We start from the raw sequence: 57,671 nt of genomic DNA, 5'->3' as shown, positions 1-57,671 counted from the left end.
TTTAGAACTAGGCGGTAAATCGGCAAATATCTTTTTTGACGATATGCCTTTTGAAAAAGCTATCGACGGCGCACAACTGGGAATTTTGTTTAATCAAGGACAAGTTTGCTGTGCCGGCTCCAGAATTTTTGTTCAGTCGGGTATCTATGATCGCTTTGTTGAACGTTTGGCTTCTGCATTTAACAAAGTCAGAGTCGGCCTGCCTTGGGAAGATGTTCAGATGGGCGCCCAAATCAATGAACGACAAGTGGAAACTATTTTGAATTATATTGAGATTGGCAAACAAGAAGGCGCCCAAGTTAGCGCTGGTGGCAAGCGCATCAATAAAGATGGTTTAGATAAAGGCTGTTTTGTAGAGCCGACACTTCTTACCAATGTCACCAATGATATGCGAGTCGCACAAGAAGAAATCTTCGGTCCTGTGGCTGTGGTTATTAAGTTTGACACGATTGAAGAAGTAATCAAAATGGCAAATGACTCTGAGTACGGCTTGGGTGGCGGCGTCTGGACCACTAATTTAAGTACCGCATTAAAAGTCAGCCGCGCTCTTGAAACTGGTCGTGTTTGGGTCAACACCTACAATCAAATTCCTGCGGGTGCTCCTTTCGGCGGTTATAAGAAATCAGGGATTGGTCGCGAAACTTATAAATCCATTTTACAAGCCTATTCACAAACTAAAAACATCATGATTGATACCAGCGATGCCCCCAGCGGTTTTTTCACGCAAGGTTGAAGGAATCTCAAAAGCAAGTCAGCTAACTAATTGGAATTGACCCTTAGAACGACTATTCCATTGTCTATAGCAAATTTGCAGCGAGTTTTATTGGTACAAAAACGCAGTCGCTCGTCTCAAAGATCCTGCACACGACTTTGGCAGGATTTTTTTGTACAAATACAACGTGGTTATCTTCTCAGTTAATTCACAACTCTTCACAGTTCTTTCACCTGCTTTTCTCGAAGTCTCAAAAGGTGTCGGCTATTCTGTAGTTGTGGATGAACTTGGCGTTTCACTCCGGAAAGAGCGCAACGCTTCTTTCAACAACGAGGTGTCGGTTCGATTCCGGCCTTCCACGTTTTCGCTAACATTTCTGGCGAAAGTAAACAGCTCTAAATAGTTTGGAAGAAACTGTGCCAACAGCCTGGTCAATTTTCCCCAAAGCGGAACACTACCAAACGTAGACCGCAAAAGACAAGTCACTTTCATAACAAAATGAAAGTGACTTGTCTTTTCATTGTTAAAAAAATTCAGAGGTTGACTTTCTTGTTTTCATCGTGGAAAGTCAGTGATATGCACCTTTCATTATACGTAGGGTCATGTTTCTTCCACAGCCTCAGCAACTATTTATCGTGTGCATTTTCTTACTTAGATAATCAAATCTTCGCCATTTACCGCTTAAAAATGATTCATGTTACAGCCCTCTCCTGCCGCGAAGATTACGAAATATCAACCACAAGCAGATTCTATTTTGGTAAATCTCAAAATTTTAACACCCCCTTTGCTCTCCCGCCATCACCGTTTCAATTATAGGATCTAATGACTGGTTCAGTAATGAACTTTGAAGCTATCATTTCCTATTTTCCTAAAAATATATCCAATCAATTAGTAATTGTATATTCTTAATTAAAAAAGTGTTATTTCAGGCTTATCTATCAGAAACCAGATTCCTTTTTACCAGCATAAAAAAAGATTTTTACACTTTTAAGAAAAGCCCACTAATTTACAGCGACACCCCGCCTTTTATAATTTTACGTAACCTTATCGAGCACTTTAAATCTTCCTCTTCAAAAAAACACTGCGTTTTTTAACTATCATATTTTCAAGTATGATAGAATCCTGTTTGTACCCTTTTTTACGCTATGCTATTGTTAAGGCCCTTCAAAAAGACAGGTTTGCAGCTGCTTTCCTTTTGAAATACTGAATAACCATACTAGGTGGGATAAATGATGCGAGAGATATTATCAAAACACGATTTAAGAATGCTTTTGTTTTTAGAAGAACTCAATAACTATCGTGAAAAGGTCTCTTTGGAGCAGCTTAGCGAGACCCTAAAAATGTCAATACGAACGCTTTCAAACTATATACAGGAATTTAACAATTTGAATCTACCACTTCATATTTCGACAAGTAATGGCGGAGTCGTTTTGCATATTCCAAATGACACTTCTTTTCGATATATTTACAAAGCAATTTATGAACAGAGTCTTGAGTTCTCATTGATACAACAATTGTTTATTGAAGAAAACCACTCTCTTGAGGAACTTGCCCTCAGCAATTTTGTAAGTGTTTCCACAATAAAGCGCGCCTTATCTCACATCCGAAAAGGTTTAAAAAAAGAAGGGATTCTTCTATCTCCTATAAAAAATACGCTTGAGGGTGGCGAAGAGAATATTCGACAAATGCTTAATTTCTTCTATGATGAAAAATATTTTGGAATAGAATTTATGACAAACAGTGAAAGCCAAGTTTTAAGAAAATTAGTTGTTGTATTATTCGAAGAAAAAGGAGTCAAGATCTATCAAAATCAATTACAAAAATATATGCGCTGGCTTTACATTAATGCCTATCGTGTGAGATATGGCCATACTGTTGCAGTTAAAGAAGCGAAATTCCAAGAAAGCAAACTATTTGAAGATAGACAATTTGTCGAAATGTTTCAAAGCGTATTTGCACTCCCTTTTACTCCTGAAGTTCTCAACGACCTGTTTTACCAACTAAATAATAATTACTATTTTTATAGCTATGAAGATATGATTGAAATCATCAGCCAAACCAATGCTGGTTTAGCTTCGATTAATCGAATTCAGAGCGTCTTAACAAGTATCTCAATACGATTAGATGCGCCTTTATCTGATACTGTCAGGGAATTACTGACCATTGATTTCTATAATATTTTACATTTTCAAAACAAGCGGAGTTTTATTTTATACGATCGCAGAGAGCGCTTTACCAACTCTTTAACTAAACGTTATCCTCACATAAAAAACTTCTTGGTTCCGTTTCTAAACGATTTGGTTGAAGTCAGCTTATCTCGTGTCGAAACTGATGAGCTTTTGTATATTCTTTTGACACACTGGTATGAATTATTTGATCAGCTTTCCGCTTTTGAACAACCTACAAAACTATATTTATTATTGGACACGGATATTGAGCATGCACTTTTTATCAAAAGAGAACTTGAACGGTACTGTCGTCACAATATTCGCTGCATCCCTTTAATGGATATTGAAAGTCAAAAAGTAGAAGATACTGCAATTTTAGTAACTACTATCGCCGCTACTCCTAAAAACATAAAAAATGTCGTTTGCTTTTCTGATTATTTCAGTGATAGAAACTGGGAAGATTTAAATCGCCTAATTGAGAAGTTGTTGTTTACAAACCTTCATGCATAAGAAAATTGCCAGACATTTACTCTGGCAATTTTCTTTGGCTATTTTTTTATTTGAAACGAAGAATCAACCTTTCAATGAAAAAATGGGATCACCAAGTTGAATCAGCTGACTACCCAAAACTACGATAGATTCATAATTTCCAGAGTTCGTGATGATTACTGGTGAAATCACACTCTTGCCCAATTCTTCAATCCGCTCTCTATCAAATTTTAATAACTCTTGCCCCGCTACAACGCGATCCCCCTGCTTTACTAATGGTTCGAACCCTTTTCCTCCTAATTCGACTGTATCCAACCCAATATGGATCAACAATTCAACTCCATCGTCTGATTTTAGTCCAATCGCATGGTTCGAAGAAAATAACATAGTAACTTCTCCAGAAAATGGCGCACTGACTTTGCCAAGACTGGGAAGAATGCCTATGCCTTTCCCCATTGCTCCAGAAGAAAACACGGGATCAGGAATGTCTTTCAATGAAATCAACTCACCGGATAGTGGTGAATTAATAATGATTTCTGATGTAGGCAAAGTAGAAACTTGTTTTCCATACTCGTTATCTCCCAATGAGACATCCACCATTTGATCTTCTTTTGTTTCATTGAAGCCAAATAAGACTGTTAAAATAGCTGCAGCTAGAAAGGCGATACTAATTCCAATCACACCCATTACTGCGCTGGAAGCTACCCCATTTCTACCAATCATATTAGGAATTGCTAAAATACTACTACTGAATGCAAAGGATTTCACCTCCATAAAAGCAACGAATCCGCCACCTAATGCACCACCAATCGAGGCCGCAATAAATGGTTTTCTCAGTGGCAACGTCACACCATACACAGTCGGTTCAGTGATTCCAAATATGGCAGTAATGCATCCTGAAAGGGCCATACTTTTCAAATTTTTGTCTTTTGCTTTGATAAATACGCCTAATGAAGCCCCCGCCTGCGCCAATACTCCCATAATTACCATCGGCAACATTACATCATAACCGAGGGTAGCAAAGTTTAGTAAGGTTAACGGAATAAAGCCCCAATGCATTCCAAAAATAACAAGAATTTGCCACAGTCCTCCTAATACGAGTCCTGTTAATACCGGGCTAAAGCCATAAAGTCCGTTGACTCCCTTACTAAGGACCGAGCCAATGATCGACCCCAGTGGACCAATCAGCAGGTAGGTTAATGGCACCATGACTACTAATGTACACAAAGTAACCCCGAAGATTAGGAATTTTGGCATGAATCTTTTAAAAAAGCTCTCTACATAGCGCTGGATAAATACCGCCATAATGATTGGAAAAACGGTTGACGTATAGCCTGCACCATAAACAACAGGAATACCCAAAAATGTCAACCCTTCTGTTGTACTCAATGGATAGACCATCGCCATTGCTAGTGCCATTGCCAGATACTGATTTGTCTGAAATTTTTTCGCTGCCGTAAAAGCAATTGCGATGGGCAAGAATTTGAAAAAAGCATCGCCGGCTGCATTCAAAATCAGATAGGTTCCTGTACTCTCAAATGATGGTTCAATAAAAATTACCAGACTAAGCAATCCTTTTAGTACCCCAGTGCCAGCAAGAATCGTTAAAAACGGGGTGAATATGGCTGAAATAACATCAATAAATGCCGAAATGATGCCCTGCTTTTCCGATTGTTCCGGTGTATCTGTCATTGTTCCAAGTTCAGAAGCCAGTGCATCATACACAGCGCCAACCTCATTTCCAATTACCACTTGGTACTGACCACTGTTCTGAACAACCTGGATAATGTTTTTGTTTCCTTTCAGACTAGCTGTGTCAGCAATAGCCTCATCTTTTAAACGAAATCTTAATCGTGTTGCACAATGGAAAACATCGTTAATATTTTCTTTTCCCCCAACACCTTTTAAAATTTCTTTTGCTAAATTTGTATAATCCATCATTTATTCTCCTTCAGACAGCCTAAATTTTGACCATGGCTGTAATTTATCTAGTAAGCTGAACGCTTCTGGTGTCAAAGTTCCTACATAATTGTAACGACCTTTATCATTTGCTATATCTTTCAGAGCAATATGAAGCTCGCCTTTATACTGACCAAAGTGATTATTTGCAATCGCAATATCCCCTTTTTTTAAGTCGCGGTTATCTTTAGATGAAATCGCTTCTTTTTTATATTTGAATCTCGGCAGACTCGAACGTAGTAAAAAATCTGACCGATCTCCGCGAAAGCTATGAAGCTCATCAAGAATAATGGCTTTCTCAATTTTCGTTAGGTTGTCATTTAGTACAACTGAAAAGCTAGGATGTGTGGCAAAATACACCGCAGCAATTGCTTCTAACTCAGCTTGGCTGGCATAGGCATTTCCAATGATAATTGTGTTAATTGAATCCACTAGTTTGTAATACATTATTTGGCTTATGACGGATTGTGTACGATGTTGCTCCAAAGTACACAGCCCATCTTGAAGGGGCCACGGACCAATTTTTCCTTTTTTGCTTGTAATAAATGCAGCTGTTTCAATTTGATAGTTTCTAAATTGGCTCGTGCATTTCTCAAAGTGACTTTCACTAAGACCAGAAAATTCCATTGGATAAAAATTATGTGAGCCAATTAGATTTTTTCTATCTGGTGAGAATGACATGATGTTGTCGATATACTTCGTCCCGATACTCATATTTACTTCTATCTTGATTCCGTATGGATTTCTTGTCATCTCTGCTTCTTCTCGACCAGTAAAGCCCATATCCAATCGAATAGCATACGCACCCAAATCAGCGAAAAAAGATAAATCATCATAAGAGATCGCTAATTGCTTCATAATTTGTGGATTAATATCTACCACCACGTCCATGCCAATTTCTTTTGCAAATTTTACTGTGTTAGAAAAAGAATTCATTACCTCCTCAGTGTCTCCTTCTATCTCCAACAAACTTGTAAAAACACGTCGATAGCCCAATTTGAAGGCTCTTCGAATGTAATCTTTATCTTCTTCAAAGCTTGTTTTCTCTGGATATAACGAAATACCTAACGTCATTTCAAACCAACTTTCTTTTTTTGATATATGTCTATTATCTACGTTAGGAAAAGGCATTCAAGCTCACAAACTGACTGGTGCTCTGCAAAAATTGAATTCAACTACCTGCTATCTTTTCAAAAGTAAATTTTTCTTATGCTGATGATTTATCCCATCTTTAACGAAATGGTCTGAAGAAATATCCTAACAGCAGCTATCAGCTTTTGTACTAGAATTATGCCAATGAATTCAAAAAATTGACAAAAAACAAGCAAAGTTATTAAATGGACATATCCACTAATGGACATGTCCATTTAATAACTTTACGAGGTGAACAGATGAACGAAATAAATTTGAGTAGATATTTGGCAGCCATTTATCGTCAAACAAAAAAGGAATGGAACACGCAACATAATCAAAGTAACTTAGGGGCCACCCAAACTGATATCCTCATGTTTGCCTTAAGAAATCCCCATCAAATTCAAAAAGATATTGCCCGTCGTATGGCAATTGACCCCAGCCTTTTGACGAGAGATCTAAAATTTTTAGAGAAAGAAGGCTTGATTGTTCGGACAAGTAATGATGAATCACGGGCATACTATATTGATCTAACAAGTAAAGGAATCCAGTATGCAAAGACAATTGGCAGTGAAATGGAACAGTGGTGGCAGGCTTTTTTTGCAAGTCACCCAGAAATAAATCAACAACTATTTACCGAACAATTAAAGCTAGTATATGAGGCCTTTAATGCCGATAAGTAGTTAGAAATAGGTGAGGAAAATGAATAATACAGCACATAATCAAGAACACGTAACAAATAGACTATTGATTACCATAATCGTTCTGCTGACTACTTTCATTAGTATGATGAGTCAAACCATGATGGTCACAGCACTTCCTTTAATTGGAAATGTAATGCATGAACCATTAACTACTGTGCAATGGTTGACCACCGGCTACACGTTAATGATTGGTATCATTACACCACTAACATCCAATCTTTATGAAAAATACAGCAGCCGGAAAATTTTCTTATCGCTACTTATTATTTTCGCCCTTGGAACGGGAATTGCCGCACTTTCTACTAATTTTTGGATGCTCCTACTAGGTAGATTGCTTCAAGCCGCTTCCGGGGGATTTCTAATGACCTTTCAGATGACAACAATGATGACGATCTATCCCCCAGCTATTCGAGGAACTGTAATGGGTCTTTCGACATTTGTTATTGCCTTTGGTCCTGCGGTGGGTCCTACAATTGCAGGATTTATCGTAACTAATTTTGACTGGCGTTATCTGTTTATTAGTATTTTACCCATTATTATCATTATCTTTTTTATTAGTCTTTGGAGATTCCCCAACTATTCCAATACGAAACCCGTCAAAATTGACCTTATATCGGTAATTGAATCCTTTCTAGCTGTTACTCTGATTATGTTAAGCATAACAATTACTACGACTCATCTTTCAGTAGGAATCGCGATGCTAGTCATTGGACTGCTCATCGGAGGAAGCTTTATCTACAGACAGCTGCATATGAAAAAGCCACTTTTAGATATTCGAATATTGCAACAGTCCTCCTTTTTAAGAATGACTGTCATCAGTATTTTTGCATACATTATCTTAGTGGGTTTGGGACAAATATTTTCAATTTATGCGCAAGTCAGACTAGCAGCGACTAGCTTAACAACTGGGCTTATCTTGTTACCAGGAGCCATCCTTAATGCATTTTCTTCGATTGCTGTCGGAAAAATGTATGATAATCATGGACCAAAAAAACTTATTTTCTTTGGTAGTCTCTTGATGTTTGTTTCCTTTGCACTATTTTTTATCCCTGGTTTAGAAATAACATTAGGGATGCTTTCTATCGTGTATACAATTATCCTTTTGGGAATTGGATTCGTTTTTTCACCTTCTCTTACAGAAGCATTTAGCGATATCCCTGCAAGTCAAATAAGCCAAGCGACTGCGTTGAACAATACGTTAAGACAAATTTTTGCGTCAATTATGATAACTATCATGATTATTGTTATGACGGCTCCTGTTTCGATGGCGGTGGGCTTAAAATGGACAATGCTTATTGGCGCAGTTCTCAGTCTTTTCATCTCCATCTCCATTATCAGATTTAAATCGCATCCTTAGAGAGAGAAACCAATTACAATGGTAAAAACCGCCCTGAAGAATTTTGGTTCTTGGGCGGTTTTTACTATAAGTTTGTGGAGTGGCTCTCATCTTTTTTATAATCACGTAATCTGTAACCAACACCGATTTCAGTTATGACATATTCTGGATTTAATGTATCGGTCTCTATCTTTTTACGGATGTTTGACATATTTACTCGTAATGTCTGCGTATCGGTACTATAGGGACCCCAAACTTCTGTCATCAGTGTTTGATAGGTTACAATTTTGCCTAATTCACGGAACATCCGTGCCAAAATTCGATATTCATTTTTGGTCAAATGGATTTCGTTTCCAGCTTTATAGACCAATTGCTTAGAAAAATCAATCATCAATTCTTTATTTTCGATAATTGTTTCACTATCACTGGAGCCGCTTTGATGGCGCAATGCGGTCCGAATCCGCGCAAGCAATTCATTAGTTCCAAAAGGTTTCGTTACATAATCGTCGGCTCCCAAATCCAAAGCATTTACTTTCTCTACTTCGTTATTTCGGGCCGAAATAACGATAATAGGTAATTGCATTCGTTTACGGATAATTTTTAGCAAGTCAATCCCATCGATATCCGGGAGACCCAGATCCAGTAGAATTAAATCAATTGAAGTGGTTTGCATTACCGTCAATGCTTCCATCCCTGTACCAGCAACCGCTAAGTGATAGTTTTCTTGGCCTAAAACCACTTCCATAAAGTCTGTGATATTGGAATCATCTTCAATCAGTAAAATGGCTGGCTTCATAGTAATTCTCCTCATTTCAAATAAATTCTAACAACTGTTTTTCCCCCATGAACGATCATTTCCATTTTACCATTGTGCGCGTGAACAATGGTTTTTACAATGCTTAAACCAATGCCCAGTCCATTTTTTGAATCCACCGGCACTTCATTTGTATTGATTAAATTTGACTGAATCTTTTGAAATTGTTCCAAGGGAATTTCTCCATCATTTTCAATTTCAAAGATAGTTTGTTCTCTCTCTTGGGCTACCGACAGCCGAACAGGATGCTTTTGCTCTCCGTGTCTAAAAGCATTCTCCACTAAATTAAAAAGCGCTTGCTCGATTAAAATAGGATCCGCTTGTATAAAAATGACATCCTGAGGCAAATGAACAATCACTTGTTCGTTAGGATAAACTTTTTTCAGATGTTTATAAACGGCTTCCACAATCTCCTCTACAGGTTCCATTGTTTTCGTAACCTTCATTGTATCCATATTGATGCGGGTAATTGATAGTAAATTTTCTACCATACGAATGAGCCATTGTGATTCTTCCTGAATGTCACGCAATAGTTTTTGTCGAGTGGCTTCTTTTAAATCCGTTCCTACACCTAATGTCTCTGCAATTCCGGAAATAACGGTAAGAGGGGTTCTTAAATCATGGGAGACAGCTCGCAAAAGGTTACTTCGTACTTTTTCCCGCTCATTTTCCAACTCTACTCGCTCTTTTTCATTTTTTAATTCTGTTTGTTCCAAAATTACAGCGATTTGCGTCAAGACCAATCTTAAGTAATTCAGCTGATTATTTTCTAGTTCAAGACCACTTCTTCTTTCTACACCTAACACAGCGAAAGTTTTACCACTTGCGACGATTGGTAAATAAAACCCTTTTGCACCAATTAAAGTATCCGTTCCATTTCCTGCTTCTCTCTGATTTTTAGCAGACCAAAAAGCAACAGCTGCTTCATCCGGGTTATTTAGAATGGATTTTTTTCCAGCCAGAAAATGTACACTCTCAACGTTCGCTTGAGAATCAAAGAGTATAATTTCACGTTCCAGCAATCTAGACAAATAGGTTGCTGAAATATCAAATATTTGTTCGCGGCTTTCGGCTAAAACGTACTGTTTGTTCAGTTCATAGAGAATCTCCATCTGATGTTCTTTTTCCATTGAATTTTCTGCTTGCTTTTTCAAACGAACCATCAAATTACTGATCATTAGTGCCACAATCAGCATAATTAACAGTGTAATAGGATACCCTTGCTTATAAACCGTTAACGAATATAATGGTTCGACAAAAAACCAGTTAAAAGAGAGCACGCTCAAAATGGAAGATAACGCACTCCAAAAGTAGCCGGAGGTGGTTCGTGCGACTAGTAGGATGAAAAATATATAAACAAGCATCAAATTCTGATCGCCAACATGGAGATACTGCATCAATTCCGTCACAACAGTGGCTAAAAGGACGCTGCCTAGTGCAATGCCTAAATCCTTTCCACCACCCTCAATCACCTTTCGCACATTCAATAAAAAGGGCGACTTTTCTTCACTAAAGGGAATCAAGTGAATTTCTGTATCCGTTAGACGTCTTAGTAGACGATCATCAAAATCTTCAGAAAAAATTTTTTCATACCAAGGCTGTCGTAAATTTTTTCCCATAATAATATCTGTCACACCGGTCATTTTAGCAAATTCTACAATGGTCTCAAAACTATCATCTTCTTCAATACTAATTACTTCTGCCCCCAGCTTATCTGCTAACGAAATATTCGTAGAGGTATGCTCCTCAGATGCACGTATCTGAATAACCGTCCACTCGGCGCCTAAGCCTTGTGCCAATCGCGCTGTCCAACGAATACACTTTTCCGTCATCTTAGGAAAAGCATCATTGACGACTGTCAAAAGTTTACTTTGAATGCCACTCGTCTTGCTGCTTATTCGGTTAATATGGTCGGAGGCCCGCTGAATAGCAAGACCTCTTAATTGATCTAATTTTTTTGGAATGAAAAAGTTTTCCAGGGCACGACGGGCATTTTCATTTGCGTAAATCTTCCCTTGATTCAACCGTTCAATCAGTTCTTCAGGTTCTACATCAATGACTTTTATCGTCGCTTGCTGTAAAAAAGTATCTGGTACCGTTTCTTTGACTTCAATCCCGGTTACTTCTGACACAATATCATTCAGACTTTCCAAATGTTGCACATTAATAGTGGTGAAGACGTCAATTCCTGCATTTAAGAGCTCATCAACATCTTGATAACGTTTACGATTTCGAGAGCCTTCCGCATTTGTATGTGCCAATTCATCAATCAGCACGATTTCCGGCTTTCGTGCGATGATCTCGTCAATATCCGGTTCGAGTAAAATCAATTGTTTATAGGCGATTTTTTTTGGTAAAATTTGTGGCAATCCTTTTAACAAGCGATTAGTATCTGGCCGTTCATGAGGCTCAATATAGCCCACCATCACATTTTTTCCCATCTCTAATAGTTCATGAGCTTCTGCCAGCATCCCATAGGTTTTCCCAACACCGGCTGCAAAACCAAAGAAGACTCGTAATCGCCCTCGACTTCCATCCCCCACTTGTGCTTGATTCGACATTTACTAACCCCCTATTGAAACTAGAGAAGAATTCCCTGGCCCTTTTTAATCACGAGCCAGAGAACTACCCATTATGTTCTCAGTTTATCTAATGCAAGGTTTAACTGCAAAACATTCACGAAATATCGATTAGAAAACCAATCTTTTTGACGATATTTATCAAGAAGACCCTGAATTTTCTCTTTAGATAAACCTCGTTTTTTAGCAATACGATCTATTTGAAACCTGGCTGCTTCTAAACTAATGTCGGGATCTACACCACTAGCTGAAGCTGTGACTAAATCAACTGGAACTTTTTTTTGAGTTGGGTTCTTTTCTAATTCATTTATCCCGCGTTTTTGAACAAGTCTCGCTTGCTCTATTGAAACTGGCGACAACTGTCTTACCTGGGTATCACGTCCCGAAAAATACTTGTCTTGTTGAAACGATTGTCCAATCAATTTTGAACCAACGACCTGACTGTCTATGGTTATCTTACTTCCATTAGCCTGTTCTGAAAAAAATAATTGACCTATACCTGTAACTGCTAAGGTATACACACCACCAAATACAAGCAAGCTCAAAAGTAAAAATCTCAAGCTGATAAAAAGAATCTTTTTCATGAAAGTTACTCCTTCTTATAGAATAATTACTGACAAAACGATGTCGATGAGTTTAATGAAGATAAAAGGTGCGATGACACCACCAAGTCCGTAGACCAATAGATTATGCCGCAAAATTTGACTGGCAGGCTTCTCTTGATATTTTACCCCTCTTAGTGCTAGTGGGATTAGTGCCACAATAATCACTGCATTATAAATTACTGCAGCTAAAATAGCCGTCAATGGGCTCCCCAATCTCATGATGTTCAATTGATCTAGTTGAGGATAAATACTATAAAACAATACGGGAATAACAGCAAAATACTTTGCAATGTCATTTGCAATACTGAATGTTGTAAGTGCACCTCGTGTCATTAAAAGTTGTTTGCCAATTTGTACGACCTGCAGCAGTTTCGTTGGACTTGAATCTAAGTCAATCATGTTCCCGGCTTCTTTTGCTGCTTGTGTTCCCGTATTCATTGCCATCGCTACATCGGCTTGAGCTAGGGCTGGGGCGTCGTTTGTCCCGTCGCCTGTCATGGCTACCAGATGCCCCTTTTCTTGATACTCGCGAATCAAATCCATTTTATTTTCCGGTGTCGCTTCAGCTAAAAAATCATCAACACCCGCTTCTGCAGCAATGGCCGCTGCCGTCAAGGGATTATCTCCAGTAATCATGATAGTTTTGATTCCCATTTTACGCATATCCGAGAACTTTTCTTTCACACCATTTTTTACAATATCTTTTAAATAAACAACACCCATAACTCGATAATTTTTGACAACTACTAAAGGTGTGCCCCCTGCCCGCGCTACCCTATCAACAATTTCATCACATTTAGGCGGGTATAGCTCACCTTTTGATTGCACATACTGTTTCATCGTATCGGCAGCGCCTTTTCGAATCTCATCGCCACGATAATCAATGCCACTCATTCGCGTTTTCGCGCTAAAGTCGATAAATTTCACCTCGGACGTTCGAAATTCTCGTTCCCGTATATTAAATCGTTCCTTCGCTAAGATTACGATACTACGACCTTCTGCCGTTTCATCGGCTAAAGAGGAGAGCTGTGCCACATCTGCAAGCTGTTCTTCACTTACCCCATTAACTGGTAAAAATTCACTTGCTCGCCGATTTCCTAAAGTAATTGTGCCGGTTTTATCTAGCAAAAGGACATCTACGTCCCCTGCTGCTTCAATCGCACGTCCACTCATGGCGATGACATTCTCTTTTGTCAAACGACTCATACCAGCAATTCCGATGGAAGAAATCAATGCGCCAATTGTTGTAGGTGCTAAACAAATTAGCAAGGCAATAACAATAATCATAGAAAGTGCTTCTCCTTTTCCTGATAATTGACTGCTAAAGTCAGTAAAAGGAATCAGAGTAATAGCGACCGTCAAAAAAATAATCGTCAATGTAATCAAAAAAATCTGTAAACCAACTTCATTCGGCGTCTTTTTTCGTTGTGTTCCTTCCACCATAGCAATCATTTTGTCTAAAAATGATTCACCATTCTCCGAAGTGACACGAATGACAAGATAGTCCGAAACAACGGTTGTCCCACCTGTCACAGCACTGCGGTCGCCACCAGATTCCCTAATAACAGGGGCCGATTCACCTGTTATAGCACTTTCGTCAACTGAAGCTGCCCCTTCAATTACATCACCGTCGGCAGGGATTTGTTCTCCGGCTCTCACGTAAACGAGATCATCCCGCTTCAAATCCGACGATCGTAGTTCGATAAAGTGTTCGCTTTTAATATCATCAAGATGATTGATTTTGTATGTCATGACCTCTTTTTTTGCCTGTTTTAGACTATCCGCTTGTGCTTTTCCACGACCTTCTGCTACTGCTTCTGCAAAATTTGCAAAGAGTAAGGTCAGCCATAAAAAAATTGTTATAGAGATACTAAACCAGAGTGGGACATGCATCGGATAAAAACATAATAACGTAGTCGCAATCGCTCCTAAATAGACAACAAACATGACTGGATTTCTAATTTGTTGACGGGGATCCATCTTTTTAAAGGATTGCCCTATAGCCCACTGATAAACGTTTTTCATCATTTTTCTTCTCCTCTACCTCTGTGTAAAAAATTCTGCAATTGGACCTAATGCCAATGAAGGCAAAAAGCTTAATGCGCCAATTACCAAAATCACAATCATTAACATTGATACAAAAGTTGGACTAACTGTTGATAATGTTCCCGAACCCAAGGCCGCTTTTTTCTTAGCTCCCATATTTTCGGCTAGAAATAGAATTGCTATTATTGGTAAATATCTCGAGATAACCATAAGTAGACTGCCTAAACCATTTAAAAATGGTGTATTTGCCAATAGTCCGCCAAAAGCACTTCCGTTATTATTTGCTAGGGATGTAGCGCCATATAATAGTTCACTAAAGGCATGGGGGCCACGGTTAGTCAACCAACTCATAATATCTGGATGCAAAACCAGTGCCATAGCACCAAAAAGTGTAAGCATTAAAGGGGTTAAGATAACCAAGCTGGCCATTTTGATATCAAAAGCTTCAATCTTTTTTCCAAGATATTCCGGTGTACGTCCAACTAATAACCCTGCAATAAAAACAGCCAACATGAGAAAGGCCAGCATGCCGTAAAGGCCACTTCCCACTCCTCCAAAAATAATCTCACCCAGTTGCATTAAAAACATGGGCACGGCTCCGCCAAGAGGGGTAAAACTATCTAATACTGAATTCACAGAGCCATTCGAAGCCGCGGTAGTCGCGACTGCCCATAAACTTGACCAGCCAATACCAAATCGCACTTCTTTTCCTTCAAAATTCATTTCGCCTAATAGTTGCGCACCATTTACTCCAATAAATTCACTAAATGCTACTCCAAGAAATGCTAACGATAAAAAGACCAGTGAAACAGTTAAGATTGTTCGCCCTTGTTTCCAATCTTTCATCCAAAAGCCAAAGGTAAAAATTAGAGCTGCCGGAATCAAAAGAATCGCAATGTTTTCCAAAAAGTTGGATAAGAGAGTTGGATTCTCAAATGGATACGCAGAGTTGGCACCAAAGAAACCACCACCATTTGTTCCAAGCTGTTTAATTGCTACTTGGCTGGCTACTGGTCCTAGAGATAGCCATGCTTCTTTTCCCTCCAATCCCTGATAAGAGATACCAGATTGAAAAGTTTGCACGACGCCTTGTGAGATGAGTATAAATGCTAGAATAAAGGATAATGGCAACAGAATATAGACCAAGCTGCGGGTCAAATCTTGCCAGAAATTTCCTAACCCTTTCTTTTTAACTTGAGAAAGGCCACGAAGAAGTGCTATTAGCACAGAAAGACCAATGCCTGCCGATACAAAATTTTGAACAGTCAGTCCAAACATTTGCGACAGATTGGACAAGGTCGTTTCCCCTGCAAAAGCTTGCCAGTTTGTATTGGTTACAAAACTTACTGCTGTATTTATCGCCAATGACACGGAAAGATTTTCTACAGTGGCACCTCCCGGTAAAAAATGTTGCGTCATCAGTAGTAACATGAGCAACAGGATGGAACAAAAGCTCAATAGTAACAGTGTAAAGAGATAACGCTTGGCTGACATTTCCTTTTTACTAGCCGGTCCAATCACTTTGTAAAATAGGTGCTCCAAAGGTCGTAAAAAGCCAACTCCTTTAGGTACTCTTCCCTGCATAATTTCTTTTATATACCAACCTAATGGCACCGCTAATAACAATAGGATAAACAGAAAAAAAATCCCTTGATAAACAACGCTACTCATAATTCTTCCCCCTTAAATAAAAACCAGAAAAGATAGATCATCAACAGAAAACCAATGATGCCCAAAAAAACTATCACTCTATTTCACTCCTTTTTTCATTGCTCGCTATGAAATCATTCGACTTCCTTTACATTGCAACTATACAAAAAAGCATATAAAGATAGTGTGAAACTTTGATTCGTTTCTTTACACTATCTTTATATGCTGCATCAATACTTGAGAGTCATGAGCTATTTGCATTTTTTATTCCCAACAATACTTCTTTTAAAAAGCTGATTCATTATCCCTGAAAACCTGTTGTGACTTTCTGATGCCTTTTTAATCTTGAAAACCGGGCTCGGTTTCTTACTTTGCCCTGAATTAAGCAATTGTCAAAATCAGCTTTCTATCCAATTGAATTTTCAGATAGTACACCACTATTCTGGTTCACGAAAAAATAGCTTAAGCCGGAACACCTAACCCTCTTTACCAGAAAAAGATAGAATTTGCGAGTAATTATAAGAGTGATTCAGTGATAAGCTGAAGACTGCCTGATAATCAGTATTAAAAACTGTCTTTCTTTTCATTCCTAAAAAAATCTGCAAAACCAAAAAAGATCCGCAATCCCATGATGAATGTGGGGTTGCGGACCATAGTAAAAATGTATTTTTCCAGGGGAGATTGGGCGGAAGTCTTCTTGAAAACAGCCTTGTTATTTCACTTTTTTTCAGACAAACCCTTATTTCTTCTTAGGTTCATCCTCATCCATTTTCAAAACAGCCATGAAGGCTTCTTGCGGTACTTCCACTGAGCCAATCTGCTTCATACGCTTTTTGCCTTCTTTTTGTTTTTCCAAAAGTTTGCGTTTACGGGAAACGTCACCGCCGTAACATTTGGCTAGGACATTTTTACGCAGCGCTTTGATATCAGAGCGGGCAACGATTTTTTGTCCGATGGCAGCTTGGATGGGCACTTCAAATTGTTGACGCGGGATGAGTTGTTTCAGTTTTTCAACGATGGCTTTGCCTCGTTCATAGGCAAAATCGCGGTGAACAATAAAGCTTAAGGCATCGACTGTTTCACCATTTAATAAGATATCCATCTTCACGAGTTTACTTGCCCGATAACCGGACATTTCATAATCAAGAGAGGCATATCCTTTAGTGGAGGATTTTAATTTGTCAAAAAAGTCGAACACGATTTCAGACAACGGAATCTCGTAAACGACGTTGACCCGATACTCATCCAGGTAATCCATCGTTACAAATTCGCCGCGTTTTCGTTGAGAAAGCTCCATTACAGCACCTACATAGTCATTGGGAACCATGATTTGTGCTTTCACGTAAGGCTCTTCTACGTCTTGGATTGAAACTGGGTCCGGGAAGTCTGCCGGATTATCAACGACTATCGTTGAACCGTCTGTCTTATTAACATGGTAAATAACCGAAGGCGCGGTGGTGATTAGTTCCAGATTAAATTCGCGTTCCAACCGCTCTTGCACGACATCCATATGGAGCAGACCCAAGAAGCCACAACGGAAGCCAAAGCCCAACGCTTGGGAGGTTTCCGGTTCAAATTGCAGCGCCGAATCGTTCAACTCTAGTTTTTCCAGCGCTTCTCGCAGATCGTTGTAGCGGGAGGTCTCGATAGGATACAGTCCACAAAAGACCATTGGATTCATTTTACGATAACCTGGAAGCGCTTCTGTCGCTGGGTTTTCTGCCAAGGTTACCGTGTCCCCGACGCGAGTATCGGCAACGGTTTTGATAGAGGCGGTCAAATACCCGACATCTCCCACCATCAGATAATCCCGTTGAATAGCTTTTGGCGAAAACACGCCGACTTCTGTTACTTCAAAAGTTTTGCCATTACTCATCAATTGAATTTTATCCCCAGGTCGTACCACACCATCCATTACCCGAATGTTGAGCACCACCCCGCGATAGCTGTCATAAACAGAGTCAAAGATCAGTGCCTTCAAAGGCGCCGTCACATCTCCAGTCGGTGCCGGCACGTATTCTACAATCTGTTCCAGAATATCTTCAATACCAATACCCGCTTTGGCACTGGCTAACACAGCTTCTGATGCATCAATTCCGATGACGTCTTCGATTTCTTTGCGGACTCGCTCAGGATCGGCAGCCGGCAGATCGATCTTGTTAATGACTGGTAGAATCTCCAAATCATTGTCCAAGGCTAAATAAACATTGGCAAGTGTCTGGGCTTCAATCCCTTGGGCCGCATCTACCACCAACACCGCCCCTTCACAGGCTGCCAGACTGCGGGAGACTTCATAAGTAAAATCCACATGTCCCGGTGTGTCGATTAAGTGAAAAATATAGGTTTCACCGTCTTTAGCGGTATAATTCAGCTCAATAGCATTTAGCTTGATAGTGATTCCTCGTTCACGTTCCAGATCCATAGAATCCAACAGTTGATCTTGCATTTCCCGCTTGGTCACGGTATGGGTTTGTTCTAAGATTCGGTCTGCCAATGTAGACTTTCCGTGATCGATATGGGCAATAATGGAAAAATTACGAATCCGTTCTTGCCGATTCTGCATGTCTTGTATGTTCAACTTGATTCCTCATTTCATTTCATTCAACAGGTCCCCAGCCAAAAGTGAATTAACTGGTGCGCCTTATGTTCAGCCTTCTCATTATACCAACGAATCCATCGAATTTAAAGACTTTTCCGCCTGTGGCTCGCCTAGGATAGACCCTGGGTTTCTCCGCTTTTCTTGCAACTGTCGGTTTGATGCAGTTCTGGTATAATAGGGCTAACAATGAAAATGGAGTTGAAAGTATGGAATCTGATTTACGCCAAGACATGGAAATCCGTCCAGTAGGGCCTGAACACTTGGATCAGTTCAATGAATTGCTGGCTTATGTTTTTCAAATAACAGAATCTGACATCGAAGAAAGTGGTTATGACAGTAAAAAAGAAATGATTAAATCGAAAAAGCCTATTTTGGATTTATCAAAAGTTTATGGGTGGTTTCATAAAGATCAGCTGATTAGTCAAATCGCTATTTACCCTTGCGAAGTCAATATTCACGGCACGCCTTATAAAATGGGCGGCGTAACCGGAGTTGGCACCTATCCGGAATATGCTGGTCACGGACTGATGCAAGAATTGATTCGACTGGCCCTGACAAACATGCGTGAAGATGGCCAATGGATCAGCTACTTGTATCCTTATAACATCCCCTACTATCGCCGTAAAGGCTGGGAGATTATGAGTGATAAACTGAGTTTCAAAATTCGTGACACCCAGCTGCCAAAACAAGTGGAAGTTGGTGGCGTTGTTGAGCGCAAGCAAGTAGACGATCCCGATGTCTACCTTGTATATGATCAATTCTCGCTGATGAATCACGGTGCTTTGACCCGCAGCAGTTTCCACTGGGAGGAATACTGGCGCTATGAAAATGAAGAAGAACGTACAGCAGCTGTCTATTACAATGCCCAGGGTGAACCTCGTGGTGTCTTGTTTTACTGGGTAGCTGAAGAAGTCTTTCACATCAAAGAGATGTTTTATCTGGATCAAGAAGCCCGCAACGGCCTTTGGAACTTTATTTCGGCTCACTTTTCCATGATTTACTGGGTAAAAGGTGATATTTACAAAAACGAACCTCTGGCTTTTCTCTTGGAAGACAGTCAGATAAAAGAAACGATTGAGCCTTACTACATGGCCCGAATCGTGGATGTCGAACAGTTTCTGCGACAATTTCCGTTTTCAGCTTTCTCTGAACCTTTTCACTTCGAGGTGACTGATCCAGTAGCTGAGTGGAATAACGGGATTTTCTCATTGAGTTGGTCAGAAGCTGACCAGCAGGCAAAAGTCACTCGCGAACCTTTGGGTAAAGCGGTCACTTTGGATATCCAGACCTTGAGCTGCTTATTGATGAACTACCGCCGGGCTGCCTATCTATCACGAATTGAGCGCTTAGTAACTGATAAACAAACGCTGCGCACGTTAGAACAAATCATTCCAGACACCGAAGCCTACTTCAGTGATTATTTCTGAGAACAAAAGGTTGTGCCGCAGCTCATTTTTAAGTGGTATTTGGCGAAGATTTTATCCTATAAATAAGAAAATATCTGCCAGCACTGCTTGCGACAATTTTTGTATCTGATTCCGTAGAATAAACCTGATCTTACGTATAATATAATGAGAAGTCAGCGATTGAAGTTTTTAACAATGAAAAGCCAAGTCACCTCCACTGTTTTTAATGGAAATGGCTTGGCTTTTGCGACTCATGTTTGGCAGTGTTCACTTCACTGGAGGTTGGCTAGACAGTTGTCACGGCATCCCTTGCTAGTTGACTCCAGACAAGGGCACTATTTTACTCTAGAGATAGGGCATTTCGATTCGTGTCAGAGGCTGGCCTTGCTGGTCTTCCAAATAGTATTCATAGCTCTTATGGAGAAACTGATGGTTTTCTTCTCTGATAGCGTCAATCATTAAGCGATAAACCAGTTCCATCTCAGAATCATCTCCCGCATATTCTGTCACAGCCGCTTGAATGGCTTCCGTCTGTCTCGAGGTAATTCCTTCTGGTAGTCCTTCCGACATCGGCAGTTGCTCCACCGGAAGACCAAATTCAACGACTAACGGTTTAGTGTCAATCTGGCCTTCAAGTGACACCTTTTGATAGCCGACATACGGCCAACCACTAATCACTAGCTGTAAGTCTTCGGCAGCTGTGATCAGCCGCTGAAAACTATCTCCAGTTGCTTGCCCCAGTTGAGCTTCCGAAAGTTCCAAGGTTAGGATCAGCAACTTTCGTGAAGGGATACGTTCATTGGTGATTTCCATCTATTCCACTCCTTTAAAAAAGTATGCGAGGTACCTGCTTCTTCCATAACCTCTGCATTTGCGCTTATTTCCTTAAGTATAAAAAGAATCAAAAAAAACGACAAGTAAAGGTACTCACCCAAAAAGGATTGTGCTGTATTTTGTGACAAACGAAAAATTCCTTTGTTCCACGTAACCAATTGGTGTGGTTACAATGTCGTTTTTGCGCGTACTTCTCTAGCCAGTGTACCTTTCTTGAAATTAAAAAAATTGTGGGTCATAAATTAATTTCGGATCTTAAAAGAGAAGCAGCTTCTGAGTTTTAACAGAAGCTGCTTCTCTTTTGTTTGTGGTTCATGTTTAGTAATGTTCACTTCATAGGAAGGTGCCAAGACGATTGTCACCCTTCTCTTTCATTAGGCTTCTTCAGCTTCTGCCATTTCATTTTGAAAGACTAGCTGATCGTCTAAAAGCGTGATTGTCACTTTGGTTTTCGGCAGCACTCGGCCAGATACGATTTCTTTTGCCAGTGGTGTTTCTACTTCCCGAGTGATAAAACGGCGAAGCGGACGTGCCCCATAGGCTGGTTCGTAAGACTGCTCAGCAATCCAGGTCCGCGCACTGTCTTCGATATCCAGATAAATTTCCTGATCTTCTAACCGTTTGGAAAGTTGGGCGATAATCTTGTCAACGATCCCTTTCACATCTTCTAATGACAGTGGCGTAAACAAGATGGTATCGTCAATCCGATTCAAAAATTCCGGTTTGAAATGGCCCCGCAGCAAGCTCATCACTTGTTCTTGGACAGCTTCCGGAATGCTTCCTTCGGCTGTCACTCCTTCTAAAAGCAGTTGGGAGCCAATATTGGAAGTCATGATTAAGACTGTATTTTTGAAATCTACCACTCGTCCTTTGGAGTCTGTCAAGCGGCCATCATCCAATACTTGCAACAAAATATTGAAGACATCCGGGTGAGCTTTTTCAATCTCGTCTAATAAAACAATGGTGTAGGGATTGCGGCGAACTGCTTCAGTCAGCTGTCCCCCTTCGTCATAACCTACATATCCTGGAGGTGCCCCCACCAAGCGGCTCACCGAATGTTTTTCCATATATTCGCTCATGTCAATTCTAACCATGTGGTCTTCCGAATCAAATAAGTTTTCAGCCAATGCTTTTGCCAATTCGGTCTTCCCGACCCCGGTTGGTCCTAAAAATAAGAAGGACCCTAGTGGGCGATTGGGATCTTGTAAGCCGGCACGAGCGCGAATGACCGCATCACTGACTGCATCAACTGCTTCATTTTGGCCAATCACTCGTTTATGAAGTGTTTCGTTGAGCTTCATGAGCTTTTCTCGCTCGCCTTCGACCAACTTCGTCACCGGAATACCGGTCAAACGTCCCACAACGACAGCAATCTCGTTTTCAGTTACTGACTCTTGTACCATTTTGAGATCATCGTTTTTCGCTTTATTTTCCAATTCCTTCAGTTCTTTTTCCAGTTGAGGAATGGTGCCATGACGCAAAACAGCGGCTCGTTCAAGATCATAGTTGTTTTCTGCATCTTCTAATTCATGCCGGGCACGATCGATTTCCGCTCGTTTATTGGACACGGCATTAACTTCTTCTTTTTCCGTTTCCCATTGCATTTTCATCGCATTGGCTTCTTCACGCAGCTCTGCCAGTTCTTCTTGCAGGTTTTCCAAGCGTTTTTTAGAAGCATCATCGGTTTCTTTCTTCAAAGCTGCTTCTTCAATTTCCAATTGCATCAAACGACGGGTCACCTGATCCAACTCCGTAGGCATAGAGTTCATTTCCACACGAATCGTCGCGCAGGCTTCGTCCACTAAATCGATGGCTTTGTCTGGCAAAAAGCGGTCAGTAATGTAACGATCCGATAGAGTAGCTGCTGCCACCAGTGCATTGTCATGGATATTAACCCCGTGATGAATCTCGAAGCGTTCTTTTAGTCCCCGTAAAATAGAGACCGTATCTTCCACAGTTGGCTCTTTCACCAAGACCTTTTGGAAACGCCGCTCCAAAGCTTTATCTTTTTCCATATATTGTCGATATTCGTCTAAGGTGGTAGCCCCAATGGTATGCAGTTCCCCCCGAGCCAACATTGGTTTCAAAAGATTCCCGGCATCCATGGAACCTTCTGTTTTACCAGCACCTACAATATTGTGGATTTCATCAATGAACAGGATGATTCGGCCATCCGACTTTTTGACTTCCTGTAAAACAGCCTTCAGCCGTTCTTCAAATTCGCCACGGAATTTAGCCCCTGCAATCAGCGCCCCCATGTCCAAAGAAAAAATCGTCTTGTCTTTCAAATTTTCTGGTACATCTTTGCGGACAATCCGTTGGGCCAATCCTTCAACTATCGCTGTTTTACCAACACCGGGTTCACCGATAAGCACCGGATTATTTTTTGTTTTACGGCTGAGAATCCGAATGACATCTCGAATTTCTTCGTCTCGACCAATGATTGGATCCATTTTACCGTTTTTCACCTGTTGGACCAAATCCACACCATATTTTTCCAGTGCTTGGTATTGCTCTTCTTGATTTTTTGAGGTCACTTTATCGCCTCCCCGCATCTCTTCAATATTCTTTTTGAGTTCTTTTTCAGTTAAGCCATTTTTGACCAAGTACTTGGTCAAAGAAAAATTTTTCAGCTTCATCAACGCCAACAGTACAATCTCCGTCGATAAAAACTCATCGCCAAACGTTTGCCGCAGTCCGTCTGCTTCTTGCAACAGATGAAAAAGATTCTGGCTCATCGATTGACCGTATTGAACGCTGCCCCCTTCAATTACGGGATATTCGTCTAATCCGCGATCGACCTCTCTTTCAAAAGCCTCGACATCCAAACCAGCATCCGTATAAAAGTTACGTCCGAAATGATTTGGCTGTAAAAAAATCTTCCATAAATGTAAGATATCAATTTCTTGATGGTGTCTAGTCACTGCTACTTGTTGGGCTTCAGCGATTGCCTCTTGCAATGTTGTTGTCATTTTTTCAATATTCAAAGTGGTTTCCTCCCTTTCATGAGCTGAGGTGGTGACGTTACGGCACTCTTTTTATCAATGATGGTCAAAGAGACCGCAAACTCACCAAAAAGCCCTGAACTACCATAGTTCCGAGCGTTATCTGTCCTTTTGCAGTAGATAATCTCATCTACATTTAATAGTATAATCCATTGGTCAAAATTGGTCAAACGAAACACTCGAATTTTCTCGAAAAATCTAAAAAAATTCAGCCATTCAGCGAATTTTCAAATTATTAGGTTAGTCTCAGCATTGAGTACAATGTAAATAACAGCCTGAGATTTACCCAGGCTGTTATCTGTAACTTATTTCAATTTTTCCACAACTACTTTGCTGTATCTTCTTTGATATCTTTGATTTCGGAATGAATGGCGCGCCTTTTATCCACCAGGAAATAGACAAACCCGATTAAAAATGGCCAAACATAACTAGCAAAGCGGTACAAAAGCATAGAGCTGGCTGCATCGACAGTCCCCACAATTGGACTGAACAGTAGCAAATATACAAATTCAAAAGAACCAATCCCAGCCGGTGTTGGAATTGATCCTGCCAAAATAACAGCAAAACTAGTCAACCCAAAAGACAAGAAAAAGTTTAACTGGGGATGATCCCCCATCAAAACAATGGCAGGAATCACAAACCAGAACATGACTTTCAACATATTCAGAAAATAAATGCGATAAATCAGCGGGCGAACTTGCAAGATGCTGTCAACAGCTTCGCGAAGGGAATAGACCTGAATATTGACCTTATCTACCATATCGCGAATCTTTGTACTTTTGAAAAGCTTGTTTGCCAATTTCACAGACCAGATCTGTAGATTCAAGCTCAAGGTAAGTGCTAAAAGGACAGCGATAATCACAAAAGTTACCACCATAGCAAACAAGACCAGCCAAATAATCTTTGGTTTTTCCGAGTGAAAGAAAACAAATTGCATGATCAGACTGATGACCGCCCAACTTAAAAGCGCGACCTTATACATGATCATATGCAAGGCGGTTACACCCACGCTTTGAGAAATTCGCAATCCTTTGCGGTGATAAAAATTCACTTCTGCAATCAGCGTTCCCGCACCAAAAGTCACCAAACGATAAAACGCAGCATAGCACATGGCTAAAGCACCATCACCGGTTGTAAAGCGCTTCTCAAAGGTCCCAGCCATCACCTTCAAATTTTCACCTTCAACGAGGATATACAAGCTCCCACAAAGAATCACACCCAACAAAACCAAAAGTGGCGTCTGCGAAAGTTGTACCAAGATATCTCCCAGTGAATTTTTGATAACAAAGCCCAAGATACCGAATATCACGAAAACAAAGAGGATATTCATCACAATCTTGAGTCCTGAACGATTTTTCATTGTCACACTCCCAAATTCTGGTCTAACAGCAGAAGAAATTTACTTGCAGGATCTTTTTAGTAAACTATAAATCGAGTCTTAGCGTAGATAGTACCACAGCAAGACCGCAACTGAAAGTATTCCCCCAATTGCGAAACAGACTGTAAAATACTTTTTCCTAGTCTTATGATGAAAGAGCTGTTGACCCATGAGACCGCCGATTCCCCCGCCAGCTAATCCCAGCAGCAGCAGCGTCTTTTCAGAGATGCGCCAACTGTCCATTTTGGCCTTTAATTTATCCAATCCCATCAAACAGAACAACCCGGTATTGACTAATATAAGGTAAACCGCAAGTGGATGCGTTTTGATCAAGTCCATCGCAGCGATCCCTCCATTCATTTATTAAGAATAACGCAAGAATCACCGAGTAGTAAAGCTTAATGCAAAAAAAGTCACGTTGTTTTCACATTTTAGCCAGCTGAATTCCAAAACTAACAGACATTCTCGTCGATGCTTTATAAAACGCTACCGAAAATACTGGTAGTGGTATTTTTGCACAATAGTAAAAACACCTGAACACTAGGACAGACCATGATTAACCGGGCAACACACAAACCCAAGACATCACAGAATACTGTCACTAGCATTCAGGTAAATTTAAATAAAACTCTTACACTCAGAAAGTCATTAACAAAAAGGTTAGCCTTTACTCCCGCTATTGTTAGCTTCTAAAGTAACGTTGTTGTTCTTTACGGCTGACGTTTCCTGATTATCAGCGGGTTGCTGCGTTTCAGTAGTCGCTGTCGTATCAGAATCTTCAGTGGGTAGACTGGGATCACTTACCGGCGGGATTTCGGCTTGTTTGTTTCCTAAACTGATTCCAATGCTAATGGTTGCGGTCAAGGGTAGAAACTCGCCATACTTGGACATCTCGATCACTGTGCCTTTTGGTTCCGCGGAATCGACGTAATAAACGGAGTAAGTGATATCAGCACCTTTTGCTTGAAACTCATCAAAAAACAGCTTAGGTAGATCACCTTCTGTCGTTTGTCCCCGTAGATCTTTGATATATGGACGTCCTTGAGAATAAATCACTTCAACTGATGGCAGCTTGTCTTCTTCAGCAAATTCTTTTCCGGCTTCAACCGACTGGCTGATAAAGCGGCCATACCCTACAGAATCCGAATAAACGCTCTTAATCACAGCCGATATGCCACCTTCTAATGACTGAGCTTGCTCAATCGTGTACTGGGAGTAATCCGGAATGCGAATAGGTTTCCCTTTAGACACTTTCAGCTTGAGGGTATCGTTTTTAGCAATTTTTGTCCCTTTGGCTGTCTCCTGGGAAACCACATTGTCAGCGGCAATCGTTTCAGAAAAAACCTTTTCGGTAGTTAATTTGACACCATTGGTTTTTGCCCAGTCACTGACTTCTGACAAAGGTTTATTGGTAAAATCTGTAACTGTGATATTTTTTTCAAAGACTTCTTTTCCTTTGGAGTAATAGACATTCAAACGATCTTGACGTTTATACTTTTCCAGATCCTGGTCCTTTGAGGCGGCCTCCATTTTGATAAATCCACCATCTGTAATCTGTTTGTCAAATTCTCGAATGATCGTCACGTTTTCAGCCTTTTTCTCTTCTATCCAAGCAGTCGCTTGATCTACAGTCAGATTAGCAAAATCTGGTAGCGGAATGATTTCTTCTGGATCAGGCCCCATGCTGACAGTTACTGTCATCTCGGTTCCTTTTTTCAGCTTTTCGCCAGCTTTGGCTGATTGGCTGATGACTTCGTTTATTGCAGCTTTGAAGTCATAGACCTGCTTGGTTTCCACCTTCACACCTGCCTCACTTCCCCAACTGCGGGCCTCAGCAACAGCCTTTCCTGAGAAGTCTGGCACCAACACATGAGTCAATAAATAATAGAGAAAGAACAGACCCGCGAAAACCGCAATTGCAGCTCCACTAAGAAGGGCAATCTTGCGGATTCGTCTTTTTTTATAGGTTGGATCAAATTCGGTTTCCTCTGCCGGAAACCGGCCACCACTTTCAGATTCAGTGGTCTCTTCAGACAAGCGCTCCTCAGTTTCAGAAGTAGGACTTGCCAAACGTTGATCAAAGGCAGGATCAAAGCTGCGATTCATCCGTTGGCTCCGAGAAAGTCCCTTCTCCACTTCTTCTGCTTTTGATGGGCTGGCATCAGTTGTAGATTCTTTCTCAAGATCCTCATCCAAGTCCGCTTCTGGTACCTTTGAAGACGCCAGTTTCTTTTTTCCGTCATAGTTTTCTTTTGAAAAGTTGGATAAAAAATCACTCATGAGTTTTCAACACACCTTTACGTAAATACAACACGTCATCTGCTTGTTGGGCGATCTCATTGGCGTGGGTCACAACAATCACGCATTTTCCGTGTTTGTGAGCCAATTCTTTAAAGATGTCGACAATCTCTTGTTCCATCTCCTCATCCAGATTTCCTGTGGGCTCATCGGCCATAATAATGTCGACATTGGTTGCTAATGCCCGGGCAATGGCGACACGCTGCTGTTCTCCCCCAGAAAGTTGGTTAACTAAACGATCCGCTTTGTCGCGGGTAATCCCGATATAGTCCAGTAAATTGTAAGCCACTGCTTTTTTATCGTCTGGCAATTTATTGTCTGTGATAGCCATTGGCACCTGGACATTTTCAGCCGCAGACAGATACGGAATCAAATTGTAACTTTGAAAAATAATGCTAATATCATCTCGGCGATATTTTTCGTAGCCGATTTTCTGGATATTTTCACCATTATAGAGAATTTCTCCAGCCTTCGGTGAATCCAACGCACTTAATAATGAGAGCAATGTGGTTTTGCCTGAGCCGGATTGACCCAATATAGTATAAAAACGGCCTTTTTCAAAGGAAACCGTCGTGTCTTTCAAGATAAATCGTCGCTGATCACCGTCTTGATAAAAATAATCTACATTCTTTGCTTCTAATAATGCCATGGTCTGCTCCTCCTCACTATTGAACCTTCAATCTGGCTTGCTGGATCACATCATAATCTTTTTCGGATTCAGACGCATGATGTACAACAATGGCAGTACCGCTGACAGCAGAACAGTTCCTAATCCTAATACCAGATATGTGATGACATATCCCGGGGTGAAGCTGACTTTATAGGCGGCCCGTACCTCTTCAAAGTTCACAGACTGGTTTCCATTGGCAACGCTGTACATGATTCCTTCTTGCGTATTGTTAATCCAATCGGTTTGCATCAATTGATCAGATACCACACCACCTAAAAGATTACCAGTAAGCAATGAAAGTATTAACGCCAACAGACTAACCAACAAGAGTTCTGCAAGTATTTGCCCAATAATTTTCCCTCGACTTTCTCCAAGGGAAAGATAGATACCTAATTCGTGTTTGCGGTCTCTTAAAAAGAGTAATACCACCAACGAAATAATTAACATTGTCGCCACAGCTGCAATAATCACAACATATTTTGCGATTTCTCCCAATTTCTTCATTCCACCAGCCACTTGATCATATTGATCAGAGTCTGCGATTACAGCGTAGTATTTCGGCAATAGTCCCTGTGCGTCTTCCCGGAAAGCTGCCACTTCATCCGGTGCATTTAACACATACGTCGCCTGAGCAAAGGTTAGCTGGTAATCTTTACGGTCAGCTTCAGAAAGATTGACATAAAATTTATCTAGGGATTGGTCCATCAAGGCCTGCACTGTTTTATTCGGCATATAAAATGTGTTGATTTGATCGGCAGCAGCCCAATCATCCTGCGTCTTTTCTTCTTTTGACAGATCTTTGGTTTCTTTTCTGGCAACGTTGAAAATACCTTTAACTGTCACCGGAAAATCAAAGGAAACCACCTTTGCTTCGGCTGGTTCTTCAGCAGAATCCTCTGTAACGGTTGCATCAACCGTGCTGCCTTCTCGCGGCTGGATGAGCCCCATATCGATCATCTCACTGGTGGCATCAATCACCATCTGATCGCCAACTTTTAGATGATTGGCTTCAGCAACCTCTTTAGAAATCAATACGACATTACTGCCATCTTTTGCTTCTTGTTCAGAGAACATTTCCCCTTGATCCAATTTGATGTAGCCCTCTCGAAGATCTGGAAGCTGGCCATTGTTATTTCCTTTTAAGTTAAAGAAGTAATTTGCACCGGAGCCTACAAGCATTTCGCCGTCTTCAGGAGTGTAGCCTGCCAATTTGCTGGTTCCGATATAGGCACTTAGGGACATATCGTAATATTTGACCTGGGGCAGTTCAGCTACTTTTTGATATTCTTTATCTGTTAATGGATCCGGCCATTTCAATTCAGGATTTTTTTCGGCATCCTTGTTGTATTTCTCGTAGTCCACATCCAAGACAGCTCGTGCCCCCAGCTTTTCCTTCGTGTTTTTTTCTACATTGACCGTTGACTGTTGAATCGCCACCGCGCCTGCAATGACATTGCCCAGGATAAAGATCACCAAAAACAAAATAAAGGATTTTCCTTTTCTGCGGGAGATACTCTTTAGGGCCCGTTGCCAAAAATTCATTTTTTCTTCCTCCAGAACCTCTTTATTCAAATACTCTGCTATTCGCAGAAGTTATCTGTTTCCTAAGATTATTTCATATCAAAAATAACACAGCAATAGTATTTTGACGTTTTCTTTTTCCCAGTTAAGGAGATTGTCACAGTGGTCTCATATTTAGAATTCACAGTGGCTGACAATTCCCTGGCTGCAAAAAACATTTCTTTCGTTACCTGATTTTACTGAACATTACGCGCCAGCTTTTGTAACGTTTTCACTTGATCAGCTTCAGTTTACCGATATTCCGACCTTGGTACAAGACTTTCCCAGCCGAATTGGTCTACCTTACAAAACTGATAGTAGACGTTCTTTTGCAATCTTAGTTAAAAAACACCTGTGAAATGAGAGCGCAAAAAAAGACCGATCAAAAACGACCGGCCTTTCTTCATTTATGGCAGACAAAAAACCAGCGTCTGCTTTTTTCATTTGGTTCACTGTCGATAAAGTCAGCATAGCTTTCCACCTTGGAAAAACCAGCATTTTCCAACATCCGTAAATAATCACTATGGGGATAAGTCCGCTCATCATGGATTTCATCTTTTCTGAGAAAGAGTTCCGGTACCTCATCGGTTTCGGGCGCCTCTTCTGACACAAAAAAGGTCAGAAAGTGCTGGATTGTATCCGGTTCATCCTGATAAGACTCCCACAAAAACGCAAACTCATCTGTTTGATAATGGTAGCTGTAATCAGGAAAGACTTCATTTACCTGGTATTGAGAATGGACATCGAACATAAAAATCCCGTCTTCTTTTAGAACCTGATAAACTTCATCAAAAACCTGCTGGACACTGGGGGCATCCTCCATATAACAGATAGAATCGGAGAAGCAGGTCACCGCTTCGAATTCGCCGATTCCGTCCAAATCCATCATGTCGCCTTCTAAAAATTGGATTTCTACCGCCGCTTCATACGCACGATCACTGGCAATCACTAACATTTCTTCCGATAGATCCAAAGCGGTCACATCGTAGCCATCTTTAGCAAAAGCGACAGCCAGAGCCCCTGTCCCGCAGGCCAATTCCAAAACTTGTTTTTTCCCATCCAGATGTCGTTTGGAAAAAGACAGCCACTTTTCGTAAAGACTGCTGTCCATCACTTCATCATAGACAAAAGCGAATGTCTCATAGGCCATTTTATTCTACGACCCACTGGGAAAGATTCACTAATGGTGCATCAGACCAGAGTTTTTCAAGGTTATAAAAGGCCCGCTCATCATTGGAGAAGACATGGACAATCACTTCACCCAAGTCAATCAACACCCATTTTGCGCCATCTTTGCCTTCGATTCGTTTCACTTCAATTCCAGCTTCTTCTTCTCTTTCGACTACCTCATCAATGATGGCATTGATTTGGCGTTCGTTGCTAGCAGAACAGATAACAAAATAATCCGCCAAAAGTGAAATCTCCCGTACATCCAATGCCAAAAGATCCTCGGCATGTTTACTATCAGCTGCTTTCACAGCAACTTCTAAAATTCTCTGACTATCTATTTTAGGTCACACTCCTTCAATTTTTTCGACAATTGTTACTTCCCTGCAACCCAACGATTATAAGTTTCGATGGTCTTCGGGTAAATTGCTTTTTTTGTTTCCAATAAATGTAACAAGGTATGCTGGGTTTCGTAGCGGACTGCCTCATCAAGATCCACTAAAGACAGTTCTCGCGCCTTATCGACACCAGGAAAATCTCGGCCAGGCTCAATAAAATCAGCGACATAAATGATCTTATCTAACAGACTCATCTCGGCTGCACCAGTAGTATGCAGGCGAATGGCCTGTAAAATCTCCTGATCGTCAATCCCTAGCTCCCGCTGTACAAAGTCTGCACCGACAATACCATGCCAGATGGCGTTGTTCCAGTTCAACAAGTCCAAATCAAAGCCGTCACGCTTAATCACCAACTCAAACTCATCATTAGGACGTTCTTTCGCATAGTCGTGGGTCAAGGCTGCGATAGATGCCTTTTCTGGGGAAGCCCCGTATTTCTCCGCCAAGGCAACCGCCGTTTCCTCTACCCCCAACACATGTTTAAACCGCCTCTCACTCATATGCATCTGAACCGTTTGCATCAGTAGCTCCCGATTCATCGCTGTGTAATTTCCTTCATATTTCATCTAGGTACAACCCCTTTTCGATGATATATTCACGAACTGCCTCCGGGACGTAATAACGAATCGAACAGCCTTGTGCGACTTTTTTACGAATCGTTGTTGAACTGAGGTCCATCAAAGGCACGTCTACCCAGATGATAGGAAAAGCAGAGGTGTCTGGATAGCCTGGCCGTCTAACGCCAACAAATTGCACCAACTGCAACAATTCATCAATTTTGTACCATTTCGGTAAATAGGCCACCATGTCCCCACCGATGATAAAGTAATAGTCCGTATCCGGATGCTGTGCTTTTAACGCCTTCATCGTATCATAAGTGAAGCTTCTGCCTTTGCGTTCCAGCTCAGCCTTTTCAATACTTAAAAGCTGATTATCACTAACTGCAGCTTCTAGCATAGCCAATCGATCTGAGGCAGCAATTGTTTTTTTCTCATCAACATGGGGGGGTAAAAATTCCGGCATGAGTAAAACCTGATCTAATCCCAAAGCATGACCGACTTGATCGGCAATCAACAAGTGGGTATTGTGGACAGGATTAAAGTTTCCTCCCAAAATCCCTACTTGTTTTCGACAATTGCACTCAGGCTCTGCTTCAGCAACCAGCGTCTCAACACTGTTTGTAAGTTTGGTCTGCATCGTTATCACCTCCATCAGTAACCGATGCGCGGCGACTTATTTTCAAATCGCTTTTACTTCTTGAGACAGTTTTTGGTATTTTTCTTTGGATGATGCTTTATACAAAACCACTACCCGTCCGATAATCTGAACGATTTCACAACCGATCTGATTCTTCAAGACATCCGCCACATCTTCGGCAATTTCGTCAGTGTTTTGCAGCAAAGTAATCTTGATTAACTCACGCTTTTCCAGTGCTTCTTTGATCTGCGTGATCATTGCCTCATTCAATCCGCCTTTACCTACTTGAAAAATTGGTTGCAGGTGATGGGCTTTGCTACGTAAGAAACGCTTTTGTTTTCCTCTTAATTCCATAATATCCTCTTTTCTCTTCAAGATGCTAATTTATCCGCATCCACACTCACTATTATACAAAAACCACGGCCCAGATTAAACCGAGAGTATCGGTTTTCTGAGAATTTGAAAGTACATTATAGACTAGCCTTTAGACCAGTGCTTTGCGCCGCAAGACATCTACCCCTTTAGGAGCCCAACCGCAAACGATACCTGGCTCTTGTACCGTCACCCAACCAAGACCCGCAAATACGATATCGGTCTTTTCCTTAATTGAAAACTCAAAACGAACAAGTGGTGGAAATTCTGCCACTTCATCAGGACGTGGCGGTTGCAAAAGTCCTCCAACATGCTTTTCATAGAAAGCATCTGCCTTTTCCAGTTTGGTGCGTTGAATCTCAATATCATTAGCCATATAAGCAATGAAAGAACTCCGCTCACCGCTAACAAAGTCAAAACGAGCCAAGCCGCCAAAAAAGAGGGTTTGTCCCGGATTCAACTGATAAACTTTGGGCTTGATTTCTTTAGCCGGAGCAATGATTTTCAAATCTTTTTTTCCTAAATAATGAGCCATTTGATGTCGGTGAATGATGCCTGGTGTATCAATCAAAAAGTGACCATCATCCAGGGGAATCTCAATTTTGTCCAGAGTCGTTCCAGGAAACCGCGAAGTCGTAATTAAGTCTTTAATTCCGGCTGTCTGTTTGATGATTGCGTTGATCAGTGTCGACTTGCCCACATTGGTCACACCAACCACATAAACATCCCGCCCCTTGCGACATTTTTCAATGGTTTTCAATAACAGATCCATCTCTTGAGGCTTTTTCGCGCTGGTCAACAGAACATCTGTCGGTCGTAAACCGGCTTCATGGGCCCGTTCCCGCATCCATTGAGTCAGCTTTGGCTTCTTCAATGATTTTGGTAAAATATCGACTTTGTTTCCTACTAATAAAACTGGATTGTCACCTACAAACCGGTGCAGTCCGGGAATCAGTGAACCGTTGAAATCAAAAATATCGACGACATTGACGATCAACGCTTCTTTTTGCCCAAGTTCATTTAACAAACGTAAAAAATCATCATCTGTTAAGGAGACATCCTGAATTTCATTGTAATGTCGCAAGCGAAAACAGCGTTGGCAATAAACTTCGCCGCTTTCGATGCCTTTTTCCAATGCTGATTTTGGTGTGTAGCCCAACTTATCTGGGGCATCGGTCTGGATCACCGCGCCGCAACCAATACAATGTAACGCTTCTGCTTCCTCGATGTTCATTTGTTTATCTGTCATTCAATTCACCTCGCCAGACCATGTCCGGATGTTTTTTCTGCAAGTGTTTCATTACTCTGGCCTCAAAGAAACGGTTGATTCGCGTATTCCAACCATCAGTATCCACCACTGGACGCACCAGAATGCTTCTGACTTTTGCTGAATTGGCTGCTTTGATGTCAGTCATCAGCTGATCGCCTACCATGACAACCTCTTTTGAAGACAGGCCCAATTTGTGATAGGCTTGCTTGATTCCCCGAGCAAAAGGCTTGAGAGCACGGGAAGTGTAGTCTAGCCCAAAAGGTTCAATAGCTTTGGCAACACGTTGGGCATTGTTGTTAGAAACCACTACCACTGGTATTCCAGCTGCCTCCATTTGTGCCAACCAGTGACGCAGTTCTTCAGTGCCATCAGGATTGTTCCAGGCGATGAGCGTATTGTCGAGGTCTGTCAAAACAGCCTTGATACCCAGTGCCTGCAATTGTTGTGGCGTGATCTGATAGATGGCTTCTACCATCCAAGTTGGTTTATAGCTTGAAAACATAACTGCTCCTTTGATTTAAACATGTCCGCAATCGCTGCAAACAAGAATTCTTTTCTCAAAAAGAGGAGTACATCACCTGCACTCCTCAAACGCTGATTATACAACAAAAGTCACGAAAAAACTAGTAAGCCTTTCGTTATTTAGCTTTCTTTTAGGTTTGCGGCAGATCAAACTGCGCTTGATAAAGACGTTCATAAAAACCTTTAGCTGCCAACAATTGTTGATGAGTTCCCTGTTCAACGATTCGTCCTTGGTCAACTACTAAAATCAGATCAGCATTGCGGATAGTCGACAACCGATGGGCAATCACAAAGGAAGTTTTTCCCTTCATCAATTGCGTCATAGCTTGCTGGATCAGCAGTTCCGTTTGGGTATCGACATTTGAAGTTGCCTCGTCCAAGATCAGCAGATCGGCATCGAGGAGCATCGCTCTTGCAATTGTCAACAACTGCTTTTGTCCCTGTGAAATAGCCGTCCCATCCTCTGAAATCACCGTGTCATAGCCCTTTGGCAACGACATGATGAATTCGTGGACATGGGCTGCCTGAGCGGCTTTCACCACCGCTGCAAAGTCAGCCGCATCATTGCCATAAGCCAGATTTTCATAAACAGTCCCGGTAAACAGCCAGGTATCTTGTAACACCATTGCATACCGCTTTCTAAGACTAGCACGGGTCACTTGTCTCGTATCATGGCCATCTAGCGTAATTTCTCCGGAATCCACATCATAAAAACGCATCAGCAGATTGACGATGGTGGTCTTGCCGGCACCCGTTGGACCGACGATTGCCACCAGATCGCCGGCTTTTGCTTTCAACTGCAAGTCTTTGATGATTGGCCGCCCAGGATCATAGGAAAAATCAACATTTTGAAACACCACATCTCCTTTAGCGTGATCCAAAACCAGGGCTTCGGGATCATCTGCTTTTTCTGGTTCCTCATCCAATAAGCGAAAGACACGCTCAGCAGCAGCCAATGCCGATTGTAATTCGCTGAAAATATTCGCCATTTCATTGATTGGTCCAGAAAATTTGCGGGAGTATAAAACAAAGGAAGAAACTTTGCCTAATGACAGCTGCCCTCTCAAAAAGAGCAATGCGCCAAAGACACTAATCAGTGATAAAGAAAGATTGTTGATAAAATTCACCGAAGGCCCTGTCATACTGCCGTAGTATTCCGCATTGTAGTACGCATTCACTGCCTCTTCATTTTTAACGGCAAAACGGTCAATCATCGTAGCTTCCTGGTGATAGATTTTGATGGTCTGTTGACCGGACAAGGTTTCTTCAACAAAGCCGTTTAACTCCCCTAATTTACGACTGCGCATGCGAAACAGCGGCCGAAATTTTTTCATCAAAAAGCGCGTCAACAAAATTGCCGCAGGGACCGTGACCACAAAGACCAAAACCAGGGGCGGAGAAATGATAATCATCATCGCCAAAGAGCCAAAAACGGTTACCATGCTACTCAAAACCTGAACAGAATCGCTAGTCAGTGACGTATTGATTGTATCGATATCGTAGCTCATCCGACTGATGATATCCCCTGTCTGATTTTGATCAAAATAGCGAATTGGCAGCGTCATCAGCTTATCAAAAACATCTCGACGCAGCGTAGAGACGATGCGCTGACTCAGATAAATCATCAAGCGACTGATGATATAGCTCAAAATTGCAGAGGCCAAATAGAAGGCAATCATCCAGCCGCAATAAAAGAATACTTTGGGAAAATCAACTTTTCCCGGCCCCAGTTGAATAGCATCAATTCCATAGCCGGACAAAAGTGGTCCCACTAATGCAAATAAATTGGCCGCCATCATTAAAAGTGCCGCTAGTAAAAAAAGCCACTTCAATTCATAGAGGTATCGCCAAAGTCGCAACAGGGTTTTTCGTCGATTGCCTGGCTTTTGCGAGGTATCTGCTGCTTGTTGACCGATCGGATTTTTTCTAGCTGACAATGGCTTCTCCTCCTGTCTGTCCTTGATAGATGGCTTGATAGACTTCATTTTCAGCAAGTAGTTCCGTGTGACTTCCTATCCCAATAATCTGGCCGGCTGCCAACAACAGAATCTTGTCCGCATGTTGGATTGAGCTGATTCGCTGCGCAATAATGATCTTAGTGGAAGAAGCAAACTGCTCTCGCAAGACCTTGCGCAACCGCGCATCCGTTTTGTAGTCCAAGGCACTGGCAGAGTCGTCCAAGAGCAAAAGCGCAGGATGACCCACCATCGCCCGAGCCAATAATACTCGTTGTTTTTGTCCGCCGCTGAGATTGGCCCCTTTTGATTCCAGGTGATACGACAGCGTTCCTGGAAGCTGACTGACAAACTCCTCTGCCTGGGCATTGCGAATGGCTTCCCAAATTTCTTCATCGGTAAACGTCCGACCAAAAGCGATGTTCTCCCTCAGAGTATCGGCAAAAATCACATCTTTTTGCAGTACCACACCAAACTGCGGGTAGAATTTGGCAGCCTCATAACTTCTCAGGTCCTGACCTGCCAAAATTATCTGTCCATCAGTCGGATCATATAGACGCAAAAGTAGTTTGGCGATCGTTGATTTACCGCTACCAGTCGCGCCAAGGATCCCCAATGTTTCTCCTTTTGCTACTTCAAAATTAAGACCTTTCAATGTTCGCCCAGCAGCAGGATAATGAAAATCGACATTGTGAAAAGCTAGATAGGCTTGTGAGTCTTCTGTGTTATGTGCTTGTGTTTGCAATAATTGCGGCTCTTTAATCACTGCTGCAATCCGATCTGCTGAAGCAATTCCTCGAGAAAAAACGGTAAAGATACGGGTGACAGACAACATAGCATTCAAAATGATTGTAAAATAGGTCAAAAACGCGACAATTACTCCCGGTTGGGTCAGTGATTCATTGACGCGGTAGGCACTTACCAAGATTACCAGTGTCAATCCGAGATTCAAAAAAAGATCCATCAACGGTGGAGTCGCTGCCATTGTCACATTGGCAGCCGTTTCTGCATCCACTAACGCCTGATTCACTGTTTTAAATCGTTTTTTCTCATAGTCAGCTTTTGATAGTGCTTTGACCACTCGTGCGCCACTGATATTTTCTCGTACCGTTCGCACCAGCTCGTCGACACTAGTTTGTTGCTGGCTGAACAGTGGAATCCCTTTACGAGAGATTTTTGTCACCACAAGAATCGTTAGCGGCAAAAGCGACAACAATACTAAAGTCAGGACCGGGTCTAAAGTAAACGTGATAAAGATTCCGCCAATTAGAAGAATTGGTGCCCGGATACCTAGTCGTTGCACCATTCCCACTGTCTGATGAATATTGTATGTATCCGTGGTCAAACGAGAAACCAGTGATGGCACTGAGATATCCTCTACTTGGGCCGTCGCTAAGCTGCTGACTTTTGCAAACAAATCTGCACGAACTCGCTGCGTGGTATCTCTAGCCACTCGTGCTGCCATGCGGTTAGCCACAATATTTGTCACAATCGCAATCACTGAGCAGAGCACCATCACGCCTCCCCATAAGTAAACTCGCTGGACTTGTCGCAAAGGTATCACACTATCAATGATGTATGCCAAAATCCACGGCAGTAAAAGATCCATAATCGTCCCCAAAAACTTGATGGACACCCCCACTGCCATTCGACCAAAATACGGTCGTACATATGAAATCAAAAAATTCATTGTATCCTCCTTCACTCCATTCAAAGACGGCTTACCAGCCGGTCAAACTTATTAGTTCGAGAACAATAGTCAGCAACAGCTACGCTTTATGAGAAGCTGTTGTAACCAAACAGCAGGCAGGCTTTGCGAAATCAATTAGACAACTCCTACAAATCTCCGTTTTAAAGCTCCTTTTGATCTTCTGCCAATAAACGTTGTCCTCGCTCCATCAGTGCAGCCAGCTCCTGTAATAAACGATCTCGCTCTTTTTCTGGCAGTTCTGCCAACAGCTGATCATTCCAGCGAGACAAAATTTTTCGAATCTCAGGTTCCACGGCTTTTGCTTTGTCAGTGGGATAAATCTCCAACTTGCGGGCATCACTAACAGCTGCCTTTCTTATGATAAATCCCTCTTTCTCCAGAAAAGCCAACTGCCGAGCAACATTACTTTTATTGACAAAAATTGTTTTGGCTAATCGGTCTTGCGTGATTCCTGGTTGGCGACAGATATTCAATATATAGGTGTGATGGATTCCGCCAAGACCATATTTTTTCAGCTCTTTTTCTCGATAAAGCTGAGACAGGCGGGCGATTCGATTGATGTAGCGCATCGTTGACTCCATAGCAAAACCCTCATTTTCTGTAGTTTGTCATTTGCGAAGCTAAAATTTCCCAACAATTTTAAGGATAGCGAAATATCGTTGCGAGTGCAACGATATTTTCAGCCTACGCCAGTTTTTTTCAGTTCCTCTTTTTTGGTATTTTTTACTTTAAAGAATTTGTAAATTTGGTATACTTAGCTTAATAAGCCTATAGAATTTTTGTAAGGGCTTTTATTGATGCCGTCTCATCTTCTCTTTTCACTTGTTTTCTACTTACTACAGCAGCAGAAAGGATGAACCCTCTCATGAAAAATCTTTTGGAACTGAAAAACGGATCAGATATTCGGGGAATTGCTCTTGATACAGCTGAAGCCCCTGCCAATCTGACACCGGAAACACTGCAATTGATCGCATTCGGACTGATTCATTGGTTTCGAAAAAATAAATCCGGGACATTGACGGTTGGAATTGGGCATGACAGCCGCCTCAGTGGTCCCCAACTTTCTGAGATCCTCAAAAGAGAATTTTCTGCAGCCGGCATTCGTGTTTTGGATTTTGGTCTGGCTACTACACCGGCGCTGTTTATGGCTACGCAGTTCTCACAATTTGACTGTGATTTTGGGGTTATGCTCACCGCTAGTCATCTTCCCTACTATTACAATGGACTCAAGCTCTTTTCTAAAACAGGTGGGGCAGAAAAAGAAGACATCACTTTCATCCTCACTCATACGCAAAAACCACAGGCTGAAACCGGTGGATCTATCACTTTTGCAGACTTGCTGACTCCTTATGCTGGTGATTTGGTCGCAAAAATAAGAAAAGGAATCCACGCTCCTTCTGAAAAACCGCTCTCCGGTATGAAAATCATTGTAGATGCAGGTAACGGTGCTGGAGGATTCTTTGCCAAAAACGTCCTTGAAACGCTGGGGGCAGATACACAGGGCTCGCAGTTTTTGGAACCGGATGGACATTTTCCCAACCACATTCCAAATCCTGACAATCCAGAAGCAATGGCCAGTATCAAAGCCGCCGTTCTAGAAAACCATGCGGATCTTGGTGTCATTTTTGACACTGACGTGGATCGTTCCGCTGTTGTTACTGCCAGTGGTGAAGTCTTGAACCGCAACAACTTGATTGCCGTTTTAAGCGTCATTTTACTTAAAGAAAATCCCGGCACCCGAATTGTCACCAACTCTCCGACCACCGATCATCTGAAGACTTTTATCGAAAGGCATGGGGGCAAACAGGTTCGCTACATTTCCGGCTATCGCAATGTCATCAATAAGGCCATTCAGCTGAATCATGCGGGTTTGGACTGTCAATTGGCCATTGAAACTAGCGGCCATGCAGCTTTTAAAGAGAACTACTTTTTGGACGATGGCGCTTATGTGATTGCCAAATTGTTAATGCTGCTGCCGGAACTTTCAAAGACAGGTAGGACATTAGAAGATCTCATCGCTGATTTGCAGCAGCCGGCTGAGACGCTGGAGCTGCGCTTTAAAATCAAGGGTGCTGACTACTCTAAAACTGGCAATCAAGTGATCCAGGCCTTACCTGCTTTCGTAGCGCAAACAGCAGGTTGGCAGATTGATCCAGAAAATGAAGAAGGCATCCGGGTCTCTCTTTCGGCTCCTTATGGCTCAGGCTGGTTTTTGCTCCGCATGAGCCTCCACGAACCCCTCTTGGTGCTCCAGGTAGAAAATGACTTCTCTGGTATTCAGCCAAAGTTTCTTCAAACATTCGCTAGCTTCATTGCTGACTTTACGGCAATTGACAATCGATCATTAACAAACAAACTCTCTTGATACAATCTCACACTTCCTGAATATGACCGGGCAGACAACAACGAATTTTTTTAAATCTCCTTACTAGGCTGAGACTGGCACCAAAAGCAACCATCAGATAACTTTCTTGAGCTTATGCAGGTTTTGAAATTTTACAACAAAAAACCGCACTAGGATGGGAGAATCCAAGTGCGGTTCAGGGAGAATGTATCCGGCTCGGCGGTTTCAGATCGTTGGGAGGAATCTAAAACGACACCAGTCACATCAGACTGGTGGCTTACGCCGTGACCCTTTTAGATAAACATGGTGGGAGAACCATATTTATACACGGGTTTAAGTGATCCCTCGTTATAGGTCAAACAAGTGATCCAACAGTTCCTATTTTGCCAAAAGAAATCTAAAAAAGCCAGAACTTTTTCGAGCCTCTTTTCCCTCTCTTTTTAATGAAAAGTTTGTGTTTTTGATTTTTAAGTAGATTTTAGTCATCTCTTTTATAGCCTTTTTCTACACTTCAACTAGTACAAAGCTTTTTGCAGGTTAAAAATATTTCCAATAAACCCAGCAATATCAAAATGGTTGCTACCTTCAACTTTATTGAAAAAAGCACTTGTCTAGTTAAGCAAAAAGGTCTATACTAGGTTCAGCGGAAAAATGCGGGTGTAGTTTAGTGGTAAAACAGAAGCTTCCCAAGCTTCCGTCGCGAGTTCGATTCTCGTCACCCGCTTAGTCTAAAAACCTTGATGTATCAAGGTTTTTTCTTTTTGTCTTGATTTGTTGATATCTCAGAACGATACCCGTGAATTAAAACGGCTCAATTAGTTGATTTTGTTTCTACTGGAAGGTTATCCCTTGAAGTTTTGTTCCATCTTTAACCAAGTGACACCGTCATCATGAACTTTGACAAAGTTCTGCGAAACAACGTCCATATCAGATTTATTAGTAGATGTAGATGGTTGAGCACCAATTGAGAAGTTAAAGAGATAAGTAGCCCCACCGATAAAATTACTAGAATTACAAGAATAATCGTTAGTATGATTGTTTTACCTTTCTTGTTGCATTCTTTAACTTAATTCATCCTTTGACTGTGCATGAATTAACGTATTTCCTAAGTCCCATAAATTAGTGGCAGTACGGGGATCGATTGCCCACTGACGAACGCCAAATTTTGATGTGCTCTCGTTTGCAACCGCAGTGCCGATATTGTTGTCCTCAACAAAAACACCGCCTTTATCATTGAGTAAAGGACTAGTCGCAGCCCAGATGATGGAAGCGGCTCCTTGACTGACCGTTTTGAAATAGTCATATTCGTTTTGACCATGTAATTTGGCGACAATTGAATTTTTAAGACTAATTAGATGCGTAAATTTTAGGTCATTCATTAAAAACGAGCCAATTTTTTGAGTCGCTTGACTATTTGTCACGAAACGACCGAGACCAGTTCCTGGGACTAATCCTGGATGAGCCGCAAAGAAACGAATTCCATCGACTTGGGCGCGTTTATCAAATTCTGTTGCCATTAAAATATCGGCTACTTTTGATTGGGCGTACGCGGTCCGGAGATTATATTCACGCTTCATGAAATTAGGGTCGTCAAAGTCAAATCCATTCCAACTTTGTGCCCGTGACGTGACCACCACTACTCGTGAGTGTTTAGCCGCTTTTAAAGCCGGGTATAGGCGTTGTGCTAATTGAAAATGGCCTAAATAATTGGTGGAAAGTTGGGATTCGTTTCCGCGAGAGTCTCTTCTTAAAGGCGCAAACATAATGCCGGCACTTTCGATTAAAATGTCTAGCGGTCGTTTGGTCGCAAGATATTCTGTAGCGAATCTATCAATTGAGGAGGAATCCATTAAGTCTAAAACACCGATTTCTACATTAGGAAGCTGGCCTACAGCAGCTTTTGCTTTTTGTAAGGTTCGCGCTGGGACTATCACATGAGCCCCTGCTTTGACGAGAGTTTGGGTAACATGTAAGCCAATACCGCTGTACCCACCTGTCACGATGGCGGTTTTCCCAGTCAGATTGATTCCTTTGATGACTTGTTCTGAAGTTGACTTCATAGTGAAGGGACTATTAATTGGCTGTTGAAGTGTTTTTGACATGATTAAGACCTCTTTTAACTTTATTGGATGTTTCACTTGTAACGTCTATAATGGCATGCTAAACTCTCGATAGTCAGACGTCAAGTACAGGACATCTAGCTGTTACATTTAGGAGGAATTTGTTATGGCTAATTCATACGACCAAGAACAACGGCGTTTAAGTAAAGAAAGTTTACAAATTGCATTGTTTTCATTAATGAAAGTCCAACCGTTTGCAAGCATCACCGTTAGTGAACTTTGTAAAAAAGCCGGTATTTCTAGAATGGCTTTTTATCGCAACTACAATTCGAAAGAGGAAGTAATAGTCGATTATTTTAAAAATTATGTCCAACCGTTTTATCAGTATCTATCAGGTCAACCGCAAAAAGACCCAGTTGTCATTACGCGGGCCTTTTTTGAATATGTCGATCATCATACTGAATTGTTTGAGGTTCTAATCAAAAGCGGTGCAGAAAGTTTGTTAATCAGAGAATTCACAAAATTTGTTTCGCAGTTTTATTTGGAAAACGTACGGAGCATTCCTTTTGAAGGAGAATACGCTTTTTATTGGAACAGCTTTATTTCAGCTGGTTTATATAATATGACGATTGAATGGATCAAAAACGATAAAAAGACTTCGATTGATTTATTAACCAAACTTACTGTACAAATTGGTGGATGAAGGGTCAGTGGGTGGTTTTCAAAATCTATTGACATTCTATTCTAGTGCGCTAGATGTTTGTAAACGAATCTTTTTCACTCACGTTGTTTTATCCAGTTGTGGAACTCTTCTTTTTCGTCTTCTCATATATCTGCTACGTACTCTATCCAATAATTAAATAGAACTAAAATATCTTCTAAGGACTTGTAAACCATGTTAATAAAACAGAAGCTTCTAAAACTTCCGTCGCGAGTTTGATTCTCGGCACCCACTTCAGTTTAAAGCTCTAAATTCTTGATATCAAAGGATATTAGAGCTTTTCTTGTCCCAACTATCCCAAAAAGCCAAAACTCCTTAAAGCAAAGGAATTTTGGCTTTTTGGCTACTTTACTACTTGTTCTAACATCCGACTTATTCCGGACCTAGTGCAACACTTTTGATAGAAAGTCAATGGTGCGTGGGTTTTGTGGCTGATTGAAGACCTCTTCGGGCGTGCCTTCTTCCATGATAATTCCTTCATCCATAAATAAGATGCGATCACCGACCTCTTTGGCAAAGCCCATTTCATGCGTGACAATTACCATCGTCATGCCTTCTTTAGCTAACTCCTGCATGACACCTAAAACTTCCCCCACCATTTCTGGATCAAGAGCAGAGGTGGGTTCGTCAAAGAGCATCACATCCGGCTGCATTGCCAGTGCTCGGGCAATCGCAATCCGCTGTTTCTGACCACCTGACAAAGCTTGCGGATAAGCCGCCGCCTTTTCCTGCAACCCCACTTTTACTAATAAGTGTTCACCATAGGCCTCGGCTTCACTCTTGGTTTGCTTTTTAACCTTTAATGGTGCCAAAGTAATATTTTGCATCACGGTTAGATTTGGAAACAAGTTGAAATTTTGAAAAACCATCCCCATTTTTTCCCGCATCAAATAAATATCGTTGTTCTTGTCGGTAATGTCTTTTCCCTCAAAGACGACCCGTCCCCCAGTAGGTTTTTCTAACAGATTCAAACAGCGTAAAAAAGTACTTTTCCCTGATCCGGAAGGGCCGATGACCACCACCACTTCCCCTCGCTGGATTTGAGTGTCGATTCCATTGAGCACCTGATTTTTACCGAAAGATTTCTTTAGTCCATTTACTTCGATCAAAGCTGTCATGAGTGCCCTCCTTTGTCAAAAAATCATGTAACTGGATAGTTCAAACCAGAGTCAGCGGTGATAGCCGCGACCCAGTTTTTTCTCCCAGGCACCTAAACCCCGAGAAGTAGCAAAAGTGATTACAAAATAGATGGCAGCTGCCACAAAATACGGGGAGAGTGGCGTAAATGTACTGGTAACGACAATCTGAGAGCTATTCATTAACTCAACAATCCCGATGATGGACAGTAACGAAGAGTCTTTAATCAGCACGATAAACTCATTTCCCAGCGGCGGTAAAATATTTCGCAGCGCTTGCGGCAATACAACGTAGCGCATCGTCTGACCTGGACGCAACCCCAGTGATCCTGCAGCTTCTGTTTGGCCAAAGTCCACCGCATTGATCCCACCCCGCACGATTTCTGCCACATACGCACCAGAATTTAAAGAAATAACGATAATCCCAGGGATCAAGCGGCTCAAGTCCAAACTGAGAATGCCAATCTGAACAGCAGGCAGCTTAAACAAATTCTGCAGACTAATAAATCCAATCATAATCTGCAAAAGCATCGGTGTCCCTCGTAAGACTTCAATATAGATATTGGCCAGCCAACGCAACGGCGGGACTTGCGAACGTTTCAGCAATGCCATAACAACACCGATAATTGTTCCAAAAATAATAGTAATCACAGAAATAATCAAAGTCACTACTGTCCCATAAATAAAGTAAGGATAGTAAGTCGGCAAAAAATCAAAATTTATATTCATGGCCTTATCTCCAACCTATTATTTGCCTTTGTCATTTGCCAATTTGTCATTTTTTTCGACAAATTCATCAATTTTACCTTCAGCTATCAGCTTTTTCAAAATCGTATTGAGTTCTGCTTGTAAGTCCTCGCTGCCTTTTGGCAAAGCGATAGAATAGGATTCATCATCGGTGGATTTCACTTCGACATCAGCAATTGCCAGATCATCATTTTGAGCAACATATGAAGCTGCAATCTTATCTTCCAGGACTAGTCCATCCAACGAACCGCTTTTGACTTCCATGACCAGATTCGGTATCTTAGCAATCGCTACCAGCTGTGAATCAGCAAACTGAGACTGTACAATTCCTTCTTGAATAGAGCCTTTTTGGGCACCAACCTTTTTTTCTTTGAAATCCGCAATGTCCGTATATTTATCCACATTTTGCTTGTTGATTACTACGTTTTGCTTAGGGACATAATAGTTTTCTGTAAAGAGCATATTTTCTTTTCGTTCTTCTGTAGCGGAGATTCCAGAGACCCCCATATCCAAATTACCGGCTTGTAAAGAAGCCAGCATGGTATCAAAATCCGTATCACTCCACTTCACTTTTACGCCTAATTCCTCTGCGATAGCATTTACCATATCCACATCGGCTCCAACAATTTGATCCGTACCATCTACCATTGTATGAAACTCAAATGGTGGGAAATCTGCGGAGGTTCCGACGCGGATGACTCCAGCTTTCTTGATGGCAGCTAATTTTCCCGCCGTTTCTGCTGAACTGCTTTCCTTAGCAGCAGAACTTCCAGTCGTTTTCCCACTACCGCAAGCTCCTAACACAACTATCGCTGCCAATATAACTGTCCACTTCATCACTTTTTTCATCTCGATCGCCCCTTTAATAAATATACATTTTCAACTCTTATTTTGTGATTATATACATCCTACCACAGTGTATTGTATCTTGCACGCCTTTTTAGCGAAAAGATGCATAATTATCCATTGTATCTTTTCCAAAGTATATGGTTACAATCGACATACGCTCCATTTCTCTCTAAACCAAAAAAGCTTCCCAACTGAGAGCGCTGCCTGTTTTCAGCAGTGTTCACAGCTCGAAAGCTTGATTACAAGTAAATATCAATATTTTCTAAAGCGTTGGTAGCGATTTTCCAGTAATTTTTCTACCGGCAATTGGGACAACTCCGTCAATTTTTTGGTTAGTGCCAGACGAAGATCCCGCATCATCCGTGAATGCTCAATTTGATGGCCTCGACTTGTTTCAGCTATCACTTTATCCACGATCCCCAAATCGTGCAACTCATGAGCAGTGATTTTCATCAATTCTGCCGCTTCTGAGGCACGGCTGCCATCTTTCCAAAGGATTGAAGCAAAACCTTCAGGAGACAAGATGGCATAAATTGAATGCTCTAACATCCAGACTTCATCCCCCAATGCCAAAGCCAATGCACCCCCGCTGCCGCCTTCACCAATGATGATGGCAATAATCGGCACTTTGAGGTCTGACATCTCCATTAAATTACGAGCGATGGCTTCCCCTTCGCCCCGCTCTTCAGCCCCGATTCCGCAAAAAGCCCCTGCGGTATTAATGAAGGTAATCACTGGCCGGCCAAATTTTTCGGCCTGCTTCATTAAACGCAGTGCCTTGCGATAACCTTCTGGATGTGGCGCCCCAAAATTACGCTGCAGATTTTCTTTCAGGTCACGCCCTTTTTGAATCCCGATAACCGTCACTGGTTTTTGCTCCAGTAGTGCAATGCCTCCGACGATAGCTTCGTCATCTGAAAATAGACGATCCCCATGAAATTCCTGAAAGCTCTCAAAAACCTCTGCAAAAAATTCCAAGGCTGTCGGCCGGTCCTTAGCACGGGCCAACTGTACGATTTCATTTGCTGTCGGCATCTGATCCCCACCCTTCCATATTGTGGAATCGTAGCAACTGCCAAATCCGCTCCCGCAACTGGGTACGAGGCACAATCTGATCTACAAATCCGTGTTCCAACAGAAACTCTGCTTTTTGGAAATCTTCCGGTAGTTCCTGCTTGATGGTTTGTTCGATGACTCGACGACCGGCAAAACCAATCAAACTTTGCGGTTCTGCCAAAATGAGATCCCCTTCCATCGCAAAACTGGCGGTCACTCCACCAGTTGTCGGATCAGTCAAAACGGTCAAATAGAACAATCCGGCTTCACTGTGACGCTTCACTGCAGCAGAAATTTTTGCCATCTGCATCAATGAAAAAATGCCTTCTTGCATCCGCGCACCGCCAGAGGCTGTAAAAATCACTACTGGTAGTCCTTCTGACGTTGCTTTTTCAAACAGACGGGTCACTTTTTCTCCTACGACAGTCCCCATACTTCCCATAATAAAATGAGAATCCATGATACCGATTGCCAGTGGTTCTTCTTTGATCAAGGCCCGGCCCGTCAGCACCGCTTCATGAAGTCCTGTCTTCTCCTGCATTTGGGCAACTTTTTTTTCGTAGCCAGGAAAGGACAGCGGATCAGTGGTCGTGACGTCAGTGTCCCATTCTTCGAAACTTTTCTCATCAATGGTGATGGCGATTCGTTCCCAAGCACTGATACGAAAATTATAGCCACAATGTGGGCAGACTTTTTCCAAACCGATATCTTTGGTGTACAACATATGCTTACAGTTGGGACATTTTGCCCATAGATTGTCCGGTACTTCGGTCTTCGCCTGACTAGCGGTTACCGCATCACGATTGGGATTGATCCGAATGTAGTTTTTCTTCTTTTTGAATAATGCCATCCCTCATCCTCCTCACGCAAAAGGGCTGCCCCTTTCAGAAAAAGCTGTGTCCACAGCTTGATCGGGATCTTGCTGAATAGTTTGCTCTTCAAAGTTGATGAGCCAAACGTTGGAAAAGAAGGACCGACTACCGCTAGGGAACTCGGTCCAAAAAATCAATTTTATACTACTTTTGATAACTTTTATAAAAGTTCATCAACCTGTTTTACTGAGTAACCTAAGCTTCCGGTGTCCAATCAGGCAAAAAGACTTCTTGTAAAAAGGCAGTATCATAATCACCAGCCACTACTTGTGGATGACTGATTAAATCCATCTGAAAGTCCGCATTGGTGACAACACCTTCTGTTACCAACTCCCCCAGTGCCCGCTGCATCTTCATCAGTGCTTCGAAACGATTGGCCCCATGAACGATGATTTTTGCAATCATCGAATCGTAATAAGGCGGAATCGTGTAGCCTGAGTACATACCGGAATCTACCCGCAATCCCAAACCGCCACTTGGCAAAAAGAGATTGTGGATTGTACCTGGCGACGGGGCAAAGTTAAAGGCTGGATTTTCAGCATTGATTCGACATTCAATCGCATGTCCAGTCAATGTAATGTCTTTTTGCTGCAAGCCAAGCGGTTCCCCGCTGGCAATCTCCAACTGTTTTTTCACCAGATCTACCCCAGTCACCATTTCAGTGATTGGATGTTCTACTTGAATCCGCGTGTTCATTTCCATAAAGTAGAAATCCCCCGCCTGATCCATCAAAAATTCGATTGTGCCCGCATTTTGATAGCTGACTGCCTTGGCCGCCCGCACTGCGGCTCCACCAATTGCACTGCGTTTTTCCTCTGAAATCACGATGGAAGGTGACTCTTCCAGCACCTTTTGATTGTTTCGTTGCAACGAACAATCCCGCTCTCCCAGATGGATGACATTTCCAAAGCGATCACCTAAAATCTGAACTTCGATATGTCGTGCCGGATAAATGATTTTTTCCAAGTACATATCATCGTTTCCAAAAGCAGCTTTTGCTTCTTGTTGGGCTGAAGCAAAGTGCTGTGGCAACTCCTCAGCTGACAGGACTTTACGAATTCCTTTACCGCCGCCACCAGCTGCTGCTTTCAACATTACCGGATAACCGATTTCTTCGGCAATAGTCAATGCTTCTGCCACATCAGAAACTGCCCCATCACTCCCGGGAATTACCGGTACCTTTGCATCGAGCATCAAACGCCGAGCATTGATTTTATTTCCCATGGCATCGATGGTTTCAGAGGTTGGACCGATAAAGGTAATATTCATTTCTTCGCACATCGAAGCAAAGCGGCTGTTTTCCGACAAAAAGCCAAAGCCTGGATGAATCGCCTGGGCATTTGTCACAACTGCTGCACTTAAAATTTGCGTGACATTCAAATAAGAATCCGCTGCTTTGGCAGGTCCGATACAAATGGCTTCATCTGCTAATTCTGTGTGCAGAGCATCTTTATCGGCTTCCGAATATACAGCAACTGTTCGAATCCCTAATTCGCGGCAGGCGCGAATGACTCTGACTGCGATTTCGCCACGATTGGCGATCAAAACTTTTTGAAACATGCTTTCACCTAGCCAATCATAAATGTTAGTTCTGCTTCGCAGGCTTTCTTTCCGTCTACGTAGGCAATCCCTTTACCGATACCCGCCGGACCTTTGATTTTCGTAATCTCCACTTCCAACATCAGGGTATCGCCAGGCACAACTTTTTTACGGAATTTTGCTTTGTCCAGCGCGCCGAAATACGCAGTCTTTCCTTGATAGTCTTCCAGAGACAGTAACGCCACTGCGCCGGCTTGTGCCAAAGCTTCAATAATCAGCACCCCAGGCATCACAGGTTCTTGTGGGAAATGTCCTTGGAAAAAAGGTTCATTGACGGTGACATTTTTCTTTGCCACGATCCGTTTGCCTTCTTCCAACTCTTCTACCCGATCGATTAACAAAAACGGGTAACGATGAGGAATAATTGCTTTGATTTCTTCAATTGTCATAACGCTCATAGAGTTACCCTTCTTTCACTTTGAATAATGGCTGGTTAAATTCCACCACCTGCTCGTTTTCTACCATAACCGCGACAACCTCACCTTCGATGTCGGAAGTGATTTCATTCATAACTTTCATGGCTTCTACGATACAGACAACTTCACCTTTTTTCACTCGGTCGCCGACAGATTTAAACGCTGGTTTATCCGGTGATGGCTGCAAGTAAACAATTCCTACTACCGGTGAAGAGATAGCTGTGCCTTCTGCTTCCTCTGGCGTGGACTTAGCAGTGGTTGGCAATGATTCATTAGCTACAGCCTTTTCTGCTAAATGGGGATGCTCTGCCCCAGGCGTAGGAACAGGCATACTTGGAGTAATCGGCATTTGACTTGCTGCTTGCGAAGCACTGCCTTTGCGGCTATCGGAATTTTTATTGAAATACAGTTCAAAATGACCATCTCTCAAATCGAACTCCGTCAATGTCGAAGCATCAAACTGTGCTAATAGTTCTTTGATTTCCGTGATTTCCACTTCTAGTCCTCCCAACGTTTCATTAAGATAACAGCATTGTGTCCGCCAAATCCTAATGAGTTGCTCATGCCATAAGTCAAATCAGCAGCAATCGCAGCATTTTTTACGACATTCAAGTCAATTTCTGGATCTTGTTCAGTAACATTGATCGTTGGTGGCACAAATTGTTCATTTAGCGCCAGCAAAGTCGCTACTGCTTCCACACCACCAGCTCCCCCTAGTAAATGCCCTGTCATTGATTTCGTTGAGCTGACATAAACATCCTTGTAAGCATCTCCGAAGGCATAGTGGATTGCTTTTGCTTCAGCTTTATCATTTGCCGGTGTCGATGTTCCGTGGGCATTGATATAACCCACTGCATCAGGTGTAATGTCAGCTTCTCCCAGCGCCAACTTCATCGCTTTACCCGCACCTGATCCATCAGGTGTTGGCGCCGTCATATGATACGCATCACAGTTGGCGCCGTAGCCAACCATTTCCCCTAAAATCTTGGCACCGCGTTTTTCAGCGTGTTCCAAGGACTCCAACATTAAAACACCGGCTCCTTCACCCATGACAAAGCCAGAGCGTGAACTGTCAAATGGAACAGAAGCTTTGTTCACGTCGCTTTCAGAAGTCAGTGCCGTCAATGAGGCAAAGCCAGCAATTCCGATTTCACAAATGGATGCTTCCGAGCCGCCTGCCAACATAACATCTGCATAGCCATGCTTAATGTTGCGGAATGCTTCACCGATGGAATGGGTTCCAGAGGCACAAGCGGTCACAGTGGAGGTACAGATTCCTTTAGCTCCCACCCGCAATGCAATATTGCCGGCCACCATGTTGACGATCGACATGGGAACAAACATTGGTGAAACTCGTTTTGGTCCTTTTTCATGCATCTTGATTACTTGTTCTTCAATGGTCGGCAAGCCACCGATACCAGAAGAGACCATTACACCGAAGCGATCCGGATCTGCAATTGTTTCTTTTGTCAGCCCGGCCATAGCCATCGCATCCAACGCCGTATAGATTCCGTATAAAGAAAACAGATCCATCCGTTTAGTATCTTTTTTGATAAAATATTTTTCCAATGGGAAGTCGGTGATTTCACCAGCCACTGAAATACCTGTCTCAGTTGCATCGAAACGAGTGATTGGTCCCAACCCATTTTTCCCATTTTTTAAACTCTCTAAAAATGTTTCGGCATCGTTTCCGATTGGTGAAGCGACACCGAAACCTGTAATCACAACTCGTGTCATTTGTCTTGCTCCTTTCGATTACCCTTGCATCACCATGCCACCGTCCACATTGACGACTTGTCCGGTGATATAAGGATTTTTTGCTAAAAAGACAGCAGTTTCAGCTACTTCGGCAACTTGACCAAAGCGCTTCAACGGAATATTTTGTGTTGCCGTTTCTTTGACTTTATCAGAGAGGACAGCAGTCATTTCTGTTTCAATAAATCCTGGTGCAATCGCATTGACCGTGATTCCTCGCGGTGCGGCTTCCCGGGCGGCAGATTTTGTGAAGCCGACGACTCCTGCTTTTGAAGCAGCATAATTGGCTTGCCCCATATTCCCCATTTGACCGGAGACAGACGCCAGATTGATGATGGCGCCTTCTCTTCGTTTCATCATCTTTTTCAAGACTTGTTGGGTCATATTGAAGGTCCCACCCAGATTGATTTTGATCACTTTATCAAAATCTTCATCTGTCATGCGCAAAAGCAGCTTATCATTGGTAATCCCAGCATTATTTACTAATACATGGATGGGTCCTAACTGTTCTTCTGCTTCAGTAATCAAATTTCCGGCTGCTGAAAAATCAGCAATATCGCCAGAAATTCCGATACAATTTACCCCGTAAGATTTGATCTTGGCAATCAATTCCTCAGCAACTGCCCCGCGGCCGTTCAGTACGATATGACAGCCTTCTTTGGCAAACGCCTCGGCAATTCCCCAACCGATTCCCCGTGTTGAACCAGTGACAAAGACATTTTTCCCCTGTAATTCCATATTATCCTCCGATCATGCGGTAACTGACGCGATGGTTTCTGCTAACGTCGCAGGGTCTTCCACCCGGGTCACAGCTATGGTCTTATCGATTTTTTTCATAAAGCCAGACAGCGTCTTACCAGGACCGATCTCGATGACTCGTCCCACCCCTAAATCCTTTAATGTGGCGATACTGTCATAAAAGCGCACCGGCGACATCACCTGTTGCTCCAAAAGCGTTTTGATTTGATCTTGCATCATGACATTGGCCGTCGTGTTGCTGACAACAGGTATCTTCATCTCCTGAAAATCCACATCCAAAAGCGCTGTTTGTAATTTTTCTGCTGCGGGTTTCAATAGCGCCGTGTGAAAAGGCCCGCTGACATTTAACTCGATCATGCGCTTTACCCCGGCTTCTTTTAGCAAAGCGACTGCTTGATCAACAGCCGCAATCTCGCCACCAATGACGATTTGCTGCGGAGTATTGTAATTAGCCGGAGCGACGATACCAACTGACGCAGCTTCTTGACAGCAAGCTTCAATCACAGCAGACTCGGCATTCATTACTGCCACCATTTTTCCCGTTCCTTTAGGGGCAGCAGTTGCCATATAAGCACCTCGCTTGGCTACCAAAGCAACTGCATCTGCAAATGCCAATGCGCCACTTGCCACCAGAGCGCTATACTCTCCTAGACTAAGACCCACCACCGCATCGGCCGCAATCCCCTGCTTTTCTAAAATCCGCAACATGCCTACGCTCACTGTTAAGATCGCCGGTTGCGTGAATTCCGTTTGATTGAGTTTTTCTTGATTGGCTTCGTCAAAGCACAGTGCTGCCATGTCGTAGCCGAGAATTTCTGAGGCTTGATCGACAGTTTCTTTCATCAGTGCTTCAGTGTCATAAAAGGCCTGGCCCATGCCGGTATATTGGGCACCTTGCCCACTGAATAAAAATGCTGTTTTCATCGGTCGCTCCTTATGCTCTATATGCTGTACACAACGTATTTTCATTTTCCTTATAATAGAAGAAAACTTTTATGCTTTCTTCTATTATAAGAAAAGGGTTCACAAGGACTTGCTTGAAAACAGCCTTCAAGTACTTTTTTCAACCGATCCTTGCGATCCCAAATTTTTTAAGCTTGTTGTGCTTCTACGTATTTCACCAAATCTTCAACTGTTTTGATGCCTTCTTCAGTTTCAATCTTCACATCGAATTCGTCTTCGATTTCGTTAATGATTTGGAACAAGTCCAGACTGTCTGCTTCCAGATCTTCTTGGATGTTAGTTGTCAGTTTGATTTCTTCTGTGTCTTTACCTAATTCTTCTGCTACGATTTCTTGAATTTTTTCGAATACCATGAGTGTTCCTCCATTATCTTTTTTGTTTTATTGTTTGCTCATTATTGTGAACAGGTGTCAGAGGTTGACTAGAAGGGTTCCCCAAGTCAAGCCACCGCCAAATCCTGATAACACCACTTTTTGGCCACTGCCCAATGACAGGGTATTGTTTGCTACGGCTTCGTCTAATAAGAGCGGGATGGTTGCTCCAGAGGTATTGCCGTAGCGATCCATGTTCTGTAAGAAGAGCTCCCGTGGAACTTTCAGCTTACGGGCTACTTTATCGAGTATTCGTGAATTGGCCTGATGGAATAAAAAGTAATCCACATCGGCTAAATCATCAGCCAACAGCTCACCAATCGAGCGAACCACATCTCGGGTAACAAAATCAAAAATGCCCCGTCCATCCATCGTCAGCTCCTCACTTTCAGGAACCAACTCCGCAGCGAAAGGACTTTGATTGTTACGAAAACCTGAAGTCAGTGCCTGACCACGAGTTCCATCACTAGCTAATTGCTCTTTTTGAATCAAAGGCTCTTTACCACCTTTTTCCACTAAGACTCCGGCAGCACCATCACCAAACAAGACTGCCGTGCTGCGATCTTGCCAGTCAACAACTTTTGACAAAACCTCTCCTCCGATGACCAAGCCTTTTTTAGAACCTGTCCGGATCAGTTTGTCCGCCATTGATAAAGCGTAGACAAAACCTGAACAAGCAGCAGAAAGATCAAAAGCAAAAGCCTCCGTGGCACCGATATTGCCTTGCACAATACAGGCAGTTGAAGGAGACAAGTAGTCTGGGGACATTGTTGCGACCAAAATAAAATCCAGCTCTTCAGCGGTAGTCCCTGTGTTAGCTAAAAGCTGTTTGGCTACCTCGGTACACAGATCCGATGTATTCTGATCTGTCGCAATTCGTCGTTCTTTGATTCCGGTACGAGAAACGATCCACTCATCAGAAGTATCCATAATCTGAGCCAAATCGTCATTGGTAACAACCAGCTTCGGTACATAACTGGCCGTTGCCGTGATTCTTGCGTAGTTTTCCATCTCATCACTCACTTATATTCCTGTAAAAAATCATGGAGATTTTTCAAGGCTTTCAATAATGCTGCTTCTTCCTCTGGTGCCATATCCTTCAAAACGTTTTTGATCATTTGTCGATGAAAATACTGGTGCACTCTAAAAAGTAATTTCCCTTTTTTTGTTAATCCCAGTTTTACGACACGGCGATCGTCTTCTGAACGAATCCGTTCGACATAGCCTTTTTTGACCAAGCGGTTGATGGCAGTGGTCAGCGTCCCCACCGTGATCTGTAACTCTTTGGCGACTTCAGAAGTTGTTTTCTTTTTGTACATGCCGATAGCTTCAATGGTGTGCATCTCTGTAATGGATAAATCTTTAAATTCGGATTTTTTCAGCTCCGATTCTTCAATCACTAAGATATCATTGAACACACTCACCAAATAATCATTGACATTTTTTAAATCAGGTTCCACTGGATCACCACCCGCAAAATTAGTTTGACAATCAAATCTTTTGACTATCAAAATATAATCTAAAAAAAATAAAAATGCAATACCTTTTTTGAAAAAAGCAGTTCTCCCATAATATTCCTATCTTCTCGATCCTAACTGGTTATCCAAAAAAGGATTGACTTTTGAAGCAGCTGCTACTAAACTGATATTTAATTTGATTATCAAAGTATTTTGTTACTCTCTATCGGAATACCTTCTGTCTTATTGCTAATTAAAAGTTACTATTCACCCACTATAGCCTCCTGTTGTCTGACCACTGAAATCGCTAGTTTATTTTGTCAAACAGCAGTTGCAGCTATCCTAAAGGAGTCTAATTTATGCCATTACCAAAATTAAAAATCGGTGATCTCACCGCCGCTCACCCTATCATTCAAGGAGGAATGGGCATCGGTGTCAGCCTTTCTGGATTGGCTGGTGCAGTTGCCAAAGCTGGCGGCGTCGGTATCATTTCTTGTGCCCAGATTGGTTATCAAGATCCCTTATTTGAACGTGCCCCCTTTAAAGCCAATATGCGGGCAATTGCCTCTGAATATCAAAAAGCCAAAGAAATCGCCGGTTCTGGCGGCATCGTTGGCTTCAATATCATGTGTGCGACTTTTAAATATGAAAGTTACGTAAAACGCTGTGTCGAGGTGGGGGCTGATTTGATCATTTCCGGAGCCGGGTTGCCCATTCATCTTCCAGAACTCGTAGGTACAGCAAAAACCAAAATCGCACCGATTGTCTCTTCAGCCAAAGCTGCCAAAGTCATTTTGCGCACTTGGGCCAAACGCTATGATCGGACTGCCGACCTTGTTGTGGTGGAAGGTCCGCAAGCCGGAGGACACTTAGGCTTCAAATATGAAGATACCGGCATGGCTCCTGAAGTCATGGATGAAGAGTTTACAAAAATCCTTGACGAAGTTGCTGTATACGAAGAGAAATTTCAACAAAAAATTCCCGTCGTATTTGCTGGCGGCGTGTTTGACCGAAGCGACATTGATCGTTACCTTGCCCTAGGTGCAAGCGGCGTGCAGATTGCTAGCCGCTTTGTCGTTACAGAGGAATGTGATGCACCAGAGTCCTACAAAAAAATGTACTTGAATGCTTCCCAAAAGGACATTGAAATTATCAAAAGTCCAGTTGGTATGCCTGGGCGGGCACTCCATAACGACTTTACTGAACGAACAAAAGTCGAAGAGCGAATTCCCATTGCTAAATGCCGCAATTGTCTTTCCTTAGACCACTGTGACCGTAAAACCATCCCTTACTGCATTTCAGAAATGCTGTTAAATGCGGTGACTGATAAGCCTCAGCAAGGATTGATTTTCGCCGGCGGGCAAGTTCACCGATTAAACAAAATCACCACTGTGCCACAACTAATGGCCGAATTGACCCTGGATCCGCTCTAAAAGATTTACGATTCTATACTAAAGCTGAAAGTAAGTTTTAGCAGGGAATCGGTCACCTCAGCACCAAAAGTATAAAAAAACGCAACAGCCAAACGAAATCTTTTTCGTTCAGCTGTTGCGTTTTTGATTGTCTTTTCATGATGCCATCGTTTATTGGATCAAGTCGTAAATCTCCATTGCGACGATATCGATGTTGTCGAATTGATAGCTTTGTTGTGAATCGGATTCGGTCAATTCGAATGTTTCGGTAGTTTTGTCATAAGTCACTAGGCATTTTTCTACGCCGTCTTTTTCAAAGCGACGCACTTGAATCTCGTTGTCAGTCGCTTCGGTCATTGCTTCCAAGCGTTTGATGATAGCGACCAGTTGTGAACTTTTCATAAACGAAAGCCTCCCTTTCTGTTTCCTGTATCATTGTATCAGAAGCGCCTTATACATGCACCGATTTTCGCAAAAAAATCAAACTTTTTTATCCAATCACAGCCTATAAACACACCATTTCAGAACTCTTCATGGCCAATTTTTCGCCTCTAAAACATTTCAAAATGTTATTGTTCCCACCATAGTTTAATCAAAGCCTGCGTACCGTCATTTTCAT

50 protein-coding genes and 1 tRNA gene (2 of these 51 cut by a window edge) are annotated in these 57,671 nt (G+C 42.1%); 9 read left to right on the top strand and 42 right to left on the bottom strand.

Features of this window, described 5'->3' with window-relative positions:
* Together ACOMA8_RS06195 and ACOMA8_RS06190 are read left to right on the top strand one after the other, a co-directional pair.
* Positions 1 to 733, top strand: the end of a protein-coding gene (locus ACOMA8_RS06195; RefSeq protein ID WP_421369372.1) for an aldehyde dehydrogenase family protein. 755 nt of this gene lie to the left of the window's left edge; 733 of the gene's 1,488 nt are visible here — the last part of the coding sequence; its start codon lies beyond the left edge, outside the window; its stop codon occupies positions 731 to 733.
* A gap of 1,208 nt (positions 734 to 1,941) precedes the next feature.
* Positions 1,942 to 3,390: an AcpB/EbpR/MafR family transcriptional regulator gene (locus ACOMA8_RS06190; protein ID WP_421369370.1), complete on the top strand. Its 1,449-nt coding sequence runs from the start codon at positions 1,942 to 1,944 to the stop codon at positions 3,388 to 3,390.
* 63 nt (positions 3,391 to 3,453) lie between these two features.
* Here ACOMA8_RS06190 and ACOMA8_RS06185 read toward each other — a convergent pair whose 3' ends face one another.
* Together ACOMA8_RS06185 and ACOMA8_RS06180 are read right to left on the bottom strand one after the other, a co-directional pair.
* Entirely contained in the window at positions 3,454 to 5,307 is a 1,854-nt protein-coding gene (locus ACOMA8_RS06185; protein ID WP_421369368.1) for a beta-glucoside-specific PTS transporter subunit IIABC, read from the bottom strand.
* A gap of 3 nt (positions 5,308 to 5,310) precedes the next feature.
* A complete protein-coding gene (locus ACOMA8_RS06180) occupies positions 5,311 to 6,402 on the bottom strand; it encodes a DUF871 domain-containing protein (protein WP_421369366.1) in 1,092 nt (363 codons plus the stop codon).
* A gap of 317 nt (positions 6,403 to 6,719) precedes the next feature.
* On the opposite strand from ACOMA8_RS06180, the gene ACOMA8_RS06175 reads away from it, so the two are divergent.
* Both ACOMA8_RS06175 and ACOMA8_RS06170 read left to right on the top strand, forming a co-directional pair.
* Positions 6,720 to 7,142, top strand: coding sequence for a MarR family winged helix-turn-helix transcriptional regulator (locus ACOMA8_RS06175; RefSeq protein WP_161900689.1), 423 nt, complete (start codon positions 6,720 to 6,722; stop codon positions 7,140 to 7,142).
* Between the two features lie 19 nt (positions 7,143 to 7,161).
* On the top strand, positions 7,162 to 8,520 hold the full coding sequence (locus ACOMA8_RS06170) for an MFS transporter (protein WP_421369364.1): 1,359 nt from the start codon (positions 7,162 to 7,164) through the stop codon (positions 8,518 to 8,520).
* A 64-nt stretch (positions 8,521 to 8,584) separates the two neighbouring features.
* Here ACOMA8_RS06170 and ACOMA8_RS06165 read toward each other — a convergent pair whose 3' ends face one another.
* From ACOMA8_RS06165 to lepA, 6 genes are all read right to left on the bottom strand, one after another.
* Positions 8,585 to 9,295, bottom strand: a complete 711-nt coding sequence (locus ACOMA8_RS06165; RefSeq protein WP_421369362.1) for a response regulator — start codon at positions 9,293 to 9,295, stop codon at positions 8,585 to 8,587.
* Between the two features lie 11 nt (positions 9,296 to 9,306).
* Positions 9,307 to 11,874: a DUF4118 domain-containing protein gene (locus ACOMA8_RS06160; protein ID WP_421369360.1), complete on the bottom strand. Its 2,568-nt coding sequence runs from the start codon at positions 11,872 to 11,874 to the stop codon at positions 9,307 to 9,309.
* A gap of 71 nt (positions 11,875 to 11,945) precedes the next feature.
* Positions 11,946 to 12,476: a potassium-transporting ATPase subunit C gene (locus ACOMA8_RS06155; protein WP_421369358.1), complete on the bottom strand. Its 531-nt coding sequence runs from the start codon at positions 12,474 to 12,476 to the stop codon at positions 11,946 to 11,948.
* Between the two features lie 15 nt (positions 12,477 to 12,491).
* Positions 12,492 to 14,522, bottom strand: coding sequence for a potassium-transporting ATPase subunit KdpB (gene kdpB, locus ACOMA8_RS06150; RefSeq protein WP_421369519.1), 2,031 nt, complete (start codon positions 14,520 to 14,522; stop codon positions 12,492 to 12,494).
* Between the two features lie 15 nt (positions 14,523 to 14,537).
* On the bottom strand, positions 14,538 to 16,214 hold the full coding sequence (gene kdpA / locus ACOMA8_RS06145; RefSeq protein WP_421369356.1) for a potassium-transporting ATPase subunit KdpA: 1,677 nt from the start codon (positions 16,212 to 16,214) through the stop codon (positions 14,538 to 14,540).
* A gap of 718 nt (positions 16,215 to 16,932) precedes the next feature.
* Positions 16,933 to 18,756, bottom strand: a complete 1,824-nt coding sequence (gene lepA / locus ACOMA8_RS06140) for a translation elongation factor 4 (protein WP_272927995.1) — start codon at positions 18,754 to 18,756, stop codon at positions 16,933 to 16,935.
* Between the two features lie 242 nt (positions 18,757 to 18,998).
* On the opposite strand from lepA, the gene ACOMA8_RS06135 reads away from it, so the two are divergent.
* Positions 18,999 to 20,219: a GNAT family N-acetyltransferase gene (locus tag ACOMA8_RS06135; RefSeq protein WP_421369354.1), complete on the top strand. Its 1,221-nt coding sequence runs from the start codon at positions 18,999 to 19,001 to the stop codon at positions 20,217 to 20,219.
* A 324-nt stretch (positions 20,220 to 20,543) separates the two neighbouring features.
* Here ACOMA8_RS06135 and ACOMA8_RS06130 read toward each other — a convergent pair whose 3' ends face one another.
* The 17 genes from ACOMA8_RS06130 to ACOMA8_RS06050 form a co-directional block, all read right to left on the bottom strand.
* A complete protein-coding gene (locus ACOMA8_RS06130) occupies positions 20,544 to 21,011 on the bottom strand; it encodes a hypothetical protein (RefSeq protein ID WP_421369352.1) in 468 nt (155 codons plus the stop codon).
* A gap of 395 nt (positions 21,012 to 21,406) precedes the next feature.
* A complete protein-coding gene (gene clpB / locus ACOMA8_RS06125; protein ID WP_421369350.1) occupies positions 21,407 to 24,019 on the bottom strand; it encodes an ATP-dependent chaperone ClpB in 2,613 nt (870 codons plus the stop codon).
* A gap of 343 nt (positions 24,020 to 24,362) precedes the next feature.
* The gene (locus ACOMA8_RS06120) at positions 24,363 to 25,397 is read right to left on the bottom strand and encodes a lysylphosphatidylglycerol synthase transmembrane domain-containing protein (RefSeq protein ID WP_421369348.1); all 1,035 of its coding nucleotides are present in this window, start codon (positions 25,395 to 25,397) and stop codon (positions 24,363 to 24,365) included.
* Between the two features lie 78 nt (positions 25,398 to 25,475).
* Positions 25,476 to 25,754, bottom strand: a complete 279-nt coding sequence (locus ACOMA8_RS06115) for a DUF1294 domain-containing protein (protein ID WP_161900700.1) — start codon at positions 25,752 to 25,754, stop codon at positions 25,476 to 25,478.
* Between the two features lie 321 nt (positions 25,755 to 26,075).
* Positions 26,076 to 27,695: a PASTA domain-containing protein gene (locus tag ACOMA8_RS06110; RefSeq protein ID WP_421369345.1), complete on the bottom strand. Its 1,620-nt coding sequence runs from the start codon at positions 27,693 to 27,695 to the stop codon at positions 26,076 to 26,078.
* Positions 27,688 to 28,362 carry an ABC transporter ATP-binding protein gene (locus ACOMA8_RS06105; RefSeq protein ID WP_161900702.1) on the bottom strand — a complete coding sequence of 225 codons (675 nt, stop codon included), beginning with the start codon at positions 28,360 to 28,362 and terminating at the stop codon, positions 27,688 to 27,690. The genes ACOMA8_RS06110 and ACOMA8_RS06105 overlap by 8 nt, the downstream gene beginning before the upstream one ends.
* Positions 28,363 to 28,407: 45 nt before the next feature.
* Positions 28,408 to 29,925 (bottom strand): ABC transporter permease, encoded by a 1,518-nt coding sequence (locus tag ACOMA8_RS06100; protein ID WP_421369343.1) that lies wholly within the window; start codon positions 29,923 to 29,925, stop codon positions 28,408 to 28,410.
* 421 nt (positions 29,926 to 30,346) lie between these two features.
* Positions 30,347 to 31,093 (bottom strand): class I SAM-dependent DNA methyltransferase, encoded by a 747-nt coding sequence (locus tag ACOMA8_RS06095; RefSeq protein ID WP_421369341.1) that lies wholly within the window; start codon positions 31,091 to 31,093, stop codon positions 30,347 to 30,349.
* Position 31,094: 1 nt separating this feature from the next.
* A complete protein-coding gene (gene rsfS / locus ACOMA8_RS06090) occupies positions 31,095 to 31,436 on the bottom strand; it encodes a ribosome silencing factor (protein ID WP_202622241.1) in 342 nt (113 codons plus the stop codon).
* Positions 31,437 to 31,486: 50 nt separating this feature from the next.
* Positions 31,487 to 32,074 (bottom strand): bis(5'-nucleosyl)-tetraphosphatase (symmetrical) YqeK, encoded by a 588-nt coding sequence (gene yqeK, locus ACOMA8_RS06085; protein WP_421369339.1) that lies wholly within the window; start codon positions 32,072 to 32,074, stop codon positions 31,487 to 31,489.
* On the bottom strand, positions 32,064 to 32,705 hold the full coding sequence (locus ACOMA8_RS06080) for a nicotinate-nucleotide adenylyltransferase (RefSeq protein ID WP_421369337.1): 642 nt from the start codon (positions 32,703 to 32,705) through the stop codon (positions 32,064 to 32,066). Before ACOMA8_RS06080 ends, yqeK begins: the two co-directional genes overlap by 11 nt.
* 42 nt (positions 32,706 to 32,747) lie before the next feature.
* A complete protein-coding gene (gene yhbY / locus ACOMA8_RS06075) occupies positions 32,748 to 33,059 on the bottom strand; it encodes a ribosome assembly RNA-binding protein YhbY (protein ID WP_161900708.1) in 312 nt (103 codons plus the stop codon).
* Positions 33,060 to 33,189: 130 nt separating this feature from the next.
* Entirely contained in the window at positions 33,190 to 34,311 is a 1,122-nt protein-coding gene (gene yqeH, locus ACOMA8_RS06070) for a ribosome biogenesis GTPase YqeH (protein ID WP_421369516.1), read from the bottom strand.
* Positions 34,312 to 34,315: 4 nt separating this feature from the next.
* The gene (locus ACOMA8_RS06065) at positions 34,316 to 34,849 is read right to left on the bottom strand and encodes a YqeG family HAD IIIA-type phosphatase (protein WP_161900709.1); all 534 of its coding nucleotides are present in this window, start codon (positions 34,847 to 34,849) and stop codon (positions 34,316 to 34,318) included.
* 151 nt (positions 34,850 to 35,000) lie between these two features.
* A complete protein-coding gene (locus tag ACOMA8_RS06060) occupies positions 35,001 to 36,806 on the bottom strand; it encodes an ABC transporter ATP-binding protein (protein ID WP_421369334.1) in 1,806 nt (601 codons plus the stop codon).
* Positions 36,796 to 38,514 (bottom strand): ABC transporter ATP-binding protein, encoded by a 1,719-nt coding sequence (locus ACOMA8_RS06055; protein ID WP_421369332.1) that lies wholly within the window; start codon positions 38,512 to 38,514, stop codon positions 36,796 to 36,798. The genes ACOMA8_RS06060 and ACOMA8_RS06055 overlap by 11 nt, the downstream gene beginning before the upstream one ends.
* A 161-nt stretch (positions 38,515 to 38,675) precedes the next feature.
* On the bottom strand, positions 38,676 to 39,116 hold the full coding sequence (locus ACOMA8_RS06050) for a MarR family winged helix-turn-helix transcriptional regulator (RefSeq protein ID WP_161900712.1): 441 nt from the start codon (positions 39,114 to 39,116) through the stop codon (positions 38,676 to 38,678).
* Positions 39,117 to 39,400: 284 nt separating this feature from the next.
* On the opposite strand from ACOMA8_RS06050, the gene ACOMA8_RS06045 reads away from it, so the two are divergent.
* Positions 39,401 to 40,900 carry a phosphohexomutase domain-containing protein gene (locus tag ACOMA8_RS06045; protein ID WP_421369330.1) on the top strand — a complete coding sequence of 500 codons (1,500 nt, stop codon included), beginning with the start codon at positions 39,401 to 39,403 and terminating at the stop codon, positions 40,898 to 40,900.
* A 632-nt stretch (positions 40,901 to 41,532) separates the two neighbouring features.
* A tRNA-Gly gene (locus ACOMA8_RS06040) sits at positions 41,533 to 41,603 on the top strand.
* Positions 41,604 to 41,940: 337 nt separating this feature from the next.
* Here ACOMA8_RS06040 and ACOMA8_RS06035 read toward each other — a convergent pair.
* The gene (locus ACOMA8_RS06035; protein ID WP_421369328.1) at positions 41,941 to 42,981 is read right to left on the bottom strand and encodes an SDR family NAD(P)-dependent oxidoreductase; all 1,041 of its coding nucleotides are present in this window, start codon (positions 42,979 to 42,981) and stop codon (positions 41,941 to 41,943) included.
* Between the two features lie 124 nt (positions 42,982 to 43,105).
* Here ACOMA8_RS06035 and ACOMA8_RS06030 point away from each other — a divergent pair, with 124 nt between their 5' ends.
* A complete protein-coding gene (locus tag ACOMA8_RS06030) occupies positions 43,106 to 43,642 on the top strand; it encodes a TetR/AcrR family transcriptional regulator (protein WP_421369326.1) in 537 nt (178 codons plus the stop codon).
* 401 nt (positions 43,643 to 44,043) lie between these two features.
* On the opposite strand, the gene ACOMA8_RS06025 is transcribed toward ACOMA8_RS06030, so the two are convergent.
* The 14 genes from ACOMA8_RS06025 to fabT all read right to left on the bottom strand — a co-directional run bounded on the left by ACOMA8_RS06025 (position 44,044) and on the right by fabT (position 55,643).
* A complete protein-coding gene (locus ACOMA8_RS06025; RefSeq protein WP_421369324.1) occupies positions 44,044 to 44,778 on the bottom strand; it encodes an amino acid ABC transporter ATP-binding protein in 735 nt (244 codons plus the stop codon).
* A gap of 51 nt (positions 44,779 to 44,829) precedes the next feature.
* Positions 44,830 to 45,519 carry an amino acid ABC transporter permease gene (locus tag ACOMA8_RS06020; RefSeq protein WP_421369514.1) on the bottom strand — a complete coding sequence of 230 codons (690 nt, stop codon included), beginning with the start codon at positions 45,517 to 45,519 and terminating at the stop codon, positions 44,830 to 44,832.
* A gap of 24 nt (positions 45,520 to 45,543) precedes the next feature.
* The gene (locus ACOMA8_RS06015; RefSeq protein WP_421369322.1) at positions 45,544 to 46,392 is read right to left on the bottom strand and encodes a transporter substrate-binding domain-containing protein; all 849 of its coding nucleotides are present in this window, start codon (positions 46,390 to 46,392) and stop codon (positions 45,544 to 45,546) included.
* Positions 46,393 to 46,644: 252 nt separating this feature from the next.
* Entirely contained in the window at positions 46,645 to 47,427 is a 783-nt protein-coding gene (locus tag ACOMA8_RS06010) for an acetyl-CoA carboxylase carboxyl transferase subunit alpha (protein WP_161900717.1), read from the bottom strand.
* Positions 47,411 to 48,298, bottom strand: coding sequence for an acetyl-CoA carboxylase, carboxyltransferase subunit beta (gene accD, locus ACOMA8_RS06005; protein ID WP_421369319.1), 888 nt, complete (start codon positions 48,296 to 48,298; stop codon positions 47,411 to 47,413). The genes ACOMA8_RS06010 and accD overlap by 17 nt, the downstream gene beginning before the upstream one ends.
* Before the next feature lie 217 nt (positions 48,299 to 48,515).
* Complete coding sequence (locus ACOMA8_RS06000; protein ID WP_161900719.1) at positions 48,516 to 49,880, bottom strand: acetyl-CoA carboxylase biotin carboxylase subunit; 1,365 nt, start codon at positions 49,878 to 49,880, stop codon at positions 48,516 to 48,518.
* A gap of 8 nt (positions 49,881 to 49,888) precedes the next feature.
* Complete coding sequence (gene fabZ / locus ACOMA8_RS05995; protein ID WP_202622243.1) at positions 49,889 to 50,308, bottom strand: 3-hydroxyacyl-ACP dehydratase FabZ; 420 nt, start codon at positions 50,306 to 50,308, stop codon at positions 49,889 to 49,891.
* A gap of 13 nt (positions 50,309 to 50,321) precedes the next feature.
* Positions 50,322 to 50,831: an acetyl-CoA carboxylase biotin carboxyl carrier protein gene (gene accB, locus ACOMA8_RS05990; protein WP_421369317.1), complete on the bottom strand. Its 510-nt coding sequence runs from the start codon at positions 50,829 to 50,831 to the stop codon at positions 50,322 to 50,324.
* A 2-nt stretch (positions 50,832 to 50,833) separates the two neighbouring features.
* Positions 50,834 to 52,072 (bottom strand): beta-ketoacyl-ACP synthase II, encoded by a 1,239-nt coding sequence (fabF, locus tag ACOMA8_RS05985; RefSeq protein ID WP_421369315.1) that lies wholly within the window; start codon positions 52,070 to 52,072, stop codon positions 50,834 to 50,836.
* Between the two features lie 18 nt (positions 52,073 to 52,090).
* Positions 52,091 to 52,828 (bottom strand): 3-oxoacyl-[acyl-carrier-protein] reductase, encoded by a 738-nt coding sequence (gene fabG / locus ACOMA8_RS05980; RefSeq protein ID WP_161900723.1) that lies wholly within the window; start codon positions 52,826 to 52,828, stop codon positions 52,091 to 52,093.
* Positions 52,829 to 52,840: 12 nt separating this feature from the next.
* Entirely contained in the window at positions 52,841 to 53,773 is a 933-nt protein-coding gene (gene fabD / locus ACOMA8_RS05975) for an ACP S-malonyltransferase (RefSeq protein WP_421369313.1), read from the bottom strand.
* Between the two features lie 167 nt (positions 53,774 to 53,940).
* On the bottom strand, positions 53,941 to 54,165 hold the full coding sequence (locus ACOMA8_RS05970; RefSeq protein WP_161900725.1) for an acyl carrier protein: 225 nt from the start codon (positions 54,163 to 54,165) through the stop codon (positions 53,941 to 53,943).
* A 57-nt stretch (positions 54,166 to 54,222) separates the two neighbouring features.
* Entirely contained in the window at positions 54,223 to 55,194 is a 972-nt protein-coding gene (locus ACOMA8_RS05965; protein WP_421369311.1) for a beta-ketoacyl-ACP synthase III, read from the bottom strand.
* Between the two features lie 8 nt (positions 55,195 to 55,202).
* Positions 55,203 to 55,643, bottom strand: coding sequence for a fatty acid biosynthesis transcriptional regulator FabT (fabT, locus tag ACOMA8_RS05960; protein WP_161900727.1), 441 nt, complete (start codon positions 55,641 to 55,643; stop codon positions 55,203 to 55,205).
* Between the two features lie 356 nt (positions 55,644 to 55,999).
* Between fabT and ACOMA8_RS05955 the strand changes: the two genes are divergently transcribed.
* A complete protein-coding gene (locus ACOMA8_RS05955) occupies positions 56,000 to 57,073 on the top strand; it encodes an NAD(P)H-dependent flavin oxidoreductase (protein WP_421369309.1) in 1,074 nt (357 codons plus the stop codon).
* Positions 57,074 to 57,223: 150 nt separating this feature from the next.
* Here ACOMA8_RS05955 and ACOMA8_RS05950 read toward each other — a convergent pair whose 3' ends face one another.
* Together ACOMA8_RS05950 and ACOMA8_RS05945 are read right to left on the bottom strand one after the other, a co-directional pair.
* Positions 57,224 to 57,454 (bottom strand): YkuJ family protein, encoded by a 231-nt coding sequence (locus tag ACOMA8_RS05950; RefSeq protein ID WP_161900729.1) that lies wholly within the window; start codon positions 57,452 to 57,454, stop codon positions 57,224 to 57,226.
* Positions 57,455 to 57,621: 167 nt separating this feature from the next.
* Positions 57,622 to 57,671, bottom strand: the final stretch of a protein-coding gene (locus ACOMA8_RS05945) for an NAD(P)-dependent oxidoreductase (RefSeq protein WP_161900730.1). Its footprint extends 814 nt past the window's final position; the window shows 50 of its 864 coding nt (coding positions 815-864); its start codon lies off the right edge, out of view; the stop codon is at positions 57,622 to 57,624.

The sequence above is a fragment of the Enterococcus infantis genome (assembly GCF_049166715.1).
Classification (GTDB): domain Bacteria; phylum Bacillota; class Bacilli; order Lactobacillales; family Enterococcaceae; genus Enterococcus_C; species Enterococcus_C leclercqii.
Note: the sequence above shows the minus strand (reverse complement) of the source record. Positions and strands in the feature narration are given on the sequence as shown.

Excerpts from the sequence above, each read along its gene's own strand:
- ACOMA8_RS06190 (WP_421369370.1), top strand. The coding sequence starts at position 1,942 with ATGATGCGAGAGATATTATCAAAACACGATTTAAGAATGCTTTTGTTT.
- ACOMA8_RS06185 (WP_421369368.1), bottom strand. The coding sequence starts at position 5,307 with ATGGATTATACAAATTTAGCAAAAGAAATTTTAAAAGGTGTTGGGGGA.
- ACOMA8_RS06180 (WP_421369366.1), bottom strand. The coding sequence starts at position 6,402 with ATGACGTTAGGTATTTCGTTATATCCAGAGAAAACAAGCTTTGAAGAA.
- ACOMA8_RS06175 (WP_161900689.1), top strand. The coding sequence starts at position 6,720 with ATGAACGAAATAAATTTGAGTAGATATTTGGCAGCCATTTATCGTCAA.
- ACOMA8_RS06170 (WP_421369364.1), top strand. The coding sequence starts at position 7,162 with ATGAATAATACAGCACATAATCAAGAACACGTAACAAATAGACTATTG.
- ACOMA8_RS06165 (WP_421369362.1), bottom strand. The coding sequence starts at position 9,295 with ATGAAGCCAGCCATTTTACTGATTGAAGATGATTCCAATATCACAGAC.
- ACOMA8_RS06160 (WP_421369360.1), bottom strand. The coding sequence starts at position 11,874 with ATGTCGAATCAAGCACAAGTGGGGGATGGAAGTCGAGGGCGATTACGA.
- ACOMA8_RS06155 (WP_421369358.1), bottom strand. The coding sequence starts at position 12,476 with ATGAAAAAGATTCTTTTTATCAGCTTGAGATTTTTACTTTTGAGCTTG.
- kdpB (WP_421369519.1), bottom strand. The coding sequence starts at position 14,522 with ATGAAAAACGTTTATCAGTGGGCTATAGGGCAATCCTTTAAAAAGATG.
- kdpA (WP_421369356.1), bottom strand. The coding sequence starts at position 16,214 with ATGAGTAGCGTTGTTTATCAAGGGATTTTTTTTCTGTTTATCCTATTG.
- lepA (WP_272927995.1), bottom strand. The coding sequence starts at position 18,756 with ATGCAGAATCGGCAAGAACGGATTCGTAATTTTTCCATTATTGCCCAT.
- ACOMA8_RS06135 (WP_421369354.1), top strand. The coding sequence starts at position 18,999 with ATGGAATCTGATTTACGCCAAGACATGGAAATCCGTCCAGTAGGGCCT.
- ACOMA8_RS06130 (WP_421369352.1), bottom strand. The coding sequence starts at position 21,011 with ATGGAAATCACCAATGAACGTATCCCTTCACGAAAGTTGCTGATCCTA.
- ACOMA8_RS06120 (WP_421369348.1), bottom strand. The coding sequence starts at position 25,397 with ATGAAAAATCGTTCAGGACTCAAGATTGTGATGAATATCCTCTTTGTT.
- ACOMA8_RS06115 (WP_161900700.1), bottom strand. The coding sequence starts at position 25,754 with ATGGACTTGATCAAAACGCATCCACTTGCGGTTTACCTTATATTAGTC.
- ACOMA8_RS06110 (WP_421369345.1), bottom strand. The coding sequence starts at position 27,695 with ATGAGTGATTTTTTATCCAACTTTTCAAAAGAAAACTATGACGGAAAA.
- ACOMA8_RS06105 (WP_161900702.1), bottom strand. The coding sequence starts at position 28,362 with ATGGCATTATTAGAAGCAAAGAATGTAGATTATTTTTATCAAGACGGT.
- ACOMA8_RS06100 (WP_421369343.1), bottom strand. The coding sequence starts at position 29,925 with ATGAATTTTTGGCAACGGGCCCTAAAGAGTATCTCCCGCAGAAAAGGA.
- ACOMA8_RS06095 (WP_421369341.1), bottom strand. The coding sequence starts at position 31,093 with ATGGCCTATGAGACATTCGCTTTTGTCTATGATGAAGTGATGGACAGC.
- yqeK (WP_421369339.1), bottom strand. The coding sequence starts at position 32,074 with ATGAAATATGAAGGAAATTACACAGCGATGAATCGGGAGCTACTGATG.
- ACOMA8_RS06080 (WP_421369337.1), bottom strand. The coding sequence starts at position 32,705 with ATGCAGACCAAACTTACAAACAGTGTTGAGACGCTGGTTGCTGAAGCA.
- yhbY (WP_161900708.1), bottom strand. The coding sequence starts at position 33,059 with ATGGAATTAAGAGGAAAACAAAAGCGTTTCTTACGTAGCAAAGCCCAT.
- yqeH (WP_421369516.1), bottom strand. The coding sequence starts at position 34,311 with ATGAACATCGAGGAAGCAGAAGCGTTACATTGTATTGGTTGCGGCGCG.
- ACOMA8_RS06065 (WP_161900709.1), bottom strand. The coding sequence starts at position 34,849 with ATGTTTTCAAGCTATAAACCAACTTGGATGGTAGAAGCCATCTATCAG.
- ACOMA8_RS06055 (WP_421369332.1), bottom strand. The coding sequence starts at position 38,514 with ATGAATTTTTTGATTTCATATGTACGACCGTATTTTGGTCGAATGGCA.
- ACOMA8_RS06050 (WP_161900712.1), bottom strand. The coding sequence starts at position 39,116 with ATGGAGTCAACGATGCGCTACATCAATCGAATCGCCCGCCTGTCTCAG.
- ACOMA8_RS06045 (WP_421369330.1), top strand. The coding sequence starts at position 39,401 with ATGAAAAATCTTTTGGAACTGAAAAACGGATCAGATATTCGGGGAATT.
- ACOMA8_RS06035 (WP_421369328.1), bottom strand. The coding sequence starts at position 42,981 with ATGTCAAAAACACTTCAACAGCCAATTAATAGTCCCTTCACTATGAAG.
- ACOMA8_RS06030 (WP_421369326.1), top strand. The coding sequence starts at position 43,106 with ATGGCTAATTCATACGACCAAGAACAACGGCGTTTAAGTAAAGAAAGT.
- ACOMA8_RS06025 (WP_421369324.1), bottom strand. The coding sequence starts at position 44,778 with ATGACAGCTTTGATCGAAGTAAATGGACTAAAGAAATCTTTCGGTAAA.
- ACOMA8_RS06015 (WP_421369322.1), bottom strand. The coding sequence starts at position 46,392 with ATGAAAAAAGTGATGAAGTGGACAGTTATATTGGCAGCGATAGTTGTG.
- ACOMA8_RS06010 (WP_161900717.1), bottom strand. The coding sequence starts at position 47,427 with ATGCCGACAGCAAATGAAATCGTACAGTTGGCCCGTGCTAAGGACCGG.
- accD (WP_421369319.1), bottom strand. The coding sequence starts at position 48,298 with ATGGCATTATTCAAAAAGAAGAAAAACTACATTCGGATCAATCCCAAT.
- ACOMA8_RS06000 (WP_161900719.1), bottom strand. The coding sequence starts at position 49,880 with ATGTTTCAAAAAGTTTTGATCGCCAATCGTGGCGAAATCGCAGTCAGA.
- fabZ (WP_202622243.1), bottom strand. The coding sequence starts at position 50,308 with ATGACAATTGAAGAAATCAAAGCAATTATTCCTCATCGTTACCCGTTT.
- fabF (WP_421369315.1), bottom strand. The coding sequence starts at position 52,072 with ATGACACGAGTTGTGATTACAGGTTTCGGTGTCGCTTCACCAATCGGA.
- fabG (WP_161900723.1), bottom strand. The coding sequence starts at position 52,828 with ATGGAATTACAGGGGAAAAATGTCTTTGTCACTGGTTCAACACGGGGA.
- fabD (WP_421369313.1), bottom strand. The coding sequence starts at position 53,773 with ATGAAAACAGCATTTTTATTCAGTGGGCAAGGTGCCCAATATACCGGC.
- ACOMA8_RS05970 (WP_161900725.1), bottom strand. The coding sequence starts at position 54,165 with ATGGTATTCGAAAAAATTCAAGAAATCGTAGCAGAAGAATTAGGTAAA.
- ACOMA8_RS05965 (WP_421369311.1), bottom strand. The coding sequence starts at position 55,194 with ATGGAAAACTACGCAAGAATCACGGCAACGGCCAGTTATGTACCGAAG.
- ACOMA8_RS05955 (WP_421369309.1), top strand. The coding sequence starts at position 56,000 with ATGCCATTACCAAAATTAAAAATCGGTGATCTCACCGCCGCTCACCCT.
- ACOMA8_RS05950 (WP_161900729.1), bottom strand. The coding sequence starts at position 57,454 with ATGAAAAGTTCACAACTGGTCGCTATCATCAAACGCTTGGAAGCAATG.